Genomic DNA, 53,850 nt, shown 5'->3' on the forward strand with positions numbered 1-53,850 from the left:
GCGCCAGCGCTGGCGCTCGCCGTCCAGGGTGTAGCTGGCGAAGAAGCCCGACGAGACATTGGCGATCTTGTACGTGCCGGGCTGGGTCAGGTGCACGTCGAAGGTGGAGCGGTAGCGGGCGCGGTGCTCGTTCTCGGCCGAGACCACCGAACCGTCCGGGGCGGTGATGATCAGGCCGTCCAGCCGCATGGCCGCGTGGTCGGGGATGAACACGCCGTTGGACATGCCCGCGTCCACGGAAATCCAGCCGTCCGAGCCGGACAGCACGGTGGACGACGGCGCCATCCAGGCGCGGTGGGCCTGGGCGGCCAGCGGGGCGGCCACGACGGCCAGGGCGGCGAGGGCGAAGACGGTCTTCTTCATGGCGGTGATCCTGAACAGCTTATCGGGTGACGGAGACAGTGACGGCGCCCAGTTCGGACGAGCCGCGCTGGGTGGCGGCGGGCGAGGCGGCGCCCCAGCGGAAGGGCACGCGCACCTCCTCGCGGCCGCCCAGTTCGCGGGCGGCCTCGACCACCAGGGTGTACTGGCCGGCGGGCAGGTTGCGCAGCGCGCCGCGGGAGCCACTGAAGGTCAGGCTGTGGCGGCCCGGCGCGCGGGTGGCGCTGGACACGCCGTCGGCGGGCAGGGTCATGGCGCGGCCCTCGCGGCGCCACCAGGTGCGCATGTCCTTGAGCCAGTCCTTGCCTTCGCCCGCAGGCAGGGCGGTGTCGTACCAGACCGCCAGGGTGCCGACGGAGGTGCGGTCCGCCCGCTCGATCCACACCGCCACATAGGGCCGGTGGTACGAGGCCGTGGCGATGCGCGGGATCTCCACCGACACGTTCAGGTCGGCGGCCATGGCCGGTGAGGCGGCGGCGCCGGCGGCGGCGAGGGCGAGGGGAAGGACGCGCATGGGCAAACTCGTCAGTGAATGAAGATCAGGGCGATGATGAGCGGGATCAGAAGCCCCAGGCCCACCAGAGGCCAGGTGGACGGGCGGCCGCGCGCGTGCAGCCACAGCAGGGCCAGGCCCGTGAGGCAGAACACCACGCAGGCGCCCGCGAAGATGTCGATGAACCAGGCCCAGACCACGCCGGTGTTGCGGCCCTTGTGCAGGTCGTTGAGGTAGGCGATCCAGCCATTGGTGGTCTGTTCGTGCAGCACGTCGCCGGTGGCCCGGTCGATGGTCAGCCAGCTGTCGCCGCCCGGCGCGGGCAGGGCCACATAGACCTCCACATCGATGGTCTCGGTGGGCTTGCCCGCCGTCGACACGCCCAGTTCCCCGTCGAGCCAGCGCGCCACGGCGCCGGGCAGGGGATCGGTGGTCTCCGCGCCCAAGGCTTCCAGTCGCGACAGCATGGGCGCGGGCAGGACGGCGGTCTGTTCCACCGTCACGGGCTCGGCGGGGATCTGGGCCGCATGGTTCAGGGTGATCCCCGTGACCGCGAAGAGGATCATGCCCACCAGGCTGAGGCCCGCGCTGATCCAGTGCCACTGGTGCAGCTGCTTCAGCCAGAACGACCGTCGGGCGTTCAGGGCGGCGGCGGGCCGCGCGGCTGTGGCAGAGGTCGACATGAAGGCGGGGAATCCGAAGCGGGAACAGGGTCTCCGGCATTGGCATGAAGTGATAACGATTTGCAAGAGCGGTTTTTTTGCAATGCGGAACGCTGTTGCAAAAGTTCATATGATAATCGTTATCAATTTTGTTGCGTCTCGTTCGCACCTGTTTATGAGAGCCGTTCTCAACTCACTCCCAGGGGCGCTCCACCATGTTCAACCGCCGTTTCTCGTCTCGAACCCTTCTGATGACGGCGGCCGCCGTCGTCTCGGCGCCCGGTCTGGCGCTGGCGGACGAGGCGTCGGACGCGCCGGTGACCGAGGTGGATGCGGTGGTGGTGACCGCCTCGGGCTTCGAGCAACGGGTGGAGCAGGCTCCGGCCTCGATCAGCGTGCTGTCACGCGCGCAGCTGCAGGAAACCCGCTACCAGAGTCTGGCCGAGGCCCTGGCGAATGTGGAGGGCGTCGATGTGGGCGCCGCCGCCGGCAAGACCGGCGGGCTGAACATCTCCATCCGCGGCATGCCCAGCGACTACACCCTGGTGCTGGTGGACGGTCGTCGCCAGAACGCGGCCGGCAATGTGACGCCCAACGGATTCGGCGAGACCTCGTCCAGCTTCATCCCGCCCATGTCGGCCATCGAGCGCATCGAGGTGGTGCGGGGACCGGTGTCGACCCTGTATGGCTCGGACGCCATGGGCGGCGTGGTCAACATCATCACCCGCCGCACGGGCGGCGAATGGGCGGGCTCGTTCGCCGCAGACGGCACGTTCCAGAGCGACAGCCAGTTCGGCAATATCTACGGCGCCAATTTCTACGCCCAGGGGCCGGTCGTCACGGACCTGCTCGGCCTGGCCCTGCGCGGTCGCTATTCGACACGTGAGGCGTCCAGCCTGACCTATGAACTGGACGACGGCGGCACGGCCATCGTCAGCGAGCGCGGGCCGAGCCCGGTGGAGAACGAGATCTGGTCGCTGGGCGCCCGGCTGAACGTCACGCCCCATCCGGACCATGAGCTCTATCTCGACGCCGACATCCAGCGTCAGTGGTACGACAACAGCAACGCCCAGCTGGGCACCCTGGGCACGCGCGGCTACGGCCCGGAGCAGCGGTTCAACCAGGAGGAATTCGTGCTGGCCCACGACTGGCGGCTGCCGTTCGGCGAGCTCCAGAGCACCCTGTCGCGCAGCACCCGCGAGACCCTCGGCCGGATCCTGCCGGACGACGTGCCGGGCACGGACCGCGAGGCGGGCGACCCGCGTGTGCTTGAAGCGACCAACACCCTCTTCGACACCAAGCTGTTCACCCGCTGGCGCAACCACACCACGACCGTGGGCGGTCAGTTCTGGGACGCCGAGATGGTCGACGGCGTGGCGCCCGCGCCCTACACCCACGAGCAATGGGCCCTGTTCGCCGAGGACGAGTGGCGGTTCGCCGACAACCTGGCCCTGACGCTGGGGGTTCGCTACGACGACCACTCCACCTTCGGCGACCAGGTCAGCCCGCGCGCCTATGTGGTGTGGAACGCCACCGACAACTGGACCCTCAAGGGCGGGGTCAGCCAGGGCTTCAAGACGCCGCGGCTGGATCAGATCGCCGAGGGAATCACCGGTTTCACCGGCCAGGGCACCCGTCCCACCATCGGCACGCCGTCGCTGCAGCCTGAAACCTCGACCTCGAGCGAGTTCGGGGTGTTCTACGACAATCGCGACAATTTCCGCGCCAATGTGGTGATCTTCCACAACAGCTTTGACGACAAGATCGCCAGCGGTCCGGGCCTGCTGAACTGCTCGTTCGGGCTGAGCGAGGCGGACTACAACGCCGGCGTCACCGCCTTCCCGGATTGCTCGGACTACGGCTACTGGCCGGCGGTGGAGACCTATGGCCAGTCGATCAATGTGGACGAGGCCGTGACCCGGGGCGTGGAGGCGTCGTTCCGCTGGAACATCGCCGACGCCTGGTCGCTGAACGGCAACTACACCTACACCGACAGCGAGCAGAAGAGCGGTGAGGGCGCGGGCCTGCCCCTCTACAATACGCCGGAGCACATGGTGAACGCGGCCCTGCGCTGGCGCGCCACGGACCGCCTGAACCTGTGGCTGCGGGGCGAGTACCGCAGCGACCGCTATCGCAGCGAGGACAGCGCCACCAGCACGGCCAAGGCCACCTGGGGCGACTACCGGGCCTATGAGGTGTTCCACCTGGGCGGTTCGTACCGGGTGACGGACAGCGTGTCGGTCAACGCCACGATCTACAACCTGCTGGACGAGGACTTCGTCAGCTACGGGTCCTATGTCAGCAACACCGGCACCGGGGCGATCAGCTACACGAATCTGTACGCCAACAATCAGGAGCCGCGGCGCCTGTGGCTGTCGGTGAACGTGGACTTCTGATCCACGCGATCATCGGGAATTGAGACCGGGGGGTCTGGCCACGCGGTGGCCGGACCCCTTAGTCGTTCGGGGCGAGTCTTTCCTCAGGAGCCCAGATGACCCCGACCCTCTACGGCATTCCCAACTGCGACACGGTCAAGAAGGCGCGCACCTGGCTTGAGGGCCGGGGCGTGGACTACGTCTTCCACGACTACAAGAAGGTCGGGATCGACCGCGCGTCGCTGGAACGGTGGTGCGACGAGCATGGGTGGGAGACGGTGCTGAACCGCGCCGGGACCACCTTCCGCAAGTTGCCGGAGGCGGACCGGGCGGATCTGGATCAGGACCGGGCCATCGCCCTGATGCTGGCCCAGCCGTCCATGATCAAGCGCCCGGTGCTGGACCTGGGCGACCGCCGCATCGTGGGCTTCAAGCCCGAGATCTATGAAGCGGCGTTCGCCACGGCTTGAGCGCCGGGCTCAGGCCCGGGACTTCCACCACAGCCATCCGCCCAGACCCACCAGGAGCAGGGCAGGGACCAGCAATTGCGCCTCATCGACCAGCGGCGCGCCAGAGACCAGCATCACCGACGCATTGGTGGCGCCCGACAGGCCCAGGATGACGGCGAACAGGCCGAAGCCGCGATACATCAGGCGGCGGCGTTCAGCGGGGTTCACGGGCGCCTCTCGGAATAATCATCGGTTCGTGCATCCATCCAGCATATCGGCGGCGACTACGGGGGGAAAGCGGGCGATGATCGCCGCGCAATCGGAGGGATGAGAGATGGAAGACCTGTTCCGCAGCTACTGGTGGCTGCTGTTTCCCCTGGGCTGGTTCGCCTATTCGGGCTGGTCCAGCTGGCTCAACTACCGGCGTCAGCGCGCGACCCTGGATATCGTTCGCCGCTATGCCGACAGCGGCAAGGAAGTGCCGCCCGAACTGATGAAGGTGCTGGACAAGCCCATCGATTCCGACGCGGAGATGTGGGGCAGCGCCTCGTATGGTTCGGCCAATCCCACGAACTACTGGTCACTGGTCGGTCTGTTCGGCGTGATCGGTGCGGGCTTCGGCATCGCGGCCTACATGCCCCAGGTGTTCGGCGCCGACATGGGAGTCCGTTTCCCTTTCACGATCGTCGCCCTGACCATGGCGGCGGTGGCGGTCTGGGCCCTGATCTCGGCCCTGACCACGCGGCGAGGCGGCTCCTGACGGTCGCGGTCACGGCGCGGGGGCGAGATGGCGTTCGACAACGACACCGAGTTGGTGGCGGCGGCCCGCGCGGGGTCGGACGCCGCCTTCGCGCGTCTCGTGGCCAGGCATCAGGGCGTGGTGCGCGGCTTTCTGAGGCGTGTTCTGAACGGCGACCGGGCCGAGGCGGACGATGTGGCGCAGGAGGTGTTCCTCACCGCCTGGACGTCGCTGCGGTCGCTGAACGACGCGGCCGGGGTTCGTCCGTGGCTGTGCGGCATCGCCTGGCGCAAGGCGCGGGACCGGATGCGGGGCCGGCGCCGGGCCGAGGCGCGAGATGCGGCGTGGCTGGAGGCGAGCGCGCCGCCGCCGGGCGTGGCCCCGGAGGATCGCATGGCCATGGAGACCGCCATGACCGCCCTGGCCCCGGACGAACGCGCCTGCGTCGCCCTGTGCCTGGCCGAGGGCTGGTCGCACGGCGAGGCGGCGACGGCCCTGGGCTTGCCCCTGGGCACGGTGAAGTCCCATGTGGGGCGTGGGCGCGCGAAACTGCTTCAGGCGCTCGGAGGATCGGATGGCTGAGTTGACCCCGGAACAGAAACTGGCCGCCCTGTTCGCGGACCAGGCGCCGCCTGCCCGCGACCCCGTGTTCTCAGCCGAGGTCATGCAGCGCGTGGCCCGCCGCCGGGCCTGGGCGCGGGTCGGGGCGGCGGCGCCCTGGGCGGGGGTGGCCGGGCTGCTGGCCTGGGCGCTCCAGCCGGTGCTGGGCCCGTCCGTGGCGGACCTGGCGGACAGCCTGGTCCTTCCCGCCGCGATACTCGGCGGGACGGCGATCCTGCTGGCGGTCAGCCTGATGGGCGCGCGGCGGCTGGCCCGCTAGCGCACGCGCAGGCGCGCGACGACCGCCACATGGTCGGAGGGCCAGACACCGGCCACGGGCTGGTCGGCGGCCAGGCGCGCGGACAGGATGTCGAACCGTCCACGCTGAACGAAGATGTGGTCGATGCGCTTGGACCGGTGGCCGTGGTCCGTGACCAGGGTGGAGCGGGCGGCGGCGGCCGGGTCGGCGCTTTGCAGGGCGTCAGTAAATCCATCGCGGATGCTTTTGAATTCAGGTGCTTCTGCGGGAGCATTGAAGTCACCCAGAAGGATGATGGGGGCCTCGTTCTGCGGCCCGATCGCCGCCAGCACGTCGGTGACCTGGCTGTCCCGCAGGGCGCCGCCCTCAGGGGTGTGGTGCAGGTGGGTGGCCGCGATCCGGACCGGCCGGCCGTTCACCGAGACCCGCACGGTGGCCAGGGTGCGCGAGTCCTCGAGCGGGCGCAGCCGTCGTTCACCGGTCTCCAGCACGGGCAGGCGAGTGAGGACGGCGTTGCCGTAGCGGCGCGCCTGTCCCGGCGGATCGACCGAGACGAAGTGGACCGAATAGCCGCCAAGAGCCCGGGCGATGTCCTCGGCCTGATTGGGCAGATCGGCGTCCTGCAGGACCTCCTGCAGCGCGATGACGTCGGCGTCCACGTCGCGCAGGGCCGCGATGACAAGGGGCCGCCGCTCCGGCCAGTCGCCCATGTCGTGCCAGATGTTGAAGGTGACCACCGTCAATTCGGCGGTGCTGTCGGCGGCAGGGACCGAGACGCAGGCGGCGAGGGGCAGGGCGGCGGCGAGGACCAGGAGGCGGCGACGGTTGGGCATGATCGATCCGAAAGCAGGCAGGGACGAGCGTGGCGGGGCGGCGTGCGATCCGGATGAGCCTGTTTTCAGACTCCGGGGCGAAAAAACAGGGTCTGAATAGTCTGAATTGTCTGAAATCGCGCCGCCGCCTCGGTTGGGGGTGACGTTGAGACTAACCCGTGTGGAAAGGCGGGCGCGAAAAAATCCTCAACACGGCCGGATCGGGATATGAACGACGGTCAAGGTTCCGGGGAGGGACGCCTGATGACCCCGTCACCTTACGAAGATTTCACGTCGGTTCGCGCATCCGTTCGCTTCGGCTGCCGCCTCCTGTGATCAGAAGGGCGCGGCGAGAGGTCGCTCCCGCTTCAAGAAGGACCAAGCCATGCAAGGTTTCGAGATACTCATCCCCCTGGCGCCTTTCCTCATGGTCGTCGCCATCATCGCCATCCCCGCCTGGCTGAAGAGCCGCGACCGGCGTGAAATGCAACAGACGCTGCGGACCGCCATCGAAAAGGGACAGGCGCTGCCGCCCGAGGTCATCGACGCCCTCAGCCAGGACGCGGCCAAGACCGTGCCGTCGGCGGCGCGCGACCTGCGGGTGGGGGTGATCTGGCTGGCGGTGGCCGTCGGCATCGCGGCCGCTGGCTGGGGCCTCAGCTACGCCGACGGCGACAGCGAGATCTTCTATGTCATGGGCGGGCTCTGCGCGATCCCCGGCTTCATCGGCCTGGCGTTCATCATCCTGAGCTTCTTCAACAAGAACAAGGGCTGAACCGGCGTCTGAAGACAGGGGAACGCCATGTCCAATCCAATCGACCTTCACGACGTGGAGCTGGCCGCACTGGCGGCGGCCGGCGGACGTCGGGAGTTCGGCGAGCTGGTGCGCAGGCACGGCTCGGCGGTCCGGGCGCTGCTGCGCCGCATGGGCGCCGATCCGGCCACCGCCGACGACGTCGCGCAGGACGCCTTCATCCAGGCGTTCGAGAAATGCGCCGAGTTCCGGGGCGAGGGCGCCTTCGGAGCCTGGGTCAAGCGGATCGCGGCGCGGCTCTATCTCAAGCGCAAGGCGAAGGAGGCGCGCTATGTCTCTGAAACCGAAGCGCCTGCGGAAGAGCCGATCCACGCCGATCAGGCCAGTCGCATGGACCTGGACGAGGCGCTGAAAGGCCTCACCGACATCGAGAGACTGTGTGTCTCACTGTGTCACGGCGCCGGTCTCTCGCACCCCGAGATCGCCGCCGCCTTGAATACGCCACTTGGGACCGTGAAATCACATGTCAAACGTGGTCTGGATAAACTCCGCGCCCGGCTTTCGCCGGAACCGGACAACCTCGGGAGGGCGGCTGATGTCCGCGCCTGACGAATTCGACCCTTTCATCGAGCGGCTGTTCCGCGAGACGCCGCCGATGTCCGACTCCGCCGACTTCGCGCGGGGCGTGGAGAAGCGCCTGGCGTCCGGGTCGCGCATGCGCACGGTGGTCATCGGCGCGGCGGGTCTGATCGGCGGGGTGGTGGCCGTGCGGGAGACGCTCGGGTCCAATCTGAGCTTCAACGCCGGCAGCGAGCCGACGACCACGGGGTTTTCGGCCGCCGCCGCCTCGCTGCCCGAAAACCCCGGATTGATGGACGCCGGCGTCGGCGCCCTGACCGCCCAGGCCCAGGCAGCCCAGAGCGGGCTGAATGATCTGGGTGTCAATTTCGATTTCGCCGCCCTAGGGGGTATGCAGATGTTCTGGGCCATGGCGGCGCTGCTGATCGCGGCGGCGGTCATGGCGGGCATGAAGCTGGCGAACGAGGTCTGATGTCTTCTCAAAAGCAGGAGCCGGTCAAGCGGCTGCACGCCCCCGACATCCTTGCGCGCAAGGGCGGGGAGCCGATCGTCTGCCTGACCGCCTATGACGCGCCGACGGCCGAGCTGCTGGATTCTCACTGCGACCTGCTGCTGGTGGGCGACAGCGTGGGCATGGTGGTGCACGGCCTGCCCAATACGGTCGGCGTGACGCTGGACATGATGATCCTGCACGGCCAGGCGGTGATGCGGGGCGCTCGTCAGGCCATGGTGGTCATCGACATGCCCTTCGGCAGCTATGAGGGCGGCAAGGAGCTCGCCTATCAGAACTGCGCCCGCGTGATGAAGGAGACGGGCGCCCAGGGGGTGAAGCTGGAAAGCGGCCCCACCGTGCCCCAGACCATCGAATATCTGGTCCAGCGGGGCATTCCGGTCATGGGCCACGTGGGCCTGCGGCCGCAGGCCGTGCTGAACGAGGGCGGCTTCAAGGCCAAGGGCAAGACCGAGGACGAGCGCCTCCGGGTCATGAGCGAGGCCGAGGCCACCGCCGACGCCGGGGCCTTCGCCGTGGTCATTGAAGGCGTGGCCGAGGGGCTTGCCGCCGAGATCACCCTGGCCATCGACAAGCCCACCATCGGCATCGGCGCCTCCGCCGCCTGCGACGGCCAGATCCTGGTGGTCAACGACATGCTGGGCATGTTCGACTGGTCGCCGAAGTTCGTGCGCCGCTACGCCGATCTGCGCGGTGAAATCACCCGCGCGGCGAAAAGCTACGCCGAAGATGTCAGGGCGCGCCGTTTTCCCGCCCAAGTCGAGACCTACTTCTCCAAAAAGCCGGTCTGAACCCGGTTCGTCCGCGTTGCGGGCGGCGCGCCAAGCCTTTAGGGTCGCGCCGAAATTGTCAGCGGCCGCGCTTTCACGCGGACCGCACAGCCAGCGTGTCCCGGGGAGCCTGTCTTTAAGTGGTCGATGTCTTCGAAGAGGTCGAGGAGGAGCTCCGCTCCGAACGATACCGCCGCCTGGTCCGGACCTGGGGTCCGTGGGTGGCCGGGGCTCTGGTGCTGGCGCTGGTCGCCGCCCTGGCCTGGTGGGGCTGGCAGTCCTGGCAGACCGGCCGCGCGGAAACCGCGGCCACGCATTATGACCGCGGCATGCAGGCCCTGAGCGAGGGCGACGCCGCCGCCGCCGACGCCGCCTTCATCGAGGCGGTCGATACGGGATCGGGCGGCTACAAGGCCCTGGCCCTGCAGCAGCGGGCGGGCATCGCGCTCGGCAACGGCGAGACCGACGAGGCCGTGGCCCTGTTCGATGAAGCCGCCGGCGCCTCTGGCCAGCCGCTGATCTCGGACCTGGCGCGCCTCAAGGCCGTCTACCTGCTGATGGACAGCGCGCCCCTGGAAGAGATCGAGGAGCGTCTGGCCCCCATCGCCGAAGAGAATCGTCCGTTCAGCGCCTATGCCCGTGAGGCCCAGGGGCTGGCCCGCATCCAGCACGGTCAGGTCGCCGAGGCGCGCCCGGTGTTCGCCCTTCTGGCGCTCGGCCAGGATGTGCCGGACGTGGTGCGTCAGCGCGCCCAGCTGGTCCAGGACGCCATCGATTCGGGCGTCGCCGCCTCCCTGGCGGAAATCGTCCGGGCCCAGGCGGAAATGCCCCAGCCCGATGTCGGTCAGGTTCAAGCGCAGGCCCAGGCCCAAGGTCAGGCCCAGGGCGCTCCCGAACAACCGGCCGTTCAGCCGTAATCCAGGATCGAAATCCAGCATGCGCTCCATGTCCCAACCCCTGAAGATCGCCCTGGTCTGCGGCCTGGCCGTGACGGTGGCCTCCTGCTCGACCGCACAGCGCCTCTGGCCGTTCGGCGGCGACGACGCCCCCTCATCGGTCGCTTCGGCGGGCGAGCGCGTGTCGATCCTCGAGTTCGAGCAGAGGCTCTCGCCCAGCACCGCCCTGTCCGGGCGTGATTTTTTCGTGCCGGGACCCCAGGCCATCAACGCCTGGCCCGTCCCCGGGGGCAATGTCGAGCAGTCGCTGGAGCATGTGATCGCCGCGCCGGAGTTCACCGTCGCCTGGCGTCGCGACATCGGTCAGGGTGCGTCGCGGACGACCCAGGTGACGGCGACGCCCGTGGCCGCGGACGGCCGCATCTATGTCATGGACGGCGAGGCCCGGGTCAGCGCCGTCGATGCGAACACCGGCCAGATCCTGTGGCAGACCAATCTTCGTCCCGAGGGGCGTGACCGGGCGTTCGGCGGCGGCGTGGCCGTCTCCGGCGATCGGGTCTTCGTGACCTCGGGCTACCGCCTGGCGGCGGGCCTGAACGCCCGCACGGGCGCCGTCGAGTGGACCACCCAGTTCGACGCGCCCATTCACGGCGCTCCGACCGTGTCGGGCGGCCGCGTCTTCGCCGTGGACGTGGACAATCAGGTCGTGGCCATGGACGCGGCGACGGGCGCCATGACGTGGTCCTATCAGGCCATTTCCGAGCCCGCGCGCCTGATGCGGGCCTCGAGCCCGGCGGTGACGGGCGACACGGTCATCGCGCCGTTCTCCTCCGGCGAGGTGGTGGCCCTTCGCGCCGCCAACGGCCAGGAACTGTGGACCCAGGTCCTGTCGCGCACCAGCCGCACCAACGCCCTGTCGGAGATCCGCGACATCGCCGGACGTCCGGCCATCAGCCGCGGCGTGGTCTATGCGGTCAGCCACTCCGGCCTGATCAGCGCCATGGACGTGCGCACCGGCCAGCCCGCCTGGCAACTGCCCCTGACCGGCGTCAACGCGCCCTGGGTGGCGGGCGATGTGGTCTATGCGGTCTCCAAGGCCGGCGAACTGACCGTCATCAACCGCCAGGACGGCCAGGTCTACTGGATCCGCGACATCAACGAGGGCCGCACGCGCACCGAGGGCGGTCTGTTCTTCGGCGTGGGCAAGCGCACGGTTCGTCCGGTGTGGAGCGGACCGATCCTGGCGTCCAACCGTCTGATCCTGGTCAACTCCGACGGCCAGGCCGTGGCCTATGACCACAAGACGGGCCAGGAGGTCGCCAGTCTGAACCTGGGCGCGCCGGCCTATATCGCCCCCATCGCCTACAACGGCGCTCTCTATGTCGTGACCGACAACGGTCAGCTGGTCAGCATCCGCTGACCTGAAAAGGGCCTATAACGTTCTCATGGCCCTCAAGGTCGCTATCGTCGGTCGCCCCAATGTGGGCAAGTCCACCCTGTTCAACAGGCTGGTGGGAAAGCGGCTCGCCCTGGTCGATGACCGGCCGGGGGTGACGCGCGACCGTCGCTATGCGGACGGCAACATCGGCGACATCGATCTGACCCTGATCGACACGGCGGGCTATGAGGACGTCACCGACGACAGTCTGGAATCGCGCATGCGCGAACAGACCGAGGCGGCGCTGGATGACGCCGAGCTGATCCTGTTCATGATGGACGCCCGCGAGGGGGTCACCGCGCTCGACCGCATCTTCGCCGACCATCTGAGGCGTCACGAGACGCCGGTCGTGCTTCTGGCCAACAAGTCCGAAAGCCGCGAGAGCGGCGGCGGCGTGGGCGAGGCCCATGGGCTGGGCTTCGGCGAGCCCGTGGCCATCTCCGCCGAGCACGGCGAGGGCATGGCCGATCTGTACGCCGCGATCGTCAAGGCCAGCCGCGATATCGAGGTGGCCGAGCAGGAAGAGGCCGAAAAGCCCATCCGCGTGGCCATCATCGGCCGACCCAATGCCGGCAAGTCCACCCTGATCAACCGCCTGCTGGGCGAGGATCGTCTGCTGACGGGACCGGAGGCGGGGATCACCCGCGACTCCATCTCGGTGGACTGGACCTACGAGGGCCGTAATATCCGCCTGGTGGACACCGCAGGCATGCGGCGCAAGGCGCGGGTGCAGGAGAAGCTGGAGAAGCTGTCGGTGGCCGACACCATCCGCGCCATCACCTTCGCCGAGGTGGTGGTGCTGGTCATGGACCGGGAGAACGCCTTCGACACCCAGGACCTGCAGCTGGCCGACCTGGTCGAGCGCGAGGGTCGGGCGCTGATCTATGTGATCTCCAAATGGGATCTGGAGGAAGAGCCCCAGTCCCGCATGGCGTCGCTGAAGGAAACCGCCGACCGCATGCTGCCCCAGCTGAAGGGCGCGCCCTTCGTGGCCCTGTCGGCGCACAACGGGCGCGGGGTGGAGCGGCTGATGCCCGCCATCCTGAAGGCCCACGACACCTGGTCGGTGAAGGTCAAGACGCGGGATCTGAACGACTGGCTGGCCCTGGCCGTGCAGCGCCACCCGCCGCCCGCCGTGGACGGCCGCCGCATCAAGCCCAAATACATCGCCCAGACCAAGGCGCGCCCGCCCACCTTCGTCATGTTCGCGAACCGGGCGTCGCAGATGCCGGAGCAGTACAAGCGCTATCTGATCAACAGCCTGCGCGAGAGCTTCGACCTGCCCGGCACGCCCATGCGGCTGACCGCCAAGTCGGGCGCCAATCCGTTCGTGGACGGCTCAGGCGGACCGAGCCGGCCCAAGGGCGACGCCAAGACCGCGCCGCGCCGCGTGACCAAGGCCCAGAAGGCCGAGGAGGCGAAGGAGTCCGCCAGGGGCCTGCCCGGCAATGCGCCGGCCAAGAAGGCCGCCCCGCCGAGGCCCACGGTGCTCAAGGCCAAGCAGCGCGCGGCCTCAAAGGCCAAGGCCGCGTCCATCCCCGGCAAGCGCGCGCGGGGCGGGGCCCGTCAGGTGTCCCGCTCGGGCCGCATCCGCACCGGCGGACCGTCGAAGCCGAAGCGGTGACGGCGGGCGCTTGAGCGCCTGTCGCGTGCCTGGCCATAAGGCCGCCATCATCCCCGGCGCAACCTGTCAGGCCCCGCGCCATGCAGGGTGCTGAGCAGGCGGCCTCGACATGCAAGCAGCGCAACAACCCTTCGACCTTCAGGCCGTCCAGAAGGTGCGAAAGGCGGTTATTCTGGTCGCCCTTGTCGCCCTGATCGGGTTGAGCCTGATTTCCCAGTCGGCCAGCGGACTTCACAGCACCCTCCATGAGGGTGTGGAGGCGTTCGGGCTGGCGGCCATCGTTCTGGCCATCATCGGCCGCGCCTGGTGCTCGCTTTACATCGGCGGACGGAAGAAAGCCGAAATCGTTTCGCGGGGGCCGTATTCGATCACGCGAAATCCGCTTTATGTCTTCAGCTTCATCGGCGCATTCGGGGTTGGCGCACAGACCGGCAGCGTGACCATCGCCGCCCTTTTCGCCGTGGCCACCTGGGTCGTTTTCTCGCTGACGGTCCGGCGCGAAGAAGCCTGGCTGCAGAATGTTTTCGGGGCCGACTACAGCGCCTATCGCGAGCGAACACCCCGCTTCATCCCCAATTTCTCGCTTTGGCGGGACGAGGGGGAGCTGGCCGTCCGGCCTGCATTTTTCCTGCTGACCCTGCGGGACGGTCTGGTGTTCTTCCTCGCCGTGCCGGTGTTTGAGTCTTTCGACGCGCTACAGGCCACGGGGTGGCTGCACGTCCTTCTCAAACTGCCCTAGACCAGCGCCGACACCGGCGGGCCGTCCTTCCATTCGCGGAACGAGATGATGCCGCCGGGCGGTTCGCGGTCGGGGCGGCACAGGTCCACAATCAGCGGCGCGATCTCGGACGGGTGGGGCAGGGCGGAGGGATCCTCGCCCGGATAGGCCTGGGCGCGCAGGCGGGTCTGCATCCGGCCGGGGTCGAGGACGGCGACCCGGATGTTGGTGGACTCGATCTCGTCGGCCCAGCACTGGACCAGATTCTGCCCCGCCGCCTTGGTGGCCGCATAGGCGCCCCAGAAGGCGCGCGGCTTCCACGCCAGGGATGAGGTCAGATAGACGGCCCGGCCCGCGTCGGACGCGCGCAGCAAAGGCTCGAGAGAGCGGATCAGGCGATAGACGGCGGTGAAGTTGACCTTCTCGATCTTGGCGAACTGGCGCGGGTCGGCGTGGCTGACGGGCACCAGGCCTTCGGGCCCCATGGTGGCGGCGGTGTGGACCCAGATGTCCAGCTTGCCGAAGCGCTCGAACAGGGCGCCGCCCATGCGGTCGATGGCCCCGCCGTCCACCAGATCGAACGGGATCAGGGTGGCGTGTTGTCCGGTGGCGGCGAAGATGGCGTCGTCCAGTTCCTCGAGCCCGCCCTCGGTGCGCGCCGTGGCGATCACGTGGGCGCCGGCCTTGGCCAGGGCGATGGCGCTTTCGTATCCGATGCCGCGCGAGGCGCCGACCACAAGGGCGACGCGGTCCTTCAGGGGAAGCTGATCCGTCATGGCGCCTGCTTACGCGCGCCGGGGCGGCGGTGAAAGAGGCGGAGCGCCGCAGCCCTATTCCGGCGCGACGTTCCGGGGCAGTTGGGCGGGGTCATAGTCCTGTCCCAGGTTCAGTACGAAGGCCGGTCCCAGCTCGATGGTCTGGGCCGCGCTCGCCAGATGCACCGAGACGTTGGTGGAGCCGCCGGGATAGTCCTGCTGCGCCACGCCGGAGGCATAGACCATGGTCCATTCCGACGGAACGACGGCCGAATCCTGGGCGATGGCAGTGTAGGGGGCAACGCTCTGTTCAACCCGTATGCCCGAAAGCACGCCGAAGCGCTGGCCGTCCGGCGGGGTGTGCGTCCGCGCCCAGACGGCCAGCAGGATGGTGTCGCCCTGGCTGATTTCCCCTGCGATGCTCATCCGGCCCGCGATGTCCCACGGATTGGCGCCGGGGCGGGGGACGGCGACGCGGATCGCCTGATCGCCGAGCACGCCCTGGGCCCGGACCGGTCGGGGCGTGGCGCGCAGGCCGGTCACCTGCCAGGACTGGACCGGCGGGCTGTTGATGACCTGATCGAGGATGTCGTCCTCATCGCCGCTCTGGGCCGAGGCGAATGACGCGAAGATCGAGACGAGGGCCGCCGCGGCGGCGATCCATGCGGTTCTGGCCATGAGATCCTCCCTCCCTGATCGTTGGGGTGTCAGGGCGGGGTGATTAACTCAGACAAATATAAAACTGTCCAGAGGGCCAGGCCCTAGGCGGGCTCCCACAGGCTGAAGCTGACGCCCTGGTCGTCACTGGCTTTCACGCTGCGGCCTGACTTGCTGGAGGCGGGAACCGCGCACTTGCCGCCCAGATCGACGATCTGCGCACAGACGGCGTCGATGTCGTCGACCCGGAAATACAGGTGGGAATAGTCCCTGTGCTCGCCCTTCACGAAGCCGAACGGGATGCCCGCGTCGGCCACATGGGCGTAGGTCTCGTGTGAGGCCGCGTCATCGAAGGTCCAGCCGAACAGGCCGCCGTAGAAGGCGCGCGCCCTGTCGATGTCGGGCGTGTCGAGGGTGAAGTAGCCGAGTTCCGTGCTCATGCGCCCTTAAGCGCTGACGAGCAGGGAAAGTTGCCTCGACGAGACGTCCCGACCGTTTTCCTCGATTTCGCGGTCCAGCAGGCGGGTGGGGTAGTCGCCGGTGAAATAATGGTCGGTGAACTGCGGATTGACGGGATCGCGGGGGCCCGCGCCCATGGCCTGATACAGGCCGTCGACGGACAGGAAGCCCAGGCTGTCCACCTCCAGCCGCGCGCGCATCTCCTCCAGCGACAGGTTGGCGGCCATCAGCTGGGACCGTTCGGGCATGTCGATGCCGTAGAAGTCCGGCCACATGATCGGCGGGCTGGCTGAACGCAGGTGGACTTCCTTGGCGCCCGCCGCGCGCACGGCGCGCACCAGCTTCACCGAGGTGGTGCCGCGCACGATGGAGTCGTCGATCAGCACGACCCGCTTGCCCGCCAGAACCCCGCGGTTGGGGCTGTGCTTCATGCGCACGCCCAGTTCGCGCACGCCCTGGCTGGGCTGGATGAAGGTGCGGCCCAGATAGTGGCTGCGGATGATGCCCATCTCGAAGGGAATGCCGCTTTCCTGCGCATAGCCCAGGGCCGCCGGCACGCCGGAGTCCGGCACCGGCACCACCACGTCGGCCTCGACGCCGTGCTCGCGCGACAGCTGGGCGCCCATGGCCTTGCGGACCTCATAGACCGCCTTGCCGTTCACCACGCTGTCGGGCCGCGCGAAATAGACATATTCGAACAGGCAGGGACGGGCGGCCTTGTCGGGGAAGGGCTTGATGGAGCGCAGGCCGTCCTCGTCGATGACCACGACCTCGCCGTTCTCCACATCGCGTACGAAGACCGCGCCGATCATGTCCAGGGCGCAGGTCTCGGACGCCAGCACCCAGGCGTCGCCCAGCTGACCCAGCACCAGCGGACGGATGCCCAGCGGGTCGCGGGCGCCGATCATCTTCTTGCGGGTCTGGGCCACCAGGGCGTAGCCGCCCTCGATCTGCATCATGGCGTCGATGAAGCGGTCCACGATGCGCGATTTCCGCGAGCGGGCGATCAGGTGCAGGATGACCTCGGAGTCCGAGGTGGACTGGAAGATCGAGCCCTGGTCCACCAGCTCGTTCCGCAGGGCCAGGAAATTGGTCAGGTTGCCGTTGTGGGCGATGGCGATGCCGCCGGAATCCAGATCCGCGAACATGGGCTGGATGTTGCGCAGGAAGCTGCCGCCCGCGGTGGAGTAGCGGGTGTGGCCCACCGCCGCCCGGCCGGGCATGCGGGTGACCAGCTCGGCCCCGGAAAAGGCGTCGCCCACCAGGCCCATGTGTCGTTCGGTGTGAAAGCGCGTCTTGGTGACCGAGGCGATGCCGCAGGCTTCCTGCCCCCGGTGCTGCAGGGCGTGCAGGCCCAGCGCCACCACCGCCGAGGCGTCCTGAACCCCCCAGACCCCGCAGACCCCGCACTCCAGACGGGGGCGGTCGTCATCGACGTCCCGCCAGTGTTCACGGTGGACGACGACGTCGTTGATCTGGTGGCTGCTCATCGTGGAGGCTCCGATGACGGCGGGAAGCTTACTTAGGGCGAGTCCGGCGCCGCGCTAGCGTCGGATTGGGGCGTGGCTGTGTCATCGTCGGAAAAACCGTCGCGCACGGACGATCCGATGACCGGTGAAAGGGCGTCCGCGCCGCGACCCAGGGTCGGCAGTACGGTCTGGATGACACGGGCGGAGGCGTGGCCCAGCGGGAAGACGGCGGCCTCGCGGAACCAGTCTGGCGTCTGGTCCGCGGGTGTGGCGGCGTGAAACACCAGATGGATGGCGCCGAGCAGCACCAGCGCCCGTACGCCCCCCACACCCGCGCCCAGCAAGCGGTCGACGCCGCCCAGCTGTTTGTGGTCGCGCAGGCGGCGGCTCATGATCGTGCCGGTGATGCGGATGCCGAAATAGACGATCAGGAACACCACGATCGCCGCGGCGATGGACCCGGCCCAGTCGGGATCGACCACGGCGCGTCCCACGGGGCCGGACAGGGGCAGGGCCAGCAGGGAGAGGATCGCCGCCACCGCGAAGGCGGCCAGGGTGATCAGCTCCCGCAGGCCTCCGCGAATCCATCCGGCTGCGCCCGAGGCGAGGATGACGACGATGGCGAACAGGTCGTAGCCAGTCACGGTCGGCGAGGGTCCCTGGAGCGCGGTGAAAATCAGAACGTGCTTTGCGAGATACGCTCGACCGCCTCTGCGAGTCGAGATAGCCCCATGACCTTAACATTCTTTCCGCCGTTCGCCGCGCTTTCCGGCGCGATGGCCTGATCGAAGCCCAGCTTGGCCGCCTCGCGCAGGCGCACCTCGGCCCGGCCCACGGCGCGCACCTCGCCCGACAGGCTGATTTCGCCGAACACCACGGCCCGCTGGGGCAGGGGCACGTCCACGGCCGAGGAGATCAGCGCCGCCGCCGCCGCCAGATCCGCCGCCGGCTCCGAGACCCGCAGGCCGCCCGCCACATTCAGATAGACGTCCCGATCTCCGAAGCCGATGCCGCAGCGCGCCTCCAGCACCGCGAGCAGCATGGCCAGCCGCCCCGAATCCCAGCCCACCACCGCGCGGCGCGGGGTGCCGTAGGCGCTGGGGGCCACCAGGGCCTGAAACTCCACCAGCACCGGGCGCGAGCCCTCGATGCCCGCGAACACCGCCGCGCCCGCCGCCCGCTCGCCGCCCTCGCCCAGGAACAGGGCCGAGGGATTGGACACCTCGGACAGGCCCGCGTCGGTCATTTCGAACACGCCGATCTCGTCGGTGGCGCCGAAGCGGTTCTTGGCTGCGCGCAGAATGCGGAACGGATAGCCGCGCTCGCCCTCGAAGGAGAGGACCGCGTCCACCATGTGCTCAACCACGCGCGGCCCGGCGATCTGGCCGTCCTTGGTCACATGGCCCACCAGCACCACCGCCATCCCCGACGCCTTGGCCAGTCGCACCAGTTCGCCCGCACAGGCGCGCACCTGGGTGACCGAACCCGGCCCCGCCTCATGGGCGTCGGACCACAGGGTCTGGATGGAATCGATGATGACGATGTCGAACTTGTCGCGCTTCAGGGTCGAGACGATCTCGCGCAGGGCGGTGGCCGAGGCCAGGTTCACCGGGGCGTCGGCGAAGCCCATGCGCCGGGCGCGGGCGCGGATCTGCTCCACCGCCTCCTCGCCGGAGATGTAGGCCACGCGTGCGCCGCCCAGGGCCGCTTTCGCCGTGACCTCGAGCAGCAGGGTGGACTTGCCCACGCCGGGGTCGCCCCCCAGCAGGATGGCCGAGCCCGGCACCACGCCGCCGCCGCAGACCCGGTCGAACTCGCCGACCCCTGTGGTGATGCGCGGCGGTTCGGGGGTGTCGGATTGCAGGGTCTCGAACACTACGCCGCGCCCGCGCGCCGTGGAGGCCGGCTTCAGGGCGCCGGGCGGGGCCGACTGGCTTTCCTCGACGATGCAGTTCCACTGGCCGCACGCGCCGCACTGGCCGGACCACTTGCCGTGGACCGCCCCGCAGGACTGACAGACATAGATCGCACCGTCCCTGGCCATGGGCCGGGTCTAGCAGGAATCGCGGTCAGGGATAGATGAGGCCGGCGGGGGTGCGTCCGATCCTGACGTGCTCAGCCGACGTAGACCCTCGGCACGCGCGGGTTGATGGACGTCAGCAGTTCATAGGCGATAGTCCCGGCCGCCGTCGCCTGATCGTCGATGTTGCGGTTGGGGCCATAGATTTCGCACAGGTCGCCGACGGCGACGTCGGCGTCCGTCACGTCCACGGCGATCACGTCCATGGACACCCGCCCGACGATGGGCCGCAGGGCGTCGGCCAGCCAGACCTTGCCCCTGGGCGAATAGGCCCGCAGCACGCCGTCGGCGTAACCCGCCGCGACGATGGCGATGGTGCTGTCGCGCGGGGCGGTCCAGCCGGCGGAGTAGCCCACGGTCTCGCCCTTGGGCACGAGGCGCACCTGCACCACCTCGGCGCTGAGGGTGGCCACGGGCTTGATGCGGTCGTCGGGCCGGCCCTCCGGACCGCCGCCGTACAGGCAGATGCCCGGCCGCACGGCGTCGAAGGCGAAGTCCGCCCCCATGAAGCAGCCGCCGGAGTTGGAGAACGAACGGATGGCGCCCGGGTATTTGGCGCTGATCCCGGCGAAGGCGTCGCGCTGGCGCCGGTTCAGGGAGTCGGCGGGGGCGTCGGCGCAGGCCAGGTGGCTCATGACCAGATCCAGCCCCTCGAAGGGTTCGGGCGCGTCCTCGGGCCGGAAGCCCAGACGGCTCATGCCCGTGTCGATCTGCAGGCCGCAGGCCCCGCCGCCCGCCGCGCGCCAGGTCTCGAGCTGGACGGGCTGGTTGAGGATGGGCCGCAGGTCGGCGGCTTTCAGGTCGCCCGCCGCATCGCCGTGACAGCCGTCCAGCACATAGAGGGCGGGGTCGGGCCCCAGCGCCGCGCGCAGAGCCACGCCTTCCGCCGCCCGCGCCACGAAGAAGGTGCGCGCCCCCTCGGCCATCAGCCGTCGGGCCACCGGCGTCGCGCCCAGGCCGTAGCTGTCGGCCTTGACCACCGGATGCACGGGCGCGCCGGACGCGGCCTCCAGCGCATGAAAATTGTGCGCGAGGGCGTTCAGGTCGACGGTCAGGCTGGCGGGGGAGGGCATACGCCCCTTATGACGCAAGAATCCTGCGTTTGAAGGGGAAGTCTGCCATTTACGCGGATTTTCTTTCGCCGACGCCCCTAGTTCGGCTCGTAGCGGCCCGGCTGGGCCAGGTTGCCGAAGCGGGTGGTGTCCTCGTCGAAGGACAGCTTGACGATGCCGATGGGACCGTGGCGCTGCTTGCCGATGACCACCTCGGCCTGGTGGCGCAGGCGGTCCATGTCCTCCTGCCACTTCAGATGCTCTTCGGTGCCCTCGCGGGGCTCGGTGCGGCCCAGGTAATAGCTTTCGCGATAGACGAACATGACGGCGTCGGCGTCCTGTTCGATCGAGCCGGATTCGCGCAGATCGGACAGCTGGGGCCGCTTGTCCTCGCGGGACTCCACCTGGCGGGACAGCTGGGACAGGGCCAGGATCGGCACCGACAGCTCCTTGGCCAGGGCCTTCAGTCCGCCGGTGATCTCGGAGACCTCCTGCACCCGGTTCTTCTGGCCGTTGCCCTCGCCGACGGTGATCAGCTGGAGGTAGTCGACGACGATCAGGTCCAAACCGTGCTCCATGCGCTTCAGGCGCCGCGCGCGGGCCGCCAGCTTGGACAGGGACAGGCCGCCGGTGGCGTCGATGTACAGGGGCGCCTCGCCGATCTCGGCGGCGGCGTCGCGGATGCGGCCGAAGTCCGAGGCGTCGATCTCGCCTTTTCTCAGGCGGTCGGACGACACCCCCGAGGCGTCGGCCAGGATCCGCATGGCCAGCTGCTCGGCGCTCATTTCCAGCGAGTAGAAGGCGACGACCCCGCCCTCCACCGTCTTGCGGCCCTCGGGGGTGGGCTCCCAACGGTAGTTGCGCGCCACATTGAAGGCGATGTTGGTGGCCAGGGCCGTCTTGCCCATGGACGGGCGGCCCGCGAGGATCAGCAGGTCGGACGGGTGCAGCCCGCCCAGCTTCTGGTCGAGATCATCAAGGTAGGTGGCCAGACCGGCCAGCTTGCCGTCGCGCTGATAGGCCTCGCTGGCCATCTCCACCGCCCCGGCCAGGGCGTGGCCGAAGCTGACGAAGCCCGACGACGGCTGACCCGTCTCGGCCAGATTGTAGAGCGACTGTTCGGCCTGTTCGATCTGTTCGAGGGCGGCCGTCTCGGGATCCGGGGCCTCCTTGATGATGTCGCCGCCGATGCGGATCAGGTCGCGGCGCAGGGCCAGGTCATAGACCAGACGGGCATAGTCGGGGGCGTTGGCGCCGGGCGGGGCCCGGTCCACCAGATCGGCCAGATAGCGCAGCCCGCCGAACTCCTGGAACGCCGGGTCGGTCTTGAACCGCTCCATCAGGATGGTGGGCTCGGCCAGCATGCCCTGGCGCACATGATCCTCGATGGCGTCGAACAGGCGCTGGTGGAACGGCTCGTAGAAATGGCTGCCGCGCAGCCGGTCTGACAGGCGTTCGAACACCGCATTGTCGAACATCAGCGAACCCAGCAGCGCCTGTTCGGCCTCCAGATTGTGAGGCAGGGCGGCCACGGGCCGGGCGTCGGTGGAGATGGGGCTGAGCGCGTTCATGGACTGACGGGTCTAGCCGTCGCACGTCCCTGCGTCAGGGGCGGACGTCCAGAAGACGGGGGATGAGTCCGGCCCGCCTGTGGACGGCCCGGATTTCGTCTTTCCGGTCAGCGCGGGCAGGGGTGCTCCTCGGCCATCCATTCCCGCAGGGCCTGGGTCACGGTGATGTTGCGGCGGGCCGCGGGGATGGCGTTGAAGCGCGACAGCAGACTGTCGGCGTCCATGCTGACCCGTTCGGGCATGCATGTGCGCGGGGTGCGTCCGGCGGCCTCGGCGGCGTCCTGCTCGGCGCGGATCGTTCGTGTGGCGGTCCGGACCTCGGACAACAGCCGGCGGGTGTCGGCCCGAAGCAGGGCCGTGGCATTGCGCGGGATGTCGTCCGCTGTGTCCAGGAACGCGGCCACGGTCATGCGGCCGTCCTGGGCCGATGCGGGCAGGGCGACTAGGCTGACGGCGAAGGCGGCGGCAACGAGGGCGGTACGGCGCATGGCCTGCTCCTGAATGGTGACGCTTGAGCATAGTCCACGAAAAACGGCGCGGAGAAGGCTCTCCGCGCCGTCGTTTCGATAACCCGGTCGAGAAGGATCAGACCTCTTCGACGTAGGAGACCTCGTGCTGGCCGGCGCCGCCGTCCAGCAGATCCTTGGCCTGGTCGCTGGCGGCTTGACGCTCGTCATCGAACTGGCTGGCGATCACGTCCTCGCCCTTGGCCTGACGCTCGGCTTCGTCGGCCGAGCGGGCCACGTTGATCTTGACCGTCGCGCGGACCTCGGCGTGCAGGCGGACCTGCACTTCGTGGACGCCCAGGGTCTTGATCGGGACGTGCAGGACGACCTGCGACTTCTCGATCTTCGAGCCTGCGGCCTGGACCGTTTCGGCCACGTCGCGACCGGCGACCGAGCCGTACAGCTGGCCCGTCTCACCCGCCTGGCGGATCATGACGTAGGTCTGACCGTCGATCTTGTCGGCGGTCTTCTGGGCCTCGGCCTTGTTCTTGTCGTTGCGGGCCTCGATGGCGGCGCGTTCGACTTCAAAGGCCTTCAGGTTGGCTTCCGTCGCCCGACGAGCCTTGTCGCGGGGCAGCAGGAAATTACGGGCGAAGCCGTCCTTGACGGTGACGACGTCGCCGATGGCGCCGAGGTTCTCGACGCGTTCAAGCAGAACGACCTTCATCTTACTTCACCACGTAGGGCAGGAGGGCCAGATAGCGGGCGCGCTTGATGGCCTTGGCCAGTTCGCGCTGCTTCTTCTGAGAGACGGCGGTGATGCGCGAGGGCACGATCTTGCCGCGTTCGGAGACGTAACGCTGGAGCAGTTTCACGTCCTTGTAGTCGATCTTCGGCGCGTTATCGCCCGAGAACGGGCAGACCTTGCGGCGACGATTGAAGGGGCGGCGGGCGGGGCCGGAGCCGGCCGGAGCGCCCGGGGAGGGGGCAGTCGTATCGGTCATGATCCGGTTCCTTATTCAGCCGACGCCGCGGCGGGCGCGGCGTTGTCGTCGGAGCGAGGCGTGGAGCGCTCGCGCTCACGCTCGCGGCGGGCCAGCAGGGGCGACAGCTCCAGGTCCAGCTCTTCCACGCGAACGGTCAGCCAGCGCAGCACGTCCTCGTTGATGGACAGCTGGCGCTCGACCTCGGCCATGGCGGCCGGCGGCGCGTCGACGGCGAGCAGCGAATAGTGCGCCTTGCGGTTCTTCTTGACCCGGTAGGTCAGGTTCCTCAGACCCCAGTACTCGATCTTGGCGACGGTGCCGCCGGCTTCCTCGATCAAGCCCTTGATGGTGTCGTTGAGTTGTTCGGCCTGTTGCGCGCTGATGTCCTGGCGCGACATGACCGTGTGCTCGTAAAGAGCCATGCAGTCGTCTCCCTTGATGGGCGCCGGCGCAGGTGGACCGGGTAAAGTCCAATCCCACGATGGATCCTGACGCGGCGGCCGGAATGACTTCCCGAACCCTTTGGAACTCCACGCCAGGACCGAAGCCCTGGAAAGCGGCGGCCTATAGGGCAAAAGCCGGGGGGTGGCAAGGCGCGCGCGGCGTCGGCGGGCCTAGCGGACGCCCTCCAGGCAGCGATCCAGCGCCGCAGCCAGCTCGCTGCGGGTGTAGGGTTTGTGCAGGATGGACGCGGGGTCCGTGTCAGAAAAGGCTTCCGCGTCGGCGTAGCCGGTGACGAAGACCACCGGAACGCCCGGGCGGCGCTTGCCGATCTCGCGAGCCAGTTCGCGACCATTCATGCCCGGCATGGCGAAGTCCATCAGCACGGCGGTCGGTTCGCAGCCGTTCTCGAAATGCTCCAGCGCCGCGCCGCCGCTGCCGGCCTCGACCACCTCATAGCCCAGGTCGTCAAGATAGCCGGCGGCCACTTCGCGGACTGCGTCGTCGTCATCAACGACCAGCACCCGACGCTGTTCGCCCTGGCGCGCCGTATGCCGCTCGGACGAAGGCCGGGCGGCTTCGATCACACCTTTGGCCCGCGGCAGGTAAACCTCGATGGTCGTGCCTTCGCCGACTGCCGAGGTGATCCTGACCCCGCCCCCGGCCTGATTCGCCAGTCCAAAGACCTGACTGAGGCCCAGCCCGGATCCCTGGCCGACCGCCTTGGTGGTGAAGAACGGCTCGAACGCCTTGGCCAGCACGTCCTCGCTCATGCCCGAGCCGGTGTCCGTCACCGAGACCATCACGAATTGGCCGGCGGGCAGGTCGTCCTGCGCCTCTTCGACCTCAACATTACGGGTGGTGATCGTGAGGGAGCCGCCCACATCCATGGCGTCGCGGGCGTTGATGGCCAGGTTGAGGATCACCAATTCGATCTGGGTCGGATCGATCATGGCGGGCCACAGATCATCGGCCAGATCCGGGGGCTGAATCTGGACGCTGCCGCCGATCGAACTGGCCAGCAGGTCCCGCATGCCCATCACCGTCTCGTTGAGGTCCACGGGCCGCAGCTCAAGCTTCTGACGGCGGGAGAAAGCCAGCATCTGGGCGGTCAGGGTGGCGCCACGCCGCGAGGCCTCCGCCATCATCTCCAGGCGTCGGGTGAGGGCGGGATCCGAGACCTTCTTCTTCATCTGCTCCACATTGCCGAGCACGACCGTGAGCAGATTGTTGAAGTCATGCGCCACGCCTGATGTCAGCTGGCCGACAGCCTCGAGGCGCTGTGCCTGCCGCAGGGCGGTCTCCACCCTTTCTCGCTCGACGATCTGCGAGGCCAGTTGCCGGTTTGCGGATTCCAGCTCGGCGGTGCGGTCCCGGACGCGCCGCTCCAGCAGGGATTCCGCGCGGCGTATCTGCTCCATGCGCTCGCGCGCCTCATACTGACGTCGACGGCCGCGCAGCGCCGTCTGGACCGCGCTGACAAGGGTGGTGGGATGAAACGGCCGCTCCAGAAAGGCCACATTGCCCAGCAGGGCCGACACCCGTTGCGCGGCAGGATTGCGCTCGATGCCGCCGCCGCGGACGGTCAGCAGAATGAACGGAAAATCGGACCAGGGCGGCTGATCGTCGATCCATCGCACCAGCGGGGTCAGGTCGGCCCTGTGCAGGCCTTCGTCCGCGACCACGGCGACGCCCGCCTCCCTGTTCATCTGCGCGATCAGGTCCGGGAGGCCGCCGCAGATCCGGGCCGACACGCCTGCCTCGCGCAAGATCGCCCCCGCGATATCCGCGTCTCGCCCCCTGGGCGCCAGGATCAGGGCGCGCTCCGAAAGCGCTGGCGGACTCATGCGGGGGAATTCTCCATCAGCGGCGTTCCGGACCCGACCACGTCCGGCACGCCCCGGAGAATTCCGTGCAGACCGGTGAGGGGCTCGCCCAGGGTCAGGCCGTCATCCGTGATGGTGTACTCGCGGATGGCTTTCTCATGCTGGCCCGCGCGTTTCTTGATCACCGACGCCGCACGCCGCACCGTTCCGGCTGACTCGAAATAGCGCAGCAGGACGACCGTGTCGGCCAGATAGGTCACGTCCACCGGCGCCGACAGGCTGCCCACCAGGCCATGCTGGGCGACCGTCAGGAAGGTCGAGGCCCCCTGGCGGTTCAGATATTGCAGCAGTTCGCGGATGTGGAGGATCAGGAACTGTTCCTCGGGCATGGCGACCCGGTAGCCGTTCAGGCTGTCGATCACCACCGTCTGGATATTCTGCTCGCTGACATAGCGCTTGACCCGTGTGGCGAACTCTCCGGGCGACATCTCCCCGGCGTCGACCTGTTCCACGACCAGGTTCCCATCACGCTGCAGGGCGGCCAGATCAATGCCCATGCCGAGCATCCTGTCGAACAGCAGGCCGATCTCCTCGTCGAACAGGAACAGGGCCGCCCTTTCGCCCCGCGCGATCGCCGCCACGGCGAAATGGATGGCGAACAGGGATTTGCCAGTTCCGGCCGGTCCGAGGATCAGCGCGCTCGAACCACGCTCGATCCCGCCTCCCAGAAGGGTGTCCAGCTCGACAATCCCGCTGGAGACTGCAACGCGGTCGAAACCGATGCGGTGCTCGGCGGCGACGATGCGGGGAAAGACTTCGAGACCGCCGCTGCGGATGACGAAGTCGTGGTAGCCGCCCCGATATTTTCGGGCGCGGTATTTGATGATGCGAAGCCGGCGGCGCTCGGAGCCGTACTCGGGCGCCAGTTCATCCAGCTGGATCACGCCGTGCGCGACGCTGTGGACGGTCTTGTCGTTCACATCGGTGGTGAGGTCATCCAGCAGCAGCACGGTCGCGCCGTGTCTGGCGAAATAGTGCTTCAGCGCCAGAACCTGACGCCGATAGCGCAGCGAACCCTGCGCCAGCAGCCGGATTTCCGAGAGGCTGTCGATAACGACCCGTGTGGGCTTCACCCGCTCCACGGCGTCCAGGATCAGACGCGTGGTTTCACCGAGTTCGAGGTCCGACGAATATAGCAGGCTCTGCTGCTGATCCTCGTCCAGAAGGTTCTCGGGCGGCACGAGCTCGAAGATCTCCACCCCGTTCAGGGACCAGCCGTGGGACTGCGCCGTGCTGCGCAGCTCCGCCTCCGTTTCCGACAGGGTGATGTAGAGGGTCGGCTCGCCCTCGCCGGCGCCCTCGATCAGGAAACGCAGCGCCGCTGTCGTCTTTCCGGTCCCCGGATTGCCCTCCAGAAGATACACCCGGTCCCGGTCCAGCCCGCCGGACAGGACGTCGTCCAGTCCGGGGATTCCGAACTCGGCCTGTGTCTTGGAAGGGTCGGCAGGTGACGGCATGCGCTTTCTCGCTTCAGCTGGACTGTTGAACGCAGATCCGGCTGAAACGGTTGCCTTGCAAGGGGATGCACGCGCTCACTCGATTAGTCCCGGAGCCGAAAAGAGCGTATGGTGGCCACGCGTCTGTTCGCCGACGAAACGGCGGGGCAGGCGCGGCGCCCGGGAACCAAACGGCTCAGCCGCCGGTAACTGTCCCGTCGCCGCATTTTACGCATCGGAGAACTTGATGAGGATCGCCCAGGTCGCGCCCCTGTATGAGGCCGTGCCTCCTGTCCTGTACGGCGGCACCGAGCGGGTGGCGGCGCACCTGACCGACGCCCTGGTTGAACTGGGTCATGAGGTGACCCTGTTCTCCACCGCCGATGCGCGCACCCGGGCGAAGCTTGTGGTCGTCCGCGACCAGCCTATCCGCCTGGACCCCGCGCCGTTGAAGTCGGATCTGGCCGCACACCTGACGCTTCTGGCCGAGGTGCTGAAGCGGGCGGACGATTTCGACATCATCCATTTCCACACCGATATGCTGCACTTCCCGTTCTTCGCGGACCGGGCAGGGCGGACGGTGACGACCCTGCACGGGCGTCTGGACCTGAAGGACCTGCCCGAGGTGTATGCCCGCTGGCCCCAGTTCCCGCTGGTGTCCATCTCGGACGATCAACGCCGCCCGATCCCGGCCGCCAACTGGGAGGCCACGGTCCAGCACGGGATGCCGTCGGAACTGTATGAGTTCTCGCCGAAGTCCAGCGGCTATCTGGCCTTCCTCGGCCGCATGTCGCCGGAGAAGCGGCCGGACCGGGCCATCGAGATCGCCACCCGCCTGGGCCGGCCCCTGAAGATGGCGGCCAAGGTGGACCCGGCTGACCGGGTCTATTTCGATAGCCACATCCGGCCTCTGCTGGACAATCCCCTGGTGGAGTTCGTGGGCGAGATCAACGACCCGCAGAAGTCCGCCTTCCTGGGCGGCGCCGAGGCGCTGCTGTTCCCCATCGACTGGCCCGAGCCGTTCGGCCTGGTGATGATCGAGGCCATGGCCTGCGGCACGCCGGTGGTGGCGTTCCGCTGCGGCTCCACGTCCGAGATCATCGAGGACGGGGTGACCGGCTATCTGGTGGAGACGGTGGACGAAGCCGTGGAGGCCGCCGGGCGGGCCGTTCTGCTGGACCGCGGAGCGATCCGGGCGCGGTTCGAGCAGCGCTTTTCGGCCGCCGCCATGGCTCGGCGCTATCTTGAGGTCTATGCCCAGCTTCAGGCGCGCGTCGACATCGTTCTGCCCGAGGTGATCGATCCCCTCATCATCCCCGACGTGCGGCGCGCCATCGGCGAAGAGCGGGCCTTCGCGCCCCTGGCCTGATCGCCACAAGTCTGGAGCGCGACATGGACGATGCAACGGCGATTCCCGCAGCCGATCTGGTGACCGAGGGTGTCGTGCTGGATCGCCTGCTGGCGCTCAAGGAAGGCGACACCTTCCTGGTGGCTGATCCATGGGGCGACCTGCGCGGCGGGGCCGACGGCCTGTTTGACCGGGACTCCCGCATCCTGTCGCGGCTGGTGCTTCTGGTGGGCCATGACCGGCCCTCGCGCCTGAGTTCGGCGGTGTCGGACGACAATGTCTTTTTCACCTGCCACGCCACCAACCGGCCCCTGCCGCCCATGGGGGGACGCTCCGCGCCGGGCGGCGTGATCCATGTGGAGCGGCGGCGCTTTCTGTGGGACCGGCGGCTGTACGAGCGGGTGCGCCTGACCAATCACGGGGTGGACCCGATCGTGGCGCCCCTGTCCTTTGAATACGGCGCCGATTTCCGAGACATCTTCGAGGTGCGCGGCACGCGGCGTGAACGGCGCGGCAGGACCAGGCCCCCGGTGGCGGATGGGGGGCGGGTTCAGTTCGGCTATGAGGGCCTGGACACTGTGGAGCGCCAGACCTGGCTGTCGTTCTCCGAACCGCCGGCGGCCCTGTCGACCGAGCGCGCGGATTTCCGGATCCGCCTGTCGCGCGGGGAGCAGTTCGACCTGTTCATGGAGGCGGGCGTCGAAGGCGGCGAGACGCCGGGCCGGGACCGGTGGCGGGTGGCCGCGCTGCAGGCCCGTCTGGCCATGCGGGCCAAACGGCGGCGCGGCGCCACGGTGCGGGGCGCCCACAGTCCGCGCTTCAACCAGTGGCTGGACCAGTCCCGGGCGGACGTGGCCCTGCTGACCACCGACCTGCCCACCGGCCCGTACCCCTATGCGGGGGTGCCCTGGTTCTCCACGCCGTTCGGGCGCGACGGGATCATCACCGCATGGCAGATGCTGTGGCTGGATCCCAGCCTGGCCAGGGGCGTCCTGACCTATCTGGCGGCGCGTCAGGCGGATGAAACCTCCACCTTCCAGGACTCCGCGCCCGGCAAGATCATGCACGAGACCCGACAGGGCGAGATGTCGGCCCTGAAGGAGGTTCCGTTCGGTCTCTATTACGGCGGCGTCGACACCACCTGCCTGTTCGTGGCCCTGGCCGGCGCCTATGCCCGGCGGACCGGTGATCTGGCGTTCATCCGCAAGATCTGGCCCAACCTTCTGGCCGCCGCCGGATGGATGACGGATCACGGGGACTCCAACGGCGACGGCCTGATCGACTACGCCCGCGCCGAGGACACCGGCCTCTCCAATCAGGGCTGGAAGGACAGCGAGGACTCCATCTTCCACGCCGACGGCGCCTATCCGAAGGGGCCGATCGCCCTGCTTGAGGTCCAGGGCTACGCCTATTCCGCCTGGCGGGCGCTGGCCGACCTGTCGGCCCTGCTGGGAGAGGGGAGCCCGGCGGCGTGGAGCGACCGCGCCGAGCGCCTGCGCGCGCTGGTGGAGGACCGTTTCTGGATGGAGGATCGGGGGTTCTACGCCATCGCCGTGGATGGGGAGGGCGCGCCGTGCCGGGTGCTGGGCTCCAACGCGGGGCACCTGTTGTTCAGCGGCCTGCCTTCGGCGGAGCGGGCCGGACGGGTGACCGAACGGCTGCTGTCAGGGCGGTTCAGGACGGGCTGGGGCCTGCGGACCCTGGCCAGCCGCCAGCCGCGCTTCAATCCCATGTCCTATCACAACGGCTCGGTCTGGCCCCACGACACCGCCCTGGGCGTGGCGGGCATGGCGCATTACGGCGAGCGCGACGCCGTGGCCCTGATGCTGGGCGAACTCTACGCCTCGGCCGCCCATTTCGAGATGCGGCTGCCCGAGCTGTTCTGCGGCTTCAATCGCCAGACCGGCGAGCCGCCCATTCCCTATCCCGTGGCCTGCATGCCCCAGGCCTGGGCCGCCGGGTCGGTGTTTCTGATGCTGCAGGCCAGCCTGGGCCTGTCCATCGACGCCCTGGCGAGGACCATCCGCATCGACCGGCCCTGCCTGCCGGCCGGCCTGGACCGTCTGACCGTGGCCGGGCTGGCCGTGGGCGAAACGCGGCTGGACCTGATCTTCCAGCGCGTTGGAAGCCGGGTCGCGGTCTGGCCGCGCCACCAGGGCGGACCGGCCCTGCAACTGGATGTGGCCGACTGAGCGGCGAGCCCCCGGCTTGAATGGCGACGCGGTTTCGCCTATCTGCGCGCCGGCGGGCCGGGCCCCTCTGGCGTCTGATGGCAGACGTGATGTCGGACCGCATCGAGCGAGCTCGGTGCGCGACGGCCTGTCCGGCCGATCCCTACATGCGCGCGCCGCGGGCCGCTCCATGAGACAGGGGAGTCCTGATGGACCTGATGACGTTTTTCGCCGCCGAATGGCTGGGCAAGCCCGCCTGGATGTGGCTGGCCTTCATGGGCGTGGTTCTGGCGCTGCTGGTGCTGGATCTGGGCGTGCTGCACCGCGACCAGCATGAGATCGGCGTGCGCGAGAGCCTGCTGCTGTCCAGCATGTACATCGCCGTGGCCCTGATCTTCGGCGGCTGGGTCTGGTGGGAGCTCGGCCAGCAGTCAGGCGTGGAGTATCTCACCGGCTTCGCGGTCGAGAAGAGCCTGGCGATGGACAATGTCTTCGTCATCGCCCTGATCTTCGGCTATTTCGCCATTCCACGCGCGCTTCAGCACCGGGTGCTGTTCTGGGGCATCCTGGGGGTGATCGTTCTGCGCGCCATCATGATCGGCGCGGGCGCGGCCCTGGTCAGCCAGTACGGCTGGGTGCTCTACATCTTCGCGGCGTTCCTGATCCTGACCGGGGTGAAGATGTTCTTCGCCGGGGACGGGCATTCCGACATCGGCAAGAACCCGCTGGTGAAGTGGATGCGGCGTCACCTGAGGGTGACGGACCAGCTCCACGGTCAGAAGTTCTTCGTGCGTCAGCCTAATTCGAGCGGCCGCATGGTGCTGTCGGCCACGCCCCTGTTCCTGGCGCTGGTTATGATCGAGATTGCGGACGTGATCTTCGCGGTGGACTCGGTGCCGGCGATCTTCGCCATCACGACCGATCCGTACATCGTCTACACCTCCAACATCTTCGCCATCCTGGGCCTGCGCGCGCTGTATTTCGCCCTGGCGGCGGTGATCCACCGCTTCGCCTATCTGAAACAGGCGCTGGCGGTGCTGCTGGTGTTCATCGGCGGCAAGGTGTTCGCGGCGGATCTGCTTGGACTGGGCAAGATCCCGCCCGAGTGGTCGCTGGCGATCACGGCCGCGATCCTGGCGGCCGGGGTGTTCTGGTCGCTGTGGAAGACGCGTGACGCCGCCGCCCCGACGGCGTCGGGGTGATCACGGTTGCAAAAGTTCAGGGCCCGGCCTGCAGGAATCCGTTCAGCTCCAGCCAGCGCATGAAACCGTCGAACCAGCCCAGGCTGGTCATGCCCGGATTGCCCAGGCCGAAGCCGTGGCCGCCGTTCTGATAGAGGTGGAACTCCACCGGGCGTCCCGCGGTGCGCCACGACTCCACCAGGCCGAATCCGCTGTTGGCGAACAGGGGGTCGTCGGCCGCCAGGACCACGAACATGGGCGGCGCGGTCTCGGGGACCTCGACCGCAGTCATGGCGCCGTAGATGGGGGCGATGAAGGCGGGGCGCGTCTCGGGGGCGGTGAGCGTAGTCGCCAGGGTCGTTCCGGCCCCGGCCGAAAAGCCGACCATGCCGATGCGGTCGGGGTCGACACCCCACTCATCGGCGCGCGAACGGACGAGTGCGAAGGCCGCCGTGGCGTCCTCGACCGGATCGGCCAGCGAAAAGCCACCGGGCCTTGCGGGCCGTGGGCCGGCCCCGGCGAACATGGCGGTCACCGATTGCTCGAATTCGCCCAGGTCCGCCGGCGTCGGGCGGACGCGGTACTTCAGCACGAAGGCGGCCACGCCCTGATCCGCCAGGGCCTGAGCCACCTCCCAGCCCTCGTTGCTCATGGACAGGAACATGAAGCCGCCGCCCGGCGCCAAGATCACCGCTGCGCCGTTGGCCGTGCCCGGCTCGGGCAGGACCGGGGTCAGGGTGGCCACGGTCACGTTGCGGACGAAGGTGTCGCCCCACTGGCTGAACCAGCTCTCGGGGGCTTCGGAGCCCTCGACGCCGCCTGTGTCGAGGGGGAGGGCGTTCGGCTCCGCCGGCGCATCCATGGCCGTCATGGGCGCCTGCTGCGCCACTGCGGGGGCCGCCGCCGCAACAACGGCGACGAGGAAAAGCACCTTTAACGTCCGGACCATGTTCGCCTCCCCGGCAAATTTGATCAGACGTTGGTCGCCCGGCGTGGGAAAGTCAATTGTCAGACTATTCCCGAGGCGACTGGCTCCCGCGTGACGCCGTCGGGGCGACCCGCCACACCACATTGGCCATGTCGTCGGCGATGAACAGGGCGCGGGTGCGCGGGTCGAACAGAACGCCGACCGGGCGGCCCCGGGCCTCGTCGTCATCGTTCAGGAAGCCGGTGACGAAGTCCACGGGCGGGCCGGACGGACGACCGCCCGTGAAGGGGACCCAGGACACCTTGTAGCCGGACAGGTCCTGCCGGTTCCAGCTGCCGTGCTCGCCGATGAAGGCGCCGCTGGCGAACGTCCCGCCGAAACCGCCGTCGACGGCGAAGTCCAGACCCAGAGCCGCCACGTGATTGCCAAGCGCATAGTCCGGCGCGATGGCGGTGGCGACCAGATCGGGATCCTGCGGCCGGACGCGGGGGTCCAGGTTCTGGCCCCAGTAGCTGTAGGGCCAGCCATAGAAGGCCCCGTCGCGGACCTGGGTCAGATAGTCGGGGACCAGTTGCGGACCCAGTTCGTCCCGCTCGTTGACCACGGACCAGAGCTGGTTGGTCGTGGGCTCGATGGCGAGGGCGGTCGGGTTGCGGATGCCTCGGGCGATGGTGCGGCGGGCGCCGGTCTCGCGGTCGATCTCCCAGACCACCGCGCGTTCTTCCTCCACCGCCATGCCCCGCTCGCCTGCATTGCTGTTGGAGCCGATGCCCACATACAGGAAGCGGCCGTCGGCGCTGGCCGTCATGGCCTTGGTCCAGTGGTGGTTGAGTTCGGCGGGCAGGGGGGTCAGCGCCTCGCCCGGCGCCGTGATCTCGGTCTGGCCCTCCTGATAGGGGAAGCGCATGACCGCGTCCTGATTGGCCACGTAGAGATGCCGTCCACGAAGGCCATGCCGTAGGGCGCGTTCAGATCGTCGATCAGGACGGTGCGCAGCTCGGGCACGCCGTCGCCGTCGGCGTCGCGGATCAGGGTGATGCGGTCGCCGCCTTCGACCGACGAGCGGCCCCGGGCCTTGATCAGCCCGGCCAGCACATCCTTGGGCCGCAGCGCGGGCGCGCCGCCGCCTGAGCCTTCGGCGATCAGCAGGTCGCCGTTTGGCAGCATCAGCATCTGGCGCGGGATCCTCAGATCGTCGGCGACGATGCTGATGGTGAAGCCTTCGGGCACGGTGGGCAGGTCGCCGTTCCATTCGCCGGGCGGGGCGATGTGCATGGACGGGATCAGGCTCTGGTCCAGCTCGGGCAGGTCCGGCGTGGCGCCGGTTTCCTGAACCTCCGGGTCGCTGGACCCGCCGCAGCCGGCGAGGGCCAGGGACAGGGCCGCGATGCTGACGAGCCGCATCCTCATTGGACGACCTCCCGAACGGTGGATCTGGAATGGAGCATCCAGCCGGCGATCAGGGCCAGCAGGGCGCAGATGATGGACATGATCAGGCCGGGCGCGCCGACCGAGGCCCAGCCGTCCTGGCTGTGCCGGAAGATGTTGATCAAGCCGACGATGAACATGACCACCAGGACGGCCAGATAGATCAGGCTACGCGTCAGGCCGGGCGAGCGCCGGGCCATGACCGCCTCGACGATCGCCCAGGCCACAACGAGGCCGTTGAAGAACAAGGCCAGGGTGATCGACCATGCCGAGAAGTTCGACCACTGGATCTGGGCCGTGTTCAGATAGGCGATGTCGGTGGCGACCGCGAAGCTGAACAGGGCGATGGGAAAGGCCAGCAGGATCGCGTGAAGGGGGTGCAGGATTCCGCACCAGTTTCTGTAGCCCGCCATCTGTCTCTCCCTGTCGTCTCCCTTTGCCAATCCCTCACCCGGCGTTCGGTTTCATCAGAGTGTGTGGCGGGGGCGCTATTGCCAAGCCGGGGCCGCGGCGTCAGGTTCCGCGCCCTTTTGCTCAAAGCCCTGACCTGACCCTTCGATGACCGCCGCTCTCCGCCCCGAAATGCGCGCCGATCTGCGCGAACTTCTGACCCTGGCCTGGCCGGTGGTTCTGGCGCGCGTGGGCATAATGACCATGGGCCTGACCGACGCCATCGTGGTGGGCCAGTACGCGGCGCGCGAGCTGGCCCTTCATTCGCTGGCCTGGGCGCCGTCGTCGGTGTTCGTGACCACGGCGGTGGGCCTGCTGATGGGAACCCAGGTCATGACCGCGCGCCTGATCGGCCAGGGGCGGCGGGAGGAGGCCGGGGCGGTGTTCCGGCGCGGCCTGGTCTATTCGGTTCAGCTTGGTCTCATTTCAGCGCTCGCTTTGATCCTTGCGGGGCCCTGGGCGCTGGTGCGCGTGGGGCTGGAGGACGGGCTGGGGCAGGATGCGGCGGCGCCGTTGATGGTGCTGGCCCTGTCGCTGCCGTTCTATCTGATCTCGGTGGCGGCCCAGCTGTTCCTCGAGGCCCTGTCGCGGCCCCGGCCGGGCATGTGGGCCATGTGGATCGCCAACGGGCTGAACCTGCTGATGAACCTGTGGCTGGTGCCGGGAACCTCGGGCCTGCCGGTGGACGGGGCGGTGGCGGCCTGCTGGGCCACCTTCGCCGCGCGGCTGGCGCTGGTGGTGTTTCTGCTGGTCTATATCGTGCGCATGCCCGATGCGCGGGCGCTGGGGATCTTCCGCAAGCCGCGCCGCGACCGCGTGGTCGAGCGCGAGCAGTACAAGGTGGGGGTGGGCGCCGGCGCGTCCTACTTCATCGAGGTTAGCGCCTTCGCGGCCATGAGCATCGTGGCCGGCTGGCTGGGCGGGCTGGAGGTGGCGGCCTGGGCCATCGTGCTGAACCTGTCGGCCATCGTCTTCATGAACCCCATGGGCCTGTCGGCGGCGACCGGCGTGCTGGTCAGCCGGGCCTATGGGGCCAACGACCGGGCGGGCCTGATCCGCGCGGGCGTGCTGGGGTTGAGCGTCACGGGACTGCTGGCGCTGGTCATCGCCCTGGTGGTGTGGCCGGGGGCGGAGGTGATCATCGGCGTCTACACCACCGACCCGGCGCTGGTGGCCATCGCGGTCCCGGCCCTGATCCTGGCGACCCTGTTCTTCGTGGCCGACGGCATCCAGGTGGTGGCGGCCCAGGCCCTGCGCTCCGCCGCCGACGTGTGGTGGCCCACGGCCATGCATGTGTTCAGCTACGGGGTGGTGATGATGCCGCTGTCGTGGCTGTTCGCGCTCCCCATGGGCATGGGCGTGGACGGCATCGTCTGGGGCGTGATCGTGGCCAGCCTGGTGTCGGCGGCCCTGCTGACCGGCCGGTTTGTGCGGGTGGCGCGGCGGATGCCGGCTTAACGGACGCCGAGGATCCAGCCTTCTTCCGTCTCGACCTGACGGATCAGGTCGTCCGACGCGCCCTTGGGCGGGGCGAAGGCGGCGGCCAGCTCGTTCTTCTCGTCCATACGCGCGAAGGTCTCGGCGGCGACGCGGACCTGGGCCTGGCTCTTGAACTCACCCGGTTCGGGCGCGCCGCCGAACATGGCGGGCCAGACCTCGACCACCAGCGCCGACAGGGGCGCCACGTCCTCGGGCGTCAAGGCGCGCCAGCCCGTGCCGAACGGCCAGACGGCGGCGGCGGACCCCAGCCGCTCAACCACGCGACGCACGGTGGGAATGCCGATCAGGGCGTGGCCGCCGACCGCGCCCGCGCCGTGCATCTGCCACACGGTCTTGGGCTGCAGCTTGCCCTGTTTGGCCGCGACTTCGGTGGCGCGCAGTTCTGGGATGTCGCCGTAGCCGCCCTCGGGCTTGGTGGTGGTCAGCCAGCGCTGGGCCTGACTGGCCGGGGCGCCCCAGAACGGCCGCGCCTCGTCGGTCATCAGCCGGTTCATCTTGGCCGCCACCTGATAGCGGTTGTTGGTGTTGTCGGGCTTGTCCCGCACATTGTCGGCCAGAAAGGCCCACAGGCCGGACCAGGTCGGATCCTTCAGGGACAGCCGGGCGGCCGTGCCGACGGGGAAGCCCAGCGGCGCGTCCAGACCGATCAGGGCCCGGTCGCCGCGCTTGTTCAGGTCGCCCAGGATGTCGGCCAGCAGCTTTTCGCCGTCGGCGCGCGTGGCGGCGTTGTGGGTCTCGACCTTCAGCCGCATGCGCACGTCGCGCTTGGCCACGGCGATCCACAGCGACTGCTCGCCCAGCTTCTTGCCCTCGGCGGCGGTCCAGTTGGCGATGACATAGGCGTCGAACAGGCGGGGCACGGGAAAACTCGCGGGTGAAATTACAGAAATCCGTCATCCTCGGGCTTGTCCCGAGGACCCATGCATGAGGTCGCGGGAACAGCGGATGGATGGCCCATCCCGCTGACACATCTCATGAACGTGCGGCGGACGCGTGGGTCCTCGGGACAGGCCCGAGGATGACGAGGTTTGATTCTAGCCTTTCGGGCGACATGTCGAAAGGGCGCGGCGCGCCTATTTCATCAGGGCTTCCACATGAGACAGCCAGCGGCGCCCCAGCCTGAGCGCTTCCGGCGGTGAGCCGGTCGAGGCCCCCGTCGAGACATTCCACAGGTCCAGCTCGAATTCGGGATGGCGCGGGTCGGCGAACATCAGCCGCAGCACCACCTGACCGGCGTCCGGCGCCATCACGTCCAGCGCCCGGCGCGCCTCGCCCCGGCGCACGCGGGCCAGCACATGGCCGTCCACGATCATCTCGGCGCCGTCGATCTCGTCGAAGTCATAGACCAGGCCGTTGGCGCCCCGATCCCACAGCACGGCCGCCTGTGCGCTGTCGAAATCCAGGGCGCAGGCGCGGCCTTCGGCGGGAGAGACCGCCTCGACCTCGGGCGAGCCGCCCAGGGTCTTGTCCAGGGCCCGGTGCAGGCGCCGCCGGGGCTCCATCCACCAGGCCAGGGTCAGGCCCGCCGTGGTCAGGGCGGCGGCGGCCAGGGCCACCAGCAGAATGATCCTCAGCGCATCGACCACGCGGGCGGCTCCGGATCCAGATCGACGACGACGGGTACGTGATCGCTGGGCTTCTCCATGTCGCGGGCGTCGCGGTGGGTCTCGATGCCCCGGAAGCGGTCGGCCGCCAGGGCGGACAGCAGGGCGAAGTCGATGCGGATGCCGTGGTCCCGCCGCCAGGCTCCGGCCTGATAGTCCCAGAAGGTCCAGGTCCCCGCCGGCTCATCACCCAGTTCGTGGCTGTCGGCGAAGCCCAGCCATTTCAGGGCCCGGAACGCCTCGCGGCTCTCGGGCTGAAACAGGGCGTCTGTCACCCAGGCCTCGGGGTTCTTCGCGTCCTCGGGCGTGGGGATGACGTTGAAGTCGCCGCACAGGGCGACGGCCTCCTCATGGGTCAGCAGGTCCGACGCGTGCAGCCGGAGGCGCTCGAACCACGCCAGCTTGTAGTCGAACTTCTCGGTGCCCAGCGGATTGCCGTTGGGCAGGTAGATGGACGCCACCCGCACCGGCGCCGGCGCCTCCACCAGCGCCTCTATGTAGCGGGCCTGATCGTCCGAATCGTCGCCGGGCAAGCCGCGCCGCACATCGGACAGGGGGAATTTCGAAAGCAGGGCCACGCCGTTGTAGGTTTTCTGGCCGTGGGTCTCGACGTTGTAGCCCAGGTCCTCGAACGCCTCCCGCGGGAACTTCTCGTCCACGCACTTGATCTCCTGCAGGCAGGCCACGTCCGGCTGGGCCTCGCTGAACCAGTCCAGCACGGTGGGCAGGCGGGCGTTGACGGAGTTCACGTTCCAGGTGGCGATGCGCATCAGGGACTCAGCGGTTCAGGACGGGGCCACGCTAACGCACAGCGGACCCGCGCAAAAGAAAAAGCCCGCCGCGAGCGCGACGGGCCTTTCCGTTGGATGGAGAGGTGGAGCTTACAGCACGCACTCGTCGCCCTGACGGGCGGCGGCGGCGCAGGGCACCAACTGCCCGGCGGCCTGACGGTCGTCCGGGAACTCGCCGAACCAGCCGCGGCCGTCGTCGCACTTGACCTCGGCCACGTCGCCCTCGAGGTTCGCCATACGGGCGACCACGCGATAGTCGACCACATTGCAGTTGCGCTGGCTGGCCGTGACCATGCGGGTCAACTCGTTGCTGATCGTGTCACGGGAGACGAACTGGCACTCCAGACCGCGCGCATCCATGGTGAAACAGTCGAACGCCTCGACCTCGCCCGAACCGCCCGCGACCGGGAAGAAGCCGGTCAGGCCAAAAGGCTGATCGGCGCATTCGAACTCGTAGATTTCGCGGCCCGGAGATCCGTCCGCCGGGCTCTCCACCGCGACGATGCGCTCTTCGTTGACCGAGCAGGTGCGGCCGATCTGGGCCAGGGCGGCGGCCCGCTGCTCAGCAGCGGCGCCTTGGGCCGCCGCGCTGTCGGTCAGGGTGCAGCCGCCGGGCACGAGCTGGGGACGGCTGCAGTCACGGGCGCCCTGCGGTTCACCGGCCGGGTTGGTCTGGGCGATGAAGCCGAAGCCCTCGCTGCACTTCACTTCATAGAAGCGAAAATCCGCGTTGGCGCCCACGAAGCGGCCCGCTTCGGGCGTGCAGGCCTGGGGCGCGACCGACGCGAAACGCGCCTGGAAGCCGGCCAGCTGCTCTTCGTTCGTGGTGAAGGTGCACTCGCCGCCCGCGGCCGTGACCTCGATGCACTCCAGCCGATCCAGGTATTCACCGGCGGGGTTCACGCGAAGCCAGTAACCGTCCACGCCGGCGCAGCCGACTTCGTAGCGTTCCTCGCCCGATTGCGTGCGGCCGACCCAGCGGGTCTGGTCCACCTGGCAGGTGACGCCGGCGGACTGGATGTAGCCCGCCATGATCTGTTCGGCGTTGGCGTTCTCGGGCAGGGTGCAGGTCACCTGGGCGGGCGCGTCGGGGTTTTCAAGCGCGTATTCCTCGGCCTGCTGGGCGACGATGATGCAGTTCCGCGACGCGGGCTGTGCGCCGTCGGTGAGGATGTGGCCCAGGCCGGTGGCGCAGGCGACCTCGTAGATGTTGATATCGCCGTTGCGGCCCGGGCTGACGGCGTTGACGACGTCGCAGACAGTATTGGTGGCGGTCACGACCGCCTGGGCCTCGGCCAGAACCTCGGGACCGGTGCGGACTTCGGGCGCCGCCTGCGACTGAGCCCCTCGACGGGTGCGGGACTGCATGGCCGCCGCAGCGGCGGTCGTGGCGACGCCGGCCATAGGGGCCGAGTCCGCCGCCGCAGCGGCGGGAAGGGGGCTGAATCCGACGACGGTCAGCACGACGGCGGACCGGGCGAGCAGGGAATTACGCAGCTTCAAAGGGCTATCCTCACCTAGCTTTACACGTTGGCGGACGCTTCGCCCGCTCTGATTGTTGGGTCAAGTCCTAACGGCGGCATGTGTTCCGTCTGTGGCGCTCAGATGACCTTTGACGCGCGATCATGCGGAGGGCAAAGTGGCAATGAGTTTTTAATGGAGACGCGCTTGCCCGACGGCCAGGCCAATGCACCGGAGCCCCGCAAGGGCGCGGCCGGGCCGGACTATCCGGCGCTGGACATCCCGGCGCCGGGTGAGGCGGTCCAGGTCGCCGAGGGCGTCCTGTGGCTGCGTTTCTCCCTGCCCATGGCGCTGGACCATGTGAACGTCTGGGCCATCCGCGACGGCGAGGGCTGGGTCATCGTCGACACCGGACTGGGCCTGCCGGACACCATCGACGCCTGGGAGACGGCCCTCGCCGGACCGCTCGAAGGCCGGCCGGTCACCCGCCTGATCTGCACCCACATGCACCCGGACCACATCGGTCTGGCGGGCTGGCTGTGCGAGCGGTCGGGCGCGCCCCTGTTCATGTCGCGGCTGGAGTATGTGACCGGGCGCATGCTGCTGGCCGACACCGGCCCGGCGCCGGAGTCGGGCGCGGCCTTCTATCGCGCCGCCGGCTGGTCGGACGAACAGATCGAGGGCTATCGCACCCGTTACGGCATGTTCGGCAAGGCGGTGCGGCCCATGCCGCCGGAGTTCACCCGCCTCAGCGACGGGGACGGGATCGAGATCGACGGCGACGCCTGGCGCATCATCGTCGGCACGGGGCACTCGCCGGAGCACGTCTGTCTGCTGCGCGAGCGGGATGACCTGTTCATCTCGGGCGATCAGCTGTTGCCGCGCATCTCGTCCAACATCTCGGTCTGGCCGACCGAGCCGCAGTCGGATCCGCTGAAGGACTGGCTGGACTCGCTGGAGGCCCTGAAGGGCCGCATTCCCGAAAACGCCCTGGTGCTGCCTTCCCACGGCGAACCCTTCCGGGGCGCTCACGCCCGGCTGGAGGCCCTGCTGCGCGGCCATGACGTGGCCCTGCGGCGGCTGGAGCGCACCCTGGCCGAGCCGAAGCGGGCGGTGGATGTCTTTCCCTCCCTGTTCGGCCGCGCGGTTGGCGAGGGCGTGCTGGGCATGGCCACGGGCGAGGCCATCGCCCACCTGAACTATCTGGAGGCCCAGGGCCGTATCGGCCGCGATCGCGACGCGGACGGCGTGGACTGGTGGACCCGAATCGAAACTGGAGAACCCGCATGAGCGAGCATGTTCACGTCGCGCTTGAGCAAGGCGTGCTCACCGTCACCCTGGCCCGGCCCGACAAGAAGAACGCCATCACCCAGGCCATGTACACGGTGCTGGCCGAAGCCACCGAGCGGGCGAAGACCGATCCCGACGTGCGCGTGATCCTGTTCCGCGCCGAGGGCGACAGCTTCTGCGCCGGCAACGACATCGGCGATTTCATCGCCATCGGGTCGCAGACCGATGAGCCGCTGGACATGTCGGTGTTCCGATTCCTGAAGGCCCTGGCCGAGCTGGACCGCCCCGCCGTGGCGGCGGTGAGGGGCCGGGCGGTGGGCATCGGTCTGACCCTGCTGCTCCACTGCGACATGGTGGTGGTGGCGGACGACGCCCTGCTGTCGGTTCCGTTCGTCAATCTGGCGCTGGCCCCGGAGGCGGCGTCCACGGCGCTGCTGCCCGCCGTCATCGGCCACCAGCGGGCCTTCGAACTGTTCGCCCTGGGCGAGCCCATCACGGGGCGTCAGGCGCTGGATTGGGGCCTGGCCAACCGGGCGGTTCCGGCCGGTCAGGTCGATGAGGAGGCCCGGCGCCTCGCGGCCCTGCTGGCGGCGCGGGCCCCCAACTCCATCCGCTCGACCAAGCGCCTGATGCGCGACGCCGAGGCGATCTGGGCCCTGATGCTGGCCGAGGGCGAGGCGTTCGGCGCCCAGATGAAGAGCCCCGAAGCCATGGAGGCCTTCATGGCCTTCAGCCAGAGGCGCGCGCCCGACTTCTCCAGAGCCGGCTAGTTGGTGGGTACAAGACTTCGGGTTTGCTCCAACTATTCATGATTTGGGGACGGAGCTAAACTAGCCGATGCTCCGTTTGGAATGATCGGCATTTCTGGGTGGCAGTTCGATTCTGAAATTTCGACTGAGGCCAATTCCGCTCGGGTGTTGGTGTACTCGTATCGGAAGGAAGCGCCGTCGCGCATCGCAGCAGTCATGGTGATGTCCGAACAAACCCCTTGAAAAATACGAGGAGCCATTGCTGCTTCAATATCTCTCGGTGAGGCGCTGCTTTCAATATTGTAGTGATAAACAAGCGTAGTTCCCTCGGCGCTCGCTCTCTCTAGAACCGTTATTTCGTCTATTTGCGTCGGTACGCTGCTGTTTATTTGGGCTGCTGACGACAAAACATCGCTCTCAAGATGAGAAAGAAAGCTGTCTTGGTGGACGATATCAGGCCCCACTTCATAGAACTGCGTTTGGGTATAAGCCAGAAATCCCCCTAAGAGCAGATTTGCGAAGAAGACTGCTGCTATTAGGCCGACACTTTCTGCCAGCTTACGTGGCCATGAGGCGGACTTAGCCGCATCGCCACCCGGGTAAGGCGACTTGGTAGTTCGATGCGCCCTCTTCAGCAGAAGCACACAAATCACCACCGTGAGTACAAGCGCTAAAAGACCCCAAAGAACCTCGGGACCATCGTTGCTCGCTTGTCGAATAGCGCCTGTGATCAATCCGTCCCCAGTAGGATCATTCATAGTTCCGCCCGACCAAAAAAGAGCGGCGAACACGTAGAGGGTTAGGCCAACCCAAAGCACCCAACGCCAATAGGCGAAGTATCGATACTTCCAGATTCCGAACAACGCAGGCGCTAAAAACAGCCAGCCCATTTTCGCCTCTCCCCGTTCCGTGTCGGGTAGGTTGCGTCTGATCGCCTAGGGACACAATGCCTGATAGGTGTGATGACACGGCCGGTCAGCGCTCGCGGACAACTATAAGCGGTGCGACTGTCGCGTAAGTGGATTCGTGCGCGCCCAATTTTCCTTGACGGGCGGGGGCGCGGGCCGCAGATGCGCGGTCCCTCCGAACCTGGCCGCACCATGACCATCGCCCTTTCGCCCCAGCCCGCGGTCATCCAGGCCGAAACCGTGTTCGACGCGGCGGCGGTGGCGCGCGTGGTCGAGGCCGCCTTTGGTCCCGGACGTCTGGCCAAGACCGCCGAGCGGCTGCGCGAAGGCCGCGATCCGGCGGTGGGCTACGTGGCGCGACAGGACGGCCGGATCATCGGGTCCGTGCGGCTGTGGACCATCACCATCGGCGGCGCCCCTGCGCTTTTCCTCGGCCCTATCGCCGTGGAGCGGACCGAGCGCAACGCCGGCATCGGCGCGGAGTTGGTCGCCACCTGCGTGAACTGGGCCCGGGAGGCCCAGGCGGCGGGTGTCCTGCTGGTGGGTGATCCTCCCTATTTCGAACGCTTCGGGTTCCAGCGCATCGATGGCGCGGTCATGCCCGGCCCGGTCGATCCAGCGCGCCTGTTGTGGCTGGCGCTGGAAGCGGCCGCGGCGCCCGGCGGTCCGGTTCGCGCCGACTGACGTTTTCCGGCGGGCCCTTTCCGGCGAGGCCCCTTTCCGATGAGACCTGCGGCGCCTACCATCAGGGCATGACCCCAGACACCCTCAGCCTCATCCAGTCGGTCGCCGGACACGCGGAGGACGGGCGCGGCCCTGCGCCGGTGCATCTGTGGAATCCCGACAACTGCGGCGAGATGGATCTGGTCATCCGCGCCGACGGCGTCTGGATGCACGAGGGCTCGCCCATCGGCCGTCCCCAGCTGGTGCGACTGCTGGCCACGGTGCTGCGCAAGGACCCGGACGGCTATTATCTGGTCACGCCGGTCGAGAAGCTGAAGATCACGGTGGAGGATGTGCCCTTCCGCGCCGTGCGGGTGGACCGCGAGGGCGACGATCTGGTCTTCACCACGGATATGGGCGAGCGGGTCGCGGCCGGCGCCGAGCACCCCGTGCGCGTCGAGACGGATTCCGCCACCGGCGAGCCGACGCCCTATGTGCATGTGCGCGGCGACCTTGAGGCTCGCATAGAACGGTCGGTCTTCTATGAATTGGTGGAGATGGCGGCTCTGGCGGACGGCCGCATGACGGTGCGGTCGGGCGGGATCGATTTCGCCCTGGGCGCCGTGACGTGAGCGGCTTGCGTCAACAGTTGATTGTAGCCTTGGACCCGCTGGACGCGACCTCCGGCCGGGCGCGGTTCTCCGATTTCGATCTGAACCCCGATGCGCCGCGTCTGGACCGGCCCTTGCGTCCGGCGGCGGTGCTGATTCCGGTGGTGGACCACGGGGATGGACCGACTCTTTTGCTGACCCGGCGTTCGGATTCCCTGGCCAGCCACACCGGCCAGATCGCCTTTCCCGGCGGGCGGCTCGATCCCGGCGAGACGGTGGTGCAGGCCGCCTTGCGCGAGGCGGTGGAGGAGGTGGGGCTCTCCCCCGACCATGTGGAGCCGCTGGGCCTGTCCGACGCCTATGAGACGGTGACCGGATTTCTGGTCACGCCGGTGGTGGCCTGGGTGCGGCCGGGCTTCACCCTGACCACCGACCCGCGCGAGGTGGCCGACGCCTTCGAAACGCCGTGGGATTTCCTCATGGATGACGCCAATCACCGGCGCGAGTTCTATGACGCCCCCGACGGCACGCGGCGTTGGTTCTGGGCCATGCCGTGGGGCGAGCGCTATATCTGGGGCGCCACGGCGGGGATGCTGCGGTCGCTCTGGGGCCGTCTGCACGACCCGGCGCGCGAGGCGGTGGCGTGACGCGCCTGAGCGATCAGTCCTGGCTGACGGCGCCGCAAACGCGGGCGGTGATCGCGGCGCTGGAGGCGGCGGGCGGACCCGGCTGCGCCCGCTTCGTCGGCGGCTGCGTCCGCAACGCCCTGATCGGCCAGCCGGTGGATGACATCGACATCGCCACCACCCTGGCGCCCGAGGCGGTCATGGCGGCGATCAAGACCGCTGGGCTGAAGGCCGCGCCCACGGGGCTGGCGCACGGCACGGTGACGGCGATCTCGGGCGGTCAGCCTCACGAGGTCACCACCCTGCGCCGGGACGTCTCCACCGACGGGCGCAACGCCACCGTGGCCTTCACCAGCGACTGGGCCGAGGACGCGGGGCGGCGCGACTTCCGCCTGAACGCGCTTTACGCCGCGCCGGACGGCGAGGTGTTCGATCCGACGGGGCAGGGGGTCGATGACGCCCTGTCGGGCCGCATCGTCTTTGTGGGCGAGCCTGAGACCCGCATTCGCGAGGACTATCTGCGGATCCTGCGATTCTTCCGTTTTCACGCTTGGTACGGGCGCGGACCGGCCGACGCGGCGGGGCTGAAGGCGTGCGCGGACCTGAAGGACGGCATGGTCCGCCTGTCGGCCGAGCGGGTGTCGAAGGAACTGCTCAAGCTGCTGGCCGCGCCGGGCCCGGCGCCCGCCCTGCGCCTGATGGCCGAAAGCGGGGTGCTGGACCGGGTGCTGCCCGATCACGCCGGTCTGAGCCTGTTCGAGTCCATGGTCCGGGTCTCTCCGGATGCCTTGCTGCGTCTGTCGGCCCTGCTCCCGGCCGATGCGGACAGGGTGCGGGCGTCGGCGCGGGCCCTCCGTCTGTCCAACGCCCAGAAGGAGCGGCTGGTGCTGGCCCTGCCGGCAGAGCCCGCGGTCAGCGTGGCCATGGACGAACGCGCCGGACGCGCGGCCCTGTACCGGCTCGGCCGCCGTCGGTTCGAGGATCAGGTCCTGCGCGCCTGGGCTGCGGCGCCGGTACGGGAAGTTGAGGCGCGGCGCCTGCTGGATCAGGCCGCCGCCTGGCCCATCCCGCGCCTGCCGGTGGACGGCCACGACGCGGCGCGGGCCGGCGCGTCCGGCCCGGCGGTGGGCCGGACCCTGGGGGCGTTCGAGGACTGGTGGGTGGAGCAGGACTTTCCCGACGGCGATCACGCCGCCATGCTGGGCCGCTTCCTTCCCCGGAGCAAACCATGACCCGCATCGCCATCCTTGAGACCGGCGTCCCGCCCGAGGCGCTGCGCGACGACTTCGACGACTATCCCGCGCGCTTCCGGGCGCTGCTGGGCGACGGCGTGCCCACCACGCGGTTCAATGTCCAGGAGGGCCGTCTGCCCGACGATCCGTCCGCCTTCGAGGGGGTGGTGGTCACCGGCTCGGCGGCTGGGGTCTATGAGGATCATTTCTGGATTCCGCAGTTGCTGGACTGGCTGCGCGCCGCGCGGGGCCGCACCCGCATTCTGGGCATCTGTTTCGGGCATCAGGCCATGGCCCAGGCCTTCGGCGGGCACGTCGAGAAGTCGAACAAGGGCTGGGGCGTCGGTCTGCATCGCTATGATGTCCTCCGCCACGAGCCCTGGATGTTCCCGAAAGCGGACAGCGTGGCCGTTCCGGTGTCCCATCAGGATCAGGTGGTGGCCGTCTCCTCCGACGCCCGGGTCACCATCGCCAGCGACTTCACCCCCCACGCGGGTCTCGCCTGGGGCGAGGACGCGGTGTCCTTCCAGTGCCATCCGGAGTTCCAGCCCGACTACGCCGCCGCCCTGGTGGAGCTGCGGCGAGGCCGCATCCCCGATGCGGTGGCGGATCAGGCGCTGGAGACCCTGCGCCATCCCAACGACCGCGCCCTGATGACCGCCTGGATCCGCGCCTTCCTGCTGGGCATCCCGCCCCCGACCGAGGCGGCCGGCAGCGGCATCTGAGGCCGTAATCGGACGCCGGATACATTCCGGTTCCGCTTGTGATGGGACGCGGCGGGGCAGGGGTGTTATCGCAGCGTCCCCGTCCCCCTGAAACGCTCGAGATCGCCCTCCGTGTCCCGCCCCGTCGCCCTCGCTTGCGTGCTCATCTGCGCCCTGATCTGGGGCACGACCTGGTATGCGATCACCCTTCAGCTGGGGACGGTCGATCCGGTGGCCTCGGTGACCTATCGCTTCGGCCTCGCGGCGGCGGTGATCTTCGCCGGGTGCCTGCTCACCGGCCGCTCCCTGAAGATGACCCGGGCCCAGCATCTGGCGCTGATGGGGCAGGGGCTGTTCGTCTTCACCATCGGCTACGCCTTCGTCTACTGGGCCGAGGAGCGGGTGGCCTCCGCCGTGGTGGCGGTGATCTTCGCCGCCCTGGCCTTCCTCAATCTGGTGATCTTCCGCGTGGTTGCCCGCCAGAAGGCCGCGCGGCTGTCGTGGGCCGGCGCCGGGCTGGGCATTCTGGGCGTCGGGGTGCTGTTCGCGTCGGAGCTGCTGCGCGCCGGCATGGACCAGCGCGCCCTGATCGGCCTGACCTTCGCCCTGATCGCCGTCAGCGCCTCCGCCGTGGGCAATGTGTTCGCCTGGAAGGTTCAGACGGCCGCCGCACCGGTCATTCCCGCCACCGCCTGGGCCATGGCCTACGGCACGGCCTTCCTGGCCCTGTTCGGCCTCGCCATCGGGGTGGAGTGGACGTTCGAGTTCACCCCCCGTTACGTGCTGTCCCTGCTGCACCTGTCGATGCTGGGCTCGGTGGTGGCGTTCCTGCTGTATTTCACCCTGGCGCGGGCGCGGGGCTATGCCCTGGCGTCCTACATCTCGGCCCTGACGCCGCCGGTGGCCATGCTGGTGTCGGTCCTGTTCGAGGGCGCCACCTTCGGCCTCGCCGCCTTCGCCGGGCTGGCGCTGGTGCTGGCTGGCCAGATGCTGCTGATCAAGGCCCCGCGGGTGTCCGCCGCCTAATCGTCGTCGCGCTTCGCCCCGTCCAGATCGCGCTTCAGCCGCTCGGCCTCGAGCCGCGCGGCGTCCTTCTGGCCTCTGGTGCGCCCGAATGCAGCCCGGTTGGCGGCGGCCGTCGCCTTGGCCTCCGCCCGCGCCCGATCCTTGCGCGCCTTGTTCAGATTGATGATCTCGCCCGCCATCGCCTCAGAACCCCGTGAACAGCCGGTCCAGCGCCCGGCGGATGTCGAACTCATGGTCGAGAAGGTTGCCGACGCAGTCTCTCAGATGAATGCTGCGAATTGCGGCCAGGCCAATGACGCTGACGTTGAAAGCTTCGGAGTTCCATTCAACCGGTACGTCGAAATTGCTGGCTTCCAACTGTCCATGCCGGACCACCGGGGCGACGACGACCTCGGTAAGGTCCGCAAACAAGTGAGAGGACAGGATAACAAGATAGGGTGCGACTTCCTGAAGAGCCGCAGACGGATTCCGATAAAGATCGAACTGTTTCACAGCCACCAGGGCCGAAAGTGATCCGACAACAGCCCATGCTTGCGGACGAACTCGTTGTGCACCCGGATCGCTTCGGCATTCTCGTCGGCCCATCGCCGGGCGCGGTCTTCGGCGCCGGCGGGGTCCACCTTCTGCAGGTGCAGCCGCAGCGTCCGCTCGTCCATGCCGCCGACGTCGATGCCCAGCCGCTCGGCCTGGGCCAGCAGTTCGGGGTCGATGCCGATGTTCAGGTCCACCTTGCCCATGGGCCCAGACTACGTCGAAACGGCGCGGCCCGCTACAACCGCCCTCAGCCCGGCGCGATCATCTTCTCGGGCCGGACCCACTCGTCGAACTCCTCGTTGGTCAGATAGCCGCCGCCGACGGCCTCCTCGCGCAGGGTGGTGCCGTTCTTGTGGGCCGTCTTGGCGATCTTCGCGCAGGCGTCATAGCCCAGCTTTGCGTTCAGCGCGGTGACCAGCATCAGGCTGTTCTCCACGCCCTTCTGGATGTTGTCCCGGCGCGGCTCGATGCCCACCACGCAGTTGTCGGTGAAGCTGACCGCGGCGTCGGCCATCAGGCGCACCGACTGCAGGAAGTTGTAGGCCATCACCGGATTGAACACGTTCAGCTCGAAATGCCCCTGCGACCCGGCGAAGGTGATGGCGGCATGGTTGCCGAACACCTGCACGCACACCTGGGTCAGGGCCTCGCACTGGGTCGGATTGACCTTGCCCGGCATGATGGAGCTGCCCGGCTCGTTCTCCGGCAGGGCCAGCTCGCCCAGACCCGCCCGGGGGCCCGAGCCCAGGAAGCGGATGTCGTTGGCGATCTTGAACAGGGACGCGGCCACCGTGTTGATGGCGCCGTGGGTCATGACCATGGCGTCGTGGGCGGCGAGGGCCTCGAACTTGTTGGGGGCCGTGGTGAAGGGCAGGCCGGTGATCTGGGCGATCTTGTCCGCCACGCCCTCAGCAAAGCCGATGGGCGCGTTCAGGCCGGTGCCCACGGCGGTGCCGCCCTGGGCCAGCTGCATCAGGTCGGGCAGGGTTTGCTCAATCCGTTCAATGCCTTTGGTCACCTGCTGCACATAGGCGCTGAACTCCTGGCCCAAGGTCAGGGGCGTGGCGTCCTGGGTGTGGGTGCGGCCGATCTTGATGATGTCCTTCCACGCTTCGGCCTTGTCGTTCAGGGCGTTGCGCAGGGTCTGCAGGGCCGGGACCAGCCGGTGCACCACTTCCTCGGCGCAGGCCACGTGCATGGCCGTGGGATAGGTGTCGTTGGACGACTGGCTCATGTTGACGTGGTCGTTGGGGTGGACCGGCTTTTTCGAGCCCATCTCCCCGCCCAGGATCTCGATGGCGCGGTTCGAGATCACCTCATTGGCGTTCATGTTGGACTGGGTGCCCGAGCCGGTCTGCCAGACCACCAGCGGGAAGTGGTCGTTCAGCTTGCCCTCGATGACCTCGTCGGCGGCTTGGACGATGGCCTTGCCCAGGTCCTTGTCCAGCCGGCCCAGCGCCATGTTGGTCTCGGCGGCGCCGCGCTTGACGATCCCCAGCGCCCGCACGATCGGCAGGGGCTGCTTCTCCCAGCCGATCCTGAAATTGCCCAGCGACCGCTGCGCCTGGGCGCCCCAGTAGCGGTCCGCCTGAACCTCGATGGGGCCGAAGGTGTCGGATTCTGTCCGTGTCTTGGTCATGATGCGCTCGTGGTCAGGCATGGCGGGAAGGTGCGCGGCGGTGTAGCACGCAGACCGCAGGGGGCAAGCCGAGGGCGCCATGGATCAGGACTGGATCGGAACCGGCAAGGTGCGCGCCCGCGAGCGGGGCGACGCGGTCGAGATCATGATCGACGGCCTGACCACCCAGGCCAAATACTACAAGCCGCTGGTCTATGAGTTCATGCGCAAGGAATGGTCGTCGCGCCCGTCGTGGGGCGATTTCGCCGTGGACATCCGCATGGAGCATGTGGGCGAGCCGCCGCACATCGACCTGGACAATCTGGCCAAGGCCCTGCTGGACGCCATCAAGGGCTATCTGTTCCACGACGACGCCCAGGTGGCCCGCCTGCTGGTGGAGCGGCACGAGGGCGAACGCGAGCGCATCACCATCGCCGTGCGGCCCCGCTGAACCGGCCTCAGGATTCCGGCGGCCCCGGATATCGCTCGAAGCTGGGCAGGTCGTCCAGATGGCCCATCCAGCCGATCCGCTCGGCCGTCTGGATCTGGCCGCCCAGCGGAATCGCATCCGGATCATCCAGGGTCGCACTCTGCACGTCGATCATGCCCGGAAAGATCGTCTCATTGGTGTAGAACAGGCTGGTCCCGCAGGCGCCGCAGAACATCCGCCGGCCATGCTCCGACGAGGCGTAGGTGACGGGCTCGCCGGTGATCGTCACCTGATCCGCCGCCGCCATGGCCCAGGCCACCGCCGGCGCTCCGCTGGCCTTGCGGCAGTCGGTGCAGTGACACAACGCATGGTGCGCCACCTCCGCTGTCATCTCGTAGCGCACCGCGCCGCAATGGCATCCGCCGTTTGGCATCGTCATCCCTCCCGCTGGATCAATGTTCCCGATATGTTCGCGCGAGGGCCGCGATCACGCCAGCGAAATTCCGGTCACTTCGACGGCCGGTCGAACCGCAGGGTGGGAAGCAGCAGCTGCATGGATCCGCCGATGAAGACCTGCGGCTCCGACGGCGGCGTCAGTCCCTCGGCCTGCTCGCGCTCGGCCACGCACCGCCGGGCCTGACCGGCCAGGGCGATGAAGTCGCTCGCCGTCTCCAGGCTCTGGATCACGCAGTCGTCGAAATACGGATAGGTGGCGTCCGCGCTGCATCCGAACGAACTGCGATCAGCCCGCGCGGCCGTGACGATCATGCGGTTCGGACGGGACAGGGCGCCCATGAAGCTGCCGGAATAGCAGGCTGACACCACCACCACCGTCGGTCGCTGGCCGCACCAGCCGCCGATCAGGGCGTTCATGCGCCCGGGCTCCAGCTGTTCACCCGGCCCGAACACGATCCGGCCGGGCGCGCCGTGAGAGGTGAAATAGACCAGACAGCCGTCGCCGCCCCGCCCCGCGACCGCCGCCGCGCCCTCTATGGCGGTTCGGGTGCTGACGCCGCCGTCGGGCCGCAGCGAATAGGCGGCGCTCAGGTCGGGATTGAAGCCGGCCCGCTGAAAGGACCTGGTCAGATCGCGCACGGCGTTGTCGAAGGCCTGGATGGGCTGTCCGCGACTGTCGGTCCAGTCTCCGGCGATGACCACGGCCGACCAGCCGTCGAAGTCGCCCGACTGCGCCATCGCCTTGGGCGTGGTCAGGCCCAGGACGCAAAGGACGATTGAAAGACAGCGAAACACCCGCATCCCATCCCTCCAGCCTCGTCACCCTAGCAACGGCGGCCGGGATGAAAAGAGGGAGAAGCGTGAGCGTCAGGCGACGTCAGCCTATTTCTTGCGGAACTGGTCCAGAGAGACGACCTTGGGTCCGTCGTCCACGGGCGGGGCCGGCGTCTCCGGCTCATCCTCCGGCTCCGGCTCGGTGGGAAGCTCGGGCGCCTCGAACTGCAGCAGGAACTGCACGCTGGGGTCATAGAACCGCACCACGGCGCTCCACGGCGTCACCAGCTTCTTGGGCTGCCCGCCGAACTTCAGCAGCACCGAAAACCCTTCATCGTCGATGGTCAGGTCCCAGTACTGGTGCTGCATCACCACGGTGATCTCGTCCGGGTACTTTTCGGACACGTCGGCCGGGACGGACACGCCCTTCGCCCGGGTCTTGAAGGTGATGTAGAAATGGTGCTCGCCGGGCAGGCCCTCGGGCATGGCGGCCCGCTCGAGCGCGGCGCGCACGACGCCCCTCAGGGCGTTCTGGGCCATGGCCTCATAGCCCATCTCGTCGCGCACCGGCGTCTCAGCCATTTTGTCTCCGCAAGCCCGATCGGGTCCGCCTGACCCGTGTGGCGGAGTGATAGCGGCGGCGGCGGCGCGGCGAAAGTTCAAAACAGGGCAAAGTGGGAGGCTTCTGTTGCCAGGCGCCTCCCGGGCCCCGCCTGAGGATCTGAACCCTCAGGACTTAGGTCGGAAATGCCGGAACCGCATTACGCGGCGACAGCGTATTCCTCAGCGAAGTTATCGTTCGCATTTAGATAAAGGCCCGATACGGTGGGCCAGGACGAGCGAAAGCAATCTTCTTTACACGTCCGTCGATGCTAGTCGGCCCCATGCTGCCTCCGCCGATAACGCGGGGAAGAAGGTGGTGGAGCCGCCGGGAATCGCACCCGGGTCCGGTCCGCTTATTACAAGCGCGTTTATCGCTATAGTCCGGGCGAACCCGGACACCCCCAATATAGGCGATCAGGGCCGGGGTTCCAATAGGGCGCGCCTCCTAGGGCGCGATCACAACGTCCACACCGCGCGAACGCAGGATGGCCGGCACGCTGTCGTCGCCTACCAGATGCAGCACCCCGACCGCGATGAAGGTTGTGCCTGATCCCTCCAGCAGGGTCTCGATCCGGTCCGTCCACCGGAGATTCCGCTCAACAAGAACGGTCTGGTAAATCAGCTCACTCTCAAGACGCATGGGCGTGACGGCGAGGGCCTGGATCGCTTCCACGTCGCCGGTCGCCCAGGCCTCGACCAGCTGGTCCGGGATCGTCAGGGCGTTGTCGAACTCGGCCAGTGTGCGGCGCAGGAAGGTCAATTGCCCCGCCTCGGGAAAGCCCGCCAGCATCCGGATCTGGTCTTCCGGCGTCTCGAGGCCCGCGATCGGTGTTCCTGCGGCCTCGGCGCGGGCGCGCAGGATCAGGTCCGCCCCCGATCCGGGATCATAGCCCGCCCGGACGAGGCTGGAGGCCGACAGGGTCACGCCGGCCAGCCAGGGGCGCAGGCCGTCCAGGGCTGCGGCGCTGGCGCCGATGGTCCGCGCCGCAGCATCCAGGGTGGCCAGCTCCTCCGCCGTGAGCAGGCTGGACAGGGGCGTGTCCGGCGCCAGGCCGTGCCGCTGGATCAGCGGGAGAAGGGCGGCCTGATCGTTGGGATCGGCGACTTCCAGCACCAGCAGGCCGGCGCTGTCGAAAGCCTCGGTGACGCGAGACGATTCCCATTCCGTCGTCGGGCGCAGGAAATGCACGGTTCCGAACAGGTAGAGGGTGGAATCGGCGTCGCGAACGACCCAGAGGGCGGGGTTTGGGGCCGACGCCTGGATGGGCGATGAGGCTTCCCGGGGCGCGGGCGTCTGGGCCGGGACCGCCCCGACGGGCGATTGAAACAGGCCGATGGTCAGGGTCGCGGCCAACGCCAGTCGGCAGGCGGCGGACATGCGGGTGCGCGCACGGCTTGCGCCGCGATGTTGATGCGTCATGGAAATGATCCTGTGGGTGAGGTTCAGGCGGCGGGGCGCCGCCGAG

At 68.4% G+C, this 53,850-nt stretch carries 62 protein-coding genes and 1 other RNA gene; 26 read left to right on the plus strand and 37 right to left on the minus strand.

Annotation, left to right across the window (positions count from 1 at the left end; genetic code table 11):
• The 3 genes from IWC96_RS05520 to IWC96_RS05530 all read right to left on the minus strand — a co-directional run.
• Positions 1–363: DUF4198 domain-containing protein (locus IWC96_RS05520; RefSeq protein WP_196838560.1), on the minus strand; the 363-nt coding region annotated here is incomplete at its 3' end.
• A gap of 19 nt (positions 364–382) precedes the next feature.
• Positions 383–895 (minus strand): DUF2271 domain-containing protein, encoded by a 513-nt coding sequence (locus IWC96_RS05525; RefSeq protein ID WP_021696553.1) that lies wholly within the window; start codon positions 893–895, stop codon positions 383–385.
• Between the two features lie 11 nt (positions 896–906).
• Positions 907–1,557, minus strand: coding sequence for a PepSY-associated TM helix domain-containing protein (locus IWC96_RS05530; protein ID WP_196838561.1), 651 nt, complete (start codon positions 1,555–1,557; stop codon positions 907–909).
• 194 nt (positions 1,558–1,751) lie between these two features.
• Between IWC96_RS05530 and IWC96_RS05535 the strand changes: the two genes are divergently transcribed.
• Complete coding sequence (locus tag IWC96_RS05535; protein WP_021696551.1) at positions 1,752–3,932, plus strand: TonB-dependent receptor domain-containing protein; 2,181 nt, start codon at positions 1,752–1,754, stop codon at positions 3,930–3,932.
• A 95-nt stretch (positions 3,933–4,027) separates the two neighbouring features.
• The gene (locus tag IWC96_RS05540; protein WP_021696550.1) at positions 4,028–4,381 is read left to right on the plus strand and encodes an ArsC family reductase; all 354 of its coding nucleotides are present in this window, start codon (positions 4,028–4,030) and stop codon (positions 4,379–4,381) included.
• Between the two features lie 9 nt (positions 4,382–4,390).
• On the opposite strand, the gene IWC96_RS05545 is transcribed toward IWC96_RS05540, so the two are convergent.
• The gene (locus IWC96_RS05545; protein WP_021696549.1) at positions 4,391–4,588 is read right to left on the minus strand and encodes a hypothetical protein; all 198 of its coding nucleotides are present in this window, start codon (positions 4,586–4,588) and stop codon (positions 4,391–4,393) included.
• A 106-nt stretch (positions 4,589–4,694) separates the two neighbouring features.
• On the opposite strand from IWC96_RS05545, the gene IWC96_RS05550 reads away from it, so the two are divergent.
• Genes IWC96_RS05550 through IWC96_RS05560 form a run of 3 tightly spaced genes read left to right on the plus strand, consistent with a single transcriptional unit; the run spans position 4,695 to position 5,979 of the window.
• Entirely contained in the window at positions 4,695–5,120 is a 426-nt protein-coding gene (locus tag IWC96_RS05550; RefSeq protein ID WP_021696548.1) for a hypothetical protein, read from the plus strand.
• A 27-nt stretch (positions 5,121–5,147) separates the two neighbouring features.
• Positions 5,148–5,681 (plus strand): RNA polymerase sigma factor, encoded by a 534-nt coding sequence (locus tag IWC96_RS05555; RefSeq protein WP_021696547.1) that lies wholly within the window; start codon positions 5,148–5,150, stop codon positions 5,679–5,681.
• Entirely contained in the window at positions 5,674–5,979 is a 306-nt protein-coding gene (locus IWC96_RS05560; RefSeq protein ID WP_021696546.1) for a hypothetical protein, read from the plus strand. Before IWC96_RS05555 ends, IWC96_RS05560 begins: the two co-directional genes overlap by 8 nt.
• Here the strand turns inward: IWC96_RS05560 and IWC96_RS05565 are convergent.
• On the minus strand, positions 5,976–6,791 hold the full coding sequence (locus IWC96_RS05565) for an endonuclease/exonuclease/phosphatase family protein (RefSeq protein ID WP_021696545.1): 816 nt from the start codon (positions 6,789–6,791) through the stop codon (positions 5,976–5,978). The genes IWC96_RS05560 and IWC96_RS05565 overlap by 4 nt on opposite strands.
• A gap of 364 nt (positions 6,792–7,155) precedes the next feature.
• On the opposite strand from IWC96_RS05565, the gene IWC96_RS05570 reads away from it, so the two are divergent.
• The 8 genes from IWC96_RS05570 to IWC96_RS05605 all read left to right on the plus strand — a co-directional run bounded on the left by IWC96_RS05570 (position 7,156) and on the right by IWC96_RS05605 (position 14,081).
• Positions 7,156–7,545 (plus strand): DUF6249 domain-containing protein, encoded by a 390-nt coding sequence (locus tag IWC96_RS05570; protein WP_045318764.1) that lies wholly within the window; start codon positions 7,156–7,158, stop codon positions 7,543–7,545.
• A gap of 27 nt (positions 7,546–7,572) precedes the next feature.
• On the plus strand, positions 7,573–8,133 hold the full coding sequence (locus IWC96_RS05575) for an RNA polymerase sigma factor (protein WP_021696543.1): 561 nt from the start codon (positions 7,573–7,575) through the stop codon (positions 8,131–8,133).
• Complete coding sequence (locus IWC96_RS05580; protein WP_196838562.1) at positions 8,120–8,575, plus strand: hypothetical protein; 456 nt, start codon at positions 8,120–8,122, stop codon at positions 8,573–8,575. Before IWC96_RS05575 ends, IWC96_RS05580 begins: the two co-directional genes overlap by 14 nt.
• Entirely contained in the window at positions 8,575–9,405 is an 831-nt protein-coding gene (gene panB / locus IWC96_RS05585) for a 3-methyl-2-oxobutanoate hydroxymethyltransferase (RefSeq protein WP_021696541.1), read from the plus strand. The genes IWC96_RS05580 and panB overlap by 1 nt, the downstream gene beginning before the upstream one ends.
• A 119-nt stretch (positions 9,406–9,524) precedes the next feature.
• Positions 9,525–10,301 (plus strand): tetratricopeptide repeat protein, encoded by a 777-nt coding sequence (locus tag IWC96_RS05590; RefSeq protein ID WP_021696540.1) that lies wholly within the window; start codon positions 9,525–9,527, stop codon positions 10,299–10,301.
• A 28-nt stretch (positions 10,302–10,329) separates the two neighbouring features.
• Positions 10,330–11,700 carry a PQQ-like beta-propeller repeat protein gene (locus tag IWC96_RS05595; RefSeq protein ID WP_045318773.1) on the plus strand — a complete coding sequence of 457 codons (1,371 nt, stop codon included), beginning with the start codon at positions 10,330–10,332 and terminating at the stop codon, positions 11,698–11,700.
• Between the two features lie 25 nt (positions 11,701–11,725).
• Positions 11,726–13,342 (plus strand): ribosome biogenesis GTPase Der, encoded by a 1,617-nt coding sequence (der, locus tag IWC96_RS05600; RefSeq protein WP_021696538.1) that lies wholly within the window; start codon positions 11,726–11,728, stop codon positions 13,340–13,342.
• Positions 13,343–13,451: 109 nt separating this feature from the next.
• Positions 13,452–14,081, plus strand: coding sequence for an isoprenylcysteine carboxylmethyltransferase family protein (locus IWC96_RS05605; protein ID WP_021696537.1), 630 nt, complete (start codon positions 13,452–13,454; stop codon positions 14,079–14,081).
• Here IWC96_RS05605 and IWC96_RS05610 read toward each other — a convergent pair.
• The 14 genes from IWC96_RS05610 to IWC96_RS05675 all read right to left on the minus strand — a co-directional run bounded on the left by IWC96_RS05610 (position 14,078) and on the right by IWC96_RS05675 (position 27,319).
• Complete coding sequence (locus tag IWC96_RS05610) at positions 14,078–14,836, minus strand: SDR family NAD(P)-dependent oxidoreductase (RefSeq protein WP_196838563.1); 759 nt, start codon at positions 14,834–14,836, stop codon at positions 14,078–14,080. The two genes, IWC96_RS05605 and IWC96_RS05610, sit on opposite strands and share 4 nt — an antisense overlap.
• A gap of 54 nt (positions 14,837–14,890) precedes the next feature.
• Positions 14,891–15,493, minus strand: coding sequence for a hypothetical protein (locus IWC96_RS05615; RefSeq protein ID WP_021696535.1), 603 nt, complete (start codon positions 15,491–15,493; stop codon positions 14,891–14,893).
• Positions 15,494–15,576: 83 nt separating this feature from the next.
• Positions 15,577–15,912, minus strand: coding sequence for a VOC family protein (locus tag IWC96_RS05620; RefSeq protein ID WP_021696534.1), 336 nt, complete (start codon positions 15,910–15,912; stop codon positions 15,577–15,579).
• A 6-nt stretch (positions 15,913–15,918) separates the two neighbouring features.
• Positions 15,919–17,421 carry an amidophosphoribosyltransferase gene (purF, locus tag IWC96_RS05625; protein WP_021696533.1) on the minus strand — a complete coding sequence of 501 codons (1,503 nt, stop codon included), beginning with the start codon at positions 17,419–17,421 and terminating at the stop codon, positions 15,919–15,921.
• A 32-nt stretch (positions 17,422–17,453) separates the two neighbouring features.
• Positions 17,454–18,044, minus strand: a complete 591-nt coding sequence (locus IWC96_RS05630; RefSeq protein ID WP_021696532.1) for a CvpA family protein — start codon at positions 18,042–18,044, stop codon at positions 17,454–17,456.
• A 32-nt stretch (positions 18,045–18,076) separates the two neighbouring features.
• Positions 18,077–19,444, minus strand: a complete 1,368-nt coding sequence (radA, locus tag IWC96_RS05635) for a DNA repair protein RadA (protein WP_196838564.1) — start codon at positions 19,442–19,444, stop codon at positions 18,077–18,079.
• A 71-nt stretch (positions 19,445–19,515) separates the two neighbouring features.
• Positions 19,516–20,553 (minus strand): alanine racemase, encoded by a 1,038-nt coding sequence (gene alr / locus IWC96_RS05640; RefSeq protein ID WP_196838565.1) that lies wholly within the window; start codon positions 20,551–20,553, stop codon positions 19,516–19,518.
• A gap of 77 nt (positions 20,554–20,630) precedes the next feature.
• Positions 20,631–22,103 (minus strand): replicative DNA helicase, encoded by a 1,473-nt coding sequence (locus IWC96_RS05645; protein ID WP_021696529.1) that lies wholly within the window; start codon positions 22,101–22,103, stop codon positions 20,631–20,633.
• Positions 22,104–22,210: 107 nt separating this feature from the next.
• Positions 22,211–22,591 (minus strand): hypothetical protein, encoded by a 381-nt coding sequence (locus IWC96_RS05650; RefSeq protein WP_045318763.1) that lies wholly within the window; start codon positions 22,589–22,591, stop codon positions 22,211–22,213.
• A gap of 97 nt (positions 22,592–22,688) precedes the next feature.
• On the minus strand, positions 22,689–23,276 hold the full coding sequence (gene rplI / locus IWC96_RS05655) for a 50S ribosomal protein L9 (protein WP_021696527.1): 588 nt from the start codon (positions 23,274–23,276) through the stop codon (positions 22,689–22,691).
• 1 nt (position 23,277) lies between these two features.
• On the minus strand, positions 23,278–23,553 hold the full coding sequence (rpsR, locus tag IWC96_RS05660) for a 30S ribosomal protein S18 (RefSeq protein WP_021696526.1): 276 nt from the start codon (positions 23,551–23,553) through the stop codon (positions 23,278–23,280).
• 11 nt (positions 23,554–23,564) lie between these two features.
• On the minus strand, positions 23,565–23,957 hold the full coding sequence (rpsF, locus tag IWC96_RS05665) for a 30S ribosomal protein S6 (protein WP_021696525.1): 393 nt from the start codon (positions 23,955–23,957) through the stop codon (positions 23,565–23,567).
• Positions 23,958–24,149: 192 nt separating this feature from the next.
• Positions 24,150–25,823 carry a response regulator gene (locus IWC96_RS05670; RefSeq protein ID WP_196838566.1) on the minus strand — a complete coding sequence of 558 codons (1,674 nt, stop codon included), beginning with the start codon at positions 25,821–25,823 and terminating at the stop codon, positions 24,150–24,152.
• The gene (locus IWC96_RS05675; RefSeq protein WP_021696522.1) at positions 25,820–27,319 is read right to left on the minus strand and encodes an ATPase domain-containing protein; all 1,500 of its coding nucleotides are present in this window, start codon (positions 27,317–27,319) and stop codon (positions 25,820–25,822) included. The genes IWC96_RS05670 and IWC96_RS05675 overlap by 4 nt, the downstream gene beginning before the upstream one ends.
• Positions 27,320–27,545: 226 nt before the next feature.
• On the opposite strand from IWC96_RS05675, the gene IWC96_RS05680 reads away from it, so the two are divergent.
• From IWC96_RS05680 to IWC96_RS05690, 3 genes are all read left to right on the plus strand, one after another.
• Entirely contained in the window at positions 27,546–28,667 is a 1,122-nt protein-coding gene (locus IWC96_RS05680; protein WP_196838567.1) for a glycosyltransferase family 4 protein, read from the plus strand.
• A gap of 23 nt (positions 28,668–28,690) precedes the next feature.
• On the plus strand, positions 28,691–30,838 hold the full coding sequence (locus IWC96_RS05685) for an amylo-alpha-1,6-glucosidase (RefSeq protein ID WP_196838568.1): 2,148 nt from the start codon (positions 28,691–28,693) through the stop codon (positions 30,836–30,838).
• Positions 30,839–31,026: 188 nt separating this feature from the next.
• Entirely contained in the window at positions 31,027–32,019 is a 993-nt protein-coding gene (locus IWC96_RS05690; protein ID WP_196838569.1) for a TerC family protein, read from the plus strand.
• Between the two features lie 16 nt (positions 32,020–32,035).
• On the opposite strand, the gene IWC96_RS05695 is transcribed toward IWC96_RS05690, so the two are convergent.
• The 4 genes from IWC96_RS05695 to IWC96_RS05705 form a co-directional block, all read right to left on the minus strand.
• The gene (locus IWC96_RS05695) at positions 32,036–32,947 is read right to left on the minus strand and encodes an alpha/beta hydrolase (RefSeq protein ID WP_045318762.1); all 912 of its coding nucleotides are present in this window, start codon (positions 32,945–32,947) and stop codon (positions 32,036–32,038) included.
• A 64-nt stretch (positions 32,948–33,011) separates the two neighbouring features.
• A complete protein-coding gene (locus IWC96_RS16205) occupies positions 33,012–33,833 on the minus strand; it encodes a sorbosone dehydrogenase family protein (RefSeq protein ID WP_370541096.1) in 822 nt (273 codons plus the stop codon).
• Positions 33,776–34,336, minus strand: coding sequence for a hypothetical protein (locus tag IWC96_RS16210; RefSeq protein WP_370541097.1), 561 nt, complete (start codon positions 34,334–34,336; stop codon positions 33,776–33,778). Before IWC96_RS16210 ends, IWC96_RS16205 begins: the two co-directional genes overlap by 58 nt.
• Positions 34,333–34,767: a DUF2231 domain-containing protein gene (locus tag IWC96_RS05705; RefSeq protein WP_021696516.1), complete on the minus strand. Its 435-nt coding sequence runs from the start codon at positions 34,765–34,767 to the stop codon at positions 34,333–34,335. Before IWC96_RS05705 ends, IWC96_RS16210 begins: the two co-directional genes overlap by 4 nt.
• 145 nt (positions 34,768–34,912) lie before the next feature.
• On the opposite strand from IWC96_RS05705, the gene IWC96_RS05710 reads away from it, so the two are divergent.
• Positions 34,913–36,262, plus strand: a complete 1,350-nt coding sequence (locus IWC96_RS05710) for an MATE family efflux transporter (RefSeq protein ID WP_196838570.1) — start codon at positions 34,913–34,915, stop codon at positions 36,260–36,262.
• On the opposite strand, the gene IWC96_RS05715 is transcribed toward IWC96_RS05710, so the two are convergent.
• The 4 genes from IWC96_RS05715 to IWC96_RS05730 all read right to left on the minus strand — a co-directional run bounded on the left by IWC96_RS05715 (position 36,259) and on the right by IWC96_RS05730 (position 40,202).
• Positions 36,259–37,164: a hypothetical protein gene (locus IWC96_RS05715; RefSeq protein WP_021696514.1), complete on the minus strand. Its 906-nt coding sequence runs from the start codon at positions 37,162–37,164 to the stop codon at positions 36,259–36,261. The genes IWC96_RS05710 and IWC96_RS05715 overlap by 4 nt on opposite strands.
• Before the next feature lie 213 nt (positions 37,165–37,377).
• Positions 37,378–37,890: a hypothetical protein gene (locus IWC96_RS05720; protein WP_196838571.1), complete on the minus strand. Its 513-nt coding sequence runs from the start codon at positions 37,888–37,890 to the stop codon at positions 37,378–37,380.
• Complete coding sequence (gene xth / locus IWC96_RS05725) at positions 37,875–38,678, minus strand: exodeoxyribonuclease III (protein ID WP_021696513.1); 804 nt, start codon at positions 38,676–38,678, stop codon at positions 37,875–37,877. Before xth ends, IWC96_RS05720 begins: the two co-directional genes overlap by 16 nt.
• Before the next feature lie 111 nt (positions 38,679–38,789).
• A complete protein-coding gene (locus IWC96_RS05730; RefSeq protein WP_021696512.1) occupies positions 38,790–40,202 on the minus strand; it encodes a hypothetical protein in 1,413 nt (470 codons plus the stop codon).
• Between the two features lie 153 nt (positions 40,203–40,355).
• Here IWC96_RS05730 and IWC96_RS05735 point away from each other — a divergent pair, with 153 nt between their 5' ends.
• Entirely contained in the window at positions 40,356–41,450 is a 1,095-nt protein-coding gene (locus IWC96_RS05735) for an MBL fold metallo-hydrolase (protein ID WP_081703397.1), read from the plus strand.
• Complete coding sequence (locus tag IWC96_RS05740; RefSeq protein ID WP_021696510.1) at positions 41,447–42,220, plus strand: enoyl-CoA hydratase; 774 nt, start codon at positions 41,447–41,449, stop codon at positions 42,218–42,220. Before IWC96_RS05735 ends, IWC96_RS05740 begins: the two co-directional genes overlap by 4 nt.
• Positions 42,221–42,252: 32 nt before the next feature.
• Here the strand turns inward: IWC96_RS05740 and IWC96_RS05745 are convergent, their stop codons facing one another.
• On the minus strand, positions 42,253–43,089 hold the full coding sequence (locus IWC96_RS05745) for a hypothetical protein (RefSeq protein WP_148291423.1): 837 nt from the start codon (positions 43,087–43,089) through the stop codon (positions 42,253–42,255).
• Positions 43,090–43,299: 210 nt separating this feature from the next.
• Here IWC96_RS05745 and IWC96_RS05750 point away from each other — a divergent pair, with 210 nt between their 5' ends.
• The 6 genes from IWC96_RS05750 to IWC96_RS05775 all read left to right on the plus strand — a co-directional run bounded on the left by IWC96_RS05750 (position 43,300) and on the right by IWC96_RS05775 (position 47,969).
• Positions 43,300–43,791 carry a GNAT family N-acetyltransferase gene (locus tag IWC96_RS05750; protein WP_021696509.1) on the plus strand — a complete coding sequence of 164 codons (492 nt, stop codon included), beginning with the start codon at positions 43,300–43,302 and terminating at the stop codon, positions 43,789–43,791.
• A gap of 68 nt (positions 43,792–43,859) precedes the next feature.
• Positions 43,860–44,402: a DUF1285 domain-containing protein gene (locus IWC96_RS05755; RefSeq protein WP_021696508.1), complete on the plus strand. Its 543-nt coding sequence runs from the start codon at positions 43,860–43,862 to the stop codon at positions 44,400–44,402.
• 29 nt (positions 44,403–44,431) lie between these two features.
• Positions 44,432–45,028 (plus strand): CoA pyrophosphatase, encoded by a 597-nt coding sequence (locus tag IWC96_RS05760; protein ID WP_231378916.1) that lies wholly within the window; start codon positions 44,432–44,434, stop codon positions 45,026–45,028.
• Complete coding sequence (locus tag IWC96_RS05765) at positions 45,025–46,239, plus strand: CCA tRNA nucleotidyltransferase (RefSeq protein ID WP_021696506.1); 1,215 nt, start codon at positions 45,025–45,027, stop codon at positions 46,237–46,239. The genes IWC96_RS05760 and IWC96_RS05765 overlap by 4 nt, the downstream gene beginning before the upstream one ends.
• On the plus strand, positions 46,236–46,964 hold the full coding sequence (locus tag IWC96_RS05770) for a type 1 glutamine amidotransferase (RefSeq protein WP_196838572.1): 729 nt from the start codon (positions 46,236–46,238) through the stop codon (positions 46,962–46,964). Before IWC96_RS05765 ends, IWC96_RS05770 begins: the two co-directional genes overlap by 4 nt.
• 111 nt (positions 46,965–47,075) lie before the next feature.
• Positions 47,076–47,969 (plus strand): DMT family transporter, encoded by an 894-nt coding sequence (locus IWC96_RS05775; protein WP_045318761.1) that lies wholly within the window; start codon positions 47,076–47,078, stop codon positions 47,967–47,969.
• On the opposite strand, the gene IWC96_RS05780 is transcribed toward IWC96_RS05775, so the two are convergent.
• The 4 genes from IWC96_RS05780 to fumC are packed head-to-tail and all read right to left on the minus strand — an operon-like array spanning position 47,966 to position 50,142.
• Positions 47,966–48,148, minus strand: coding sequence for a DUF4169 family protein (locus IWC96_RS05780; RefSeq protein ID WP_021696503.1), 183 nt, complete (start codon positions 48,146–48,148; stop codon positions 47,966–47,968). The two genes, IWC96_RS05775 and IWC96_RS05780, sit on opposite strands and share 4 nt — an antisense overlap.
• A gap of 4 nt (positions 48,149–48,152) precedes the next feature.
• Positions 48,153–48,461 (minus strand): CcdB family protein, encoded by a 309-nt coding sequence (locus tag IWC96_RS05785; protein ID WP_045318760.1) that lies wholly within the window; start codon positions 48,459–48,461, stop codon positions 48,153–48,155.
• Positions 48,458–48,706 carry a type II toxin-antitoxin system CcdA family antitoxin gene (locus IWC96_RS05790; RefSeq protein ID WP_021696501.1) on the minus strand — a complete coding sequence of 83 codons (249 nt, stop codon included), beginning with the start codon at positions 48,704–48,706 and terminating at the stop codon, positions 48,458–48,460. Before IWC96_RS05790 ends, IWC96_RS05785 begins: the two co-directional genes overlap by 4 nt.
• Positions 48,707–48,750: 44 nt before the next feature.
• The gene (fumC, locus tag IWC96_RS05795; RefSeq protein WP_045318770.1) at positions 48,751–50,142 is read right to left on the minus strand and encodes a class II fumarate hydratase; all 1,392 of its coding nucleotides are present in this window, start codon (positions 50,140–50,142) and stop codon (positions 48,751–48,753) included.
• Between the two features lie 79 nt (positions 50,143–50,221).
• On the opposite strand from fumC, the gene IWC96_RS05800 reads away from it, so the two are divergent.
• Positions 50,222–50,572 (plus strand): RusA family crossover junction endodeoxyribonuclease, encoded by a 351-nt coding sequence (locus IWC96_RS05800; RefSeq protein ID WP_021696499.1) that lies wholly within the window; start codon positions 50,222–50,224, stop codon positions 50,570–50,572.
• Between the two features lie 7 nt (positions 50,573–50,579).
• Here the strand turns inward: IWC96_RS05800 and IWC96_RS05805 are convergent, their stop codons facing one another.
• From IWC96_RS05805 to IWC96_RS05825, 5 genes are all read right to left on the minus strand, one after another.
• Complete coding sequence (locus IWC96_RS05805) at positions 50,580–50,990, minus strand: GFA family protein (protein ID WP_231378917.1); 411 nt, start codon at positions 50,988–50,990, stop codon at positions 50,580–50,582.
• A gap of 68 nt (positions 50,991–51,058) precedes the next feature.
• The gene (locus IWC96_RS05810) at positions 51,059–51,808 is read right to left on the minus strand and encodes a C13 family peptidase (protein WP_021696497.1); all 750 of its coding nucleotides are present in this window, start codon (positions 51,806–51,808) and stop codon (positions 51,059–51,061) included.
• A gap of 81 nt (positions 51,809–51,889) precedes the next feature.
• Positions 51,890–52,363, minus strand: coding sequence for an SspB family protein (locus tag IWC96_RS05815; RefSeq protein WP_196838573.1), 474 nt, complete (start codon positions 52,361–52,363; stop codon positions 51,890–51,892).
• A 91-nt stretch (positions 52,364–52,454) separates the two neighbouring features.
• Positions 52,455–52,820, minus strand: a transfer-messenger RNA (tmRNA) gene (gene ssrA, locus IWC96_RS05820).
• Positions 52,821–52,829: 9 nt separating this feature from the next.
• On the minus strand, positions 52,830–53,804 hold the full coding sequence (locus IWC96_RS05825) for a TraB/GumN family protein (protein WP_231378918.1): 975 nt from the start codon (positions 53,802–53,804) through the stop codon (positions 52,830–52,832).
• Between the last annotated feature and the right edge of the window lie 46 nt (positions 53,805–53,850).

Source organism: Brevundimonas sp. BAL450 (assembly GCF_015767455.1).
GTDB lineage: Bacteria > Pseudomonadota > Alphaproteobacteria > Caulobacterales > Caulobacteraceae > Brevundimonas > Brevundimonas abyssalis.

Bases quoted from the DNA above. Each gene is read 5' to 3' on its own strand.
- IWC96_RS05525 (WP_021696553.1), bottom strand. From the start codon at position 895: ATGCGCGTCCTTCCCCTCGCCCTCGCCGCCGCCGGCGCCGCCGCCTCA.
- IWC96_RS05530 (WP_196838561.1), bottom strand. From the start codon at position 1,557: ATGTCGACCTCTGCCACAGCCGCGCGGCCCGCCGCCGCCCTGAACGCC.
- IWC96_RS05535 (WP_021696551.1), top strand. From the start codon at position 1,752: ATGTTCAACCGCCGTTTCTCGTCTCGAACCCTTCTGATGACGGCGGCC.
- IWC96_RS05540 (WP_021696550.1), top strand. From the start codon at position 4,028: ATGACCCCGACCCTCTACGGCATTCCCAACTGCGACACGGTCAAGAAG.
- IWC96_RS05550 (WP_021696548.1), top strand. From the start codon at position 4,695: ATGGAAGACCTGTTCCGCAGCTACTGGTGGCTGCTGTTTCCCCTGGGC.
- IWC96_RS05555 (WP_021696547.1), top strand. From the start codon at position 5,148: ATGGCGTTCGACAACGACACCGAGTTGGTGGCGGCGGCCCGCGCGGGG.
- IWC96_RS05560 (WP_021696546.1), top strand. From the start codon at position 5,674: ATGGCTGAGTTGACCCCGGAACAGAAACTGGCCGCCCTGTTCGCGGAC.
- IWC96_RS05565 (WP_021696545.1), bottom strand. From the start codon at position 6,791: ATGCCCAACCGTCGCCGCCTCCTGGTCCTCGCCGCCGCCCTGCCCCTC.
- IWC96_RS05570 (WP_045318764.1), top strand. From the start codon at position 7,156: ATGCAAGGTTTCGAGATACTCATCCCCCTGGCGCCTTTCCTCATGGTC.
- IWC96_RS05575 (WP_021696543.1), top strand. From the start codon at position 7,573: ATGTCCAATCCAATCGACCTTCACGACGTGGAGCTGGCCGCACTGGCG.
- IWC96_RS05580 (WP_196838562.1), top strand. From the start codon at position 8,120: ATGTCCGCGCCTGACGAATTCGACCCTTTCATCGAGCGGCTGTTCCGC.
- panB (WP_021696541.1), top strand. From the start codon at position 8,575: ATGTCTTCTCAAAAGCAGGAGCCGGTCAAGCGGCTGCACGCCCCCGAC.
- IWC96_RS05595 (WP_045318773.1), top strand. From the start codon at position 10,330: ATGTCCCAACCCCTGAAGATCGCCCTGGTCTGCGGCCTGGCCGTGACG.
- der (WP_021696538.1), top strand. From the start codon at position 11,726: ATGGCCCTCAAGGTCGCTATCGTCGGTCGCCCCAATGTGGGCAAGTCC.
- IWC96_RS05605 (WP_021696537.1), top strand. From the start codon at position 13,452: ATGCAAGCAGCGCAACAACCCTTCGACCTTCAGGCCGTCCAGAAGGTG.
- IWC96_RS05610 (WP_196838563.1), bottom strand. From the start codon at position 14,836: ATGACGGATCAGCTTCCCCTGAAGGACCGCGTCGCCCTTGTGGTCGGC.
- IWC96_RS05615 (WP_021696535.1), bottom strand. From the start codon at position 15,493: ATGGCCAGAACCGCATGGATCGCCGCCGCGGCGGCCCTCGTCTCGATC.
- IWC96_RS05620 (WP_021696534.1), bottom strand. From the start codon at position 15,912: ATGAGCACGGAACTCGGCTACTTCACCCTCGACACGCCCGACATCGAC.
- purF (WP_021696533.1), bottom strand. From the start codon at position 17,421: ATGAGCAGCCACCAGATCAACGACGTCGTCGTCCACCGTGAACACTGG.
- radA (WP_196838564.1), bottom strand. From the start codon at position 19,444: ATGGCCAGGGACGGTGCGATCTATGTCTGTCAGTCCTGCGGGGCGGTC.
- alr (WP_196838565.1), bottom strand. From the start codon at position 20,553: ATGCCCTCCCCCGCCAGCCTGACCGTCGACCTGAACGCCCTCGCGCAC.
- IWC96_RS05645 (WP_021696529.1), bottom strand. From the start codon at position 22,103: ATGAACGCGCTCAGCCCCATCTCCACCGACGCCCGGCCCGTGGCCGCC.
- IWC96_RS05650 (WP_045318763.1), bottom strand. From the start codon at position 22,591: ATGCGCCGTACCGCCCTCGTTGCCGCCGCCTTCGCCGTCAGCCTAGTC.
- rplI (WP_021696527.1), bottom strand. From the start codon at position 23,276: ATGAAGGTCGTTCTGCTTGAACGCGTCGAGAACCTCGGCGCCATCGGC.
- rpsR (WP_021696526.1), bottom strand. From the start codon at position 23,553: ATGACCGATACGACTGCCCCCTCCCCGGGCGCTCCGGCCGGCTCCGGC.
- rpsF (WP_021696525.1), bottom strand. From the start codon at position 23,957: ATGGCTCTTTACGAGCACACGGTCATGTCGCGCCAGGACATCAGCGCG.
- IWC96_RS05670 (WP_196838566.1), bottom strand. From the start codon at position 25,823: ATGAGTCCGCCAGCGCTTTCGGAGCGCGCCCTGATCCTGGCGCCCAGG.
- IWC96_RS05675 (WP_021696522.1), bottom strand. From the start codon at position 27,319: ATGCCGTCACCTGCCGACCCTTCCAAGACACAGGCCGAGTTCGGAATC.
- IWC96_RS05680 (WP_196838567.1), top strand. From the start codon at position 27,546: ATGAGGATCGCCCAGGTCGCGCCCCTGTATGAGGCCGTGCCTCCTGTC.
- IWC96_RS05685 (WP_196838568.1), top strand. From the start codon at position 28,691: ATGGACGATGCAACGGCGATTCCCGCAGCCGATCTGGTGACCGAGGGT.
- IWC96_RS05690 (WP_196838569.1), top strand. From the start codon at position 31,027: ATGGACCTGATGACGTTTTTCGCCGCCGAATGGCTGGGCAAGCCCGCC.
- IWC96_RS05695 (WP_045318762.1), bottom strand. From the start codon at position 32,947: ATGGTCCGGACGTTAAAGGTGCTTTTCCTCGTCGCCGTTGTTGCGGCG.
- IWC96_RS16205 (WP_370541096.1), bottom strand. From the start codon at position 33,833: ATGCGCTTCCCCTATCAGGAGGGCCAGACCGAGATCACGGCGCCGGGC.
- IWC96_RS16210 (WP_370541097.1), bottom strand. From the start codon at position 34,336: ATGAGGATGCGGCTCGTCAGCATCGCGGCCCTGTCCCTGGCCCTCGCC.
- IWC96_RS05705 (WP_021696516.1), bottom strand. From the start codon at position 34,767: ATGGCGGGCTACAGAAACTGGTGCGGAATCCTGCACCCCCTTCACGCG.
- IWC96_RS05710 (WP_196838570.1), top strand. From the start codon at position 34,913: ATGACCGCCGCTCTCCGCCCCGAAATGCGCGCCGATCTGCGCGAACTT.
- xth (WP_021696513.1), bottom strand. From the start codon at position 38,678: ATGCGCATCGCCACCTGGAACGTGAACTCCGTCAACGCCCGCCTGCCC.
- IWC96_RS05735 (WP_081703397.1), top strand. From the start codon at position 40,356: ATGGAGACGCGCTTGCCCGACGGCCAGGCCAATGCACCGGAGCCCCGC.
- IWC96_RS05740 (WP_021696510.1), top strand. From the start codon at position 41,447: ATGAGCGAGCATGTTCACGTCGCGCTTGAGCAAGGCGTGCTCACCGTC.
- IWC96_RS05745 (WP_148291423.1), bottom strand. From the start codon at position 43,089: ATGGGCTGGCTGTTTTTAGCGCCTGCGTTGTTCGGAATCTGGAAGTAT.
- IWC96_RS05750 (WP_021696509.1), top strand. From the start codon at position 43,300: ATGACCATCGCCCTTTCGCCCCAGCCCGCGGTCATCCAGGCCGAAACC.
- IWC96_RS05755 (WP_021696508.1), top strand. From the start codon at position 43,860: ATGACCCCAGACACCCTCAGCCTCATCCAGTCGGTCGCCGGACACGCG.
- IWC96_RS05770 (WP_196838572.1), top strand. From the start codon at position 46,236: ATGACCCGCATCGCCATCCTTGAGACCGGCGTCCCGCCCGAGGCGCTG.
- IWC96_RS05780 (WP_021696503.1), bottom strand. From the start codon at position 48,148: ATGGCGGGCGAGATCATCAATCTGAACAAGGCGCGCAAGGATCGGGCG.
- IWC96_RS05790 (WP_021696501.1), bottom strand. From the start codon at position 48,706: ATGGGCAAGGTGGACCTGAACATCGGCATCGACCCCGAACTGCTGGCC.
- fumC (WP_045318770.1), bottom strand. From the start codon at position 50,142: ATGACCAAGACACGGACAGAATCCGACACCTTCGGCCCCATCGAGGTT.
- IWC96_RS05800 (WP_021696499.1), top strand. From the start codon at position 50,222: ATGGATCAGGACTGGATCGGAACCGGCAAGGTGCGCGCCCGCGAGCGG.
- IWC96_RS05805 (WP_231378917.1), bottom strand. From the start codon at position 50,990: ATGACGATGCCAAACGGCGGATGCCATTGCGGCGCGGTGCGCTACGAG.
- IWC96_RS05810 (WP_021696497.1), bottom strand. From the start codon at position 51,808: ATGCGGGTGTTTCGCTGTCTTTCAATCGTCCTTTGCGTCCTGGGCCTG.
- IWC96_RS05815 (WP_196838573.1), bottom strand. From the start codon at position 52,363: ATGGCTGAGACGCCGGTGCGCGACGAGATGGGCTATGAGGCCATGGCC.
- IWC96_RS05825 (WP_231378918.1), bottom strand. From the start codon at position 53,804: ATGACGCATCAACATCGCGGCGCAAGCCGTGCGCGCACCCGCATGTCC.